Source organism: Moraxella sp. TY6, from assembly GCF_048551375.1.
GTDB lineage: Bacteria > Pseudomonadota > Gammaproteobacteria > Pseudomonadales > Moraxellaceae > Faucicola.
Genome location: NZ_JBLYZJ010000002.1, coordinates 230686 through 287407, shown reverse-complemented (window position 1 = coordinate 287407; position 56722 = coordinate 230686). Strand labels below are relative to the sequence as shown.

Annotated in this window: 47 protein-coding genes (1 of these 47 cut by a window edge); 11 read left to right on the top strand and 36 right to left on the bottom strand. The window is 43.7% G+C overall.

Annotated elements, in window-relative coordinates:
- Nucleotides 1–193 precede the first annotated feature (193 nt).
- From ACK1U4_RS03150 to thiE, 3 genes are all read left to right on the top strand, one after another.
- Nucleotides 194–1135, top strand: a complete 942-nt coding sequence (locus ACK1U4_RS03150) for a lantibiotic ABC transporter permease (RefSeq protein ID WP_419400415.1) — start codon at nt 194–196, stop codon at nt 1133–1135.
- A 72-nt stretch (nt 1136–1207) separates the two neighbouring features.
- The gene (locus ACK1U4_RS03145; RefSeq protein ID WP_419400416.1) at nt 1208–1663 is read left to right on the top strand and encodes a GNAT family N-acetyltransferase; all 456 of its coding nucleotides are present in this window, start codon (nt 1208–1210) and stop codon (nt 1661–1663) included.
- A gap of 71 nt (nt 1664–1734) precedes the next feature.
- On the top strand, nt 1735–2376 hold the full coding sequence (gene thiE / locus ACK1U4_RS03140) for a thiamine phosphate synthase (protein ID WP_419400417.1): 642 nt from the start codon (nt 1735–1737) through the stop codon (nt 2374–2376).
- A 108-nt stretch (nt 2377–2484) separates the two neighbouring features.
- Here thiE and ACK1U4_RS03135 read toward each other — a convergent pair whose 3' ends face one another.
- The 3 genes from ACK1U4_RS03135 to ACK1U4_RS03125 form a co-directional block, all read right to left on the bottom strand.
- A complete protein-coding gene (locus ACK1U4_RS03135) occupies nt 2485–3936 on the bottom strand; it encodes an aminobutyraldehyde dehydrogenase (RefSeq protein ID WP_419400418.1) in 1452 nt (483 codons plus the stop codon).
- 44 nt (nt 3937–3980) lie between these two features.
- Complete coding sequence (locus ACK1U4_RS03130) at nt 3981–5405, bottom strand: putrescine aminotransferase (protein WP_419400419.1); 1425 nt, start codon at nt 5403–5405, stop codon at nt 3981–3983.
- A 154-nt stretch (nt 5406–5559) separates the two neighbouring features.
- Nucleotides 5560–6957 (bottom strand): FAD-binding oxidoreductase, encoded by a 1398-nt coding sequence (locus tag ACK1U4_RS03125; RefSeq protein WP_419400420.1) that lies wholly within the window; start codon nt 6955–6957, stop codon nt 5560–5562.
- Nucleotides 6958–7096: 139 nt separating this feature from the next.
- Here ACK1U4_RS03125 and ACK1U4_RS03120 point away from each other — a divergent pair, with 139 nt between their 5' ends.
- The gene (locus ACK1U4_RS03120) at nt 7097–7882 is read left to right on the top strand and encodes a hypothetical protein (RefSeq protein WP_419400421.1); all 786 of its coding nucleotides are present in this window, start codon (nt 7097–7099) and stop codon (nt 7880–7882) included.
- Here the strand turns inward: ACK1U4_RS03120 and ACK1U4_RS03115 are convergent.
- The 17 genes from ACK1U4_RS03115 to ACK1U4_RS03035 form a co-directional block, all read right to left on the bottom strand.
- Nucleotides 7868–8791 carry a pseudouridine synthase gene (locus ACK1U4_RS03115; RefSeq protein WP_419400422.1) on the bottom strand — a complete coding sequence of 308 codons (924 nt, stop codon included), beginning with the start codon at nt 8789–8791 and terminating at the stop codon, nt 7868–7870. The two genes, ACK1U4_RS03120 and ACK1U4_RS03115, sit on opposite strands and share 15 nt — an antisense overlap.
- Nucleotides 8792–8938: 147 nt before the next feature.
- Nucleotides 8939–9331, bottom strand: coding sequence for a type II toxin-antitoxin system VapC family toxin (locus ACK1U4_RS03110; RefSeq protein ID WP_419400423.1), 393 nt, complete (start codon nt 9329–9331; stop codon nt 8939–8941).
- Nucleotides 9328–9588, bottom strand: a complete 261-nt coding sequence (locus tag ACK1U4_RS03105; RefSeq protein WP_419400424.1) for an antitoxin — start codon at nt 9586–9588, stop codon at nt 9328–9330. Before ACK1U4_RS03105 ends, ACK1U4_RS03110 begins: the two co-directional genes overlap by 4 nt.
- 320 nt (nt 9589–9908) lie before the next feature.
- Nucleotides 9909–11510: a hypothetical protein gene (locus ACK1U4_RS03100; RefSeq protein WP_419400425.1), complete on the bottom strand. Its 1602-nt coding sequence runs from the start codon at nt 11508–11510 to the stop codon at nt 9909–9911.
- A gap of 61 nt (nt 11511–11571) precedes the next feature.
- The gene (locus ACK1U4_RS03095; RefSeq protein ID WP_419400426.1) at nt 11572–11952 is read right to left on the bottom strand and encodes a hypothetical protein; all 381 of its coding nucleotides are present in this window, start codon (nt 11950–11952) and stop codon (nt 11572–11574) included.
- A gap of 82 nt (nt 11953–12034) precedes the next feature.
- Nucleotides 12035–14857: a hypothetical protein gene (locus ACK1U4_RS03090; protein WP_419400427.1), complete on the bottom strand. Its 2823-nt coding sequence runs from the start codon at nt 14855–14857 to the stop codon at nt 12035–12037.
- Between the two features lie 33 nt (nt 14858–14890).
- Entirely contained in the window at nt 14891–15310 is a 420-nt protein-coding gene (locus ACK1U4_RS03085; RefSeq protein WP_419400428.1) for a type II toxin-antitoxin system VapC family toxin, read from the bottom strand.
- Nucleotides 15311–15312: 2 nt separating this feature from the next.
- Nucleotides 15313–15564 (bottom strand): hypothetical protein, encoded by a 252-nt coding sequence (locus ACK1U4_RS03080; protein WP_419400429.1) that lies wholly within the window; start codon nt 15562–15564, stop codon nt 15313–15315.
- A 114-nt stretch (nt 15565–15678) separates the two neighbouring features.
- Complete coding sequence (locus ACK1U4_RS03075) at nt 15679–16101, bottom strand: hypothetical protein (protein WP_419400430.1); 423 nt, start codon at nt 16099–16101, stop codon at nt 15679–15681.
- Entirely contained in the window at nt 16098–18296 is a 2199-nt protein-coding gene (locus ACK1U4_RS03070; protein ID WP_419400431.1) for an FtsW/RodA/SpoVE family cell cycle protein, read from the bottom strand. Before ACK1U4_RS03070 ends, ACK1U4_RS03075 begins: the two co-directional genes overlap by 4 nt.
- On the bottom strand, nt 18283–19185 hold the full coding sequence (locus ACK1U4_RS03065) for an RDD family protein (protein WP_419400432.1): 903 nt from the start codon (nt 19183–19185) through the stop codon (nt 18283–18285). The genes ACK1U4_RS03070 and ACK1U4_RS03065 overlap by 14 nt, the downstream gene beginning before the upstream one ends.
- 26 nt (nt 19186–19211) lie before the next feature.
- Nucleotides 19212–21698, bottom strand: a complete 2487-nt coding sequence (locus tag ACK1U4_RS03060; RefSeq protein WP_419400433.1) for a hypothetical protein — start codon at nt 21696–21698, stop codon at nt 19212–19214.
- Between the two features lie 20 nt (nt 21699–21718).
- Entirely contained in the window at nt 21719–23527 is a 1809-nt protein-coding gene (locus ACK1U4_RS03055; RefSeq protein ID WP_419400434.1) for a PP2C family serine/threonine-protein phosphatase, read from the bottom strand.
- A 1-nt stretch (nt 23528) separates the two neighbouring features.
- Complete coding sequence (locus tag ACK1U4_RS03050; RefSeq protein WP_419400435.1) at nt 23529–24272, bottom strand: vWA domain-containing protein; 744 nt, start codon at nt 24270–24272, stop codon at nt 23529–23531.
- A gap of 227 nt (nt 24273–24499) precedes the next feature.
- The gene (locus tag ACK1U4_RS03045) at nt 24500–26041 is read right to left on the bottom strand and encodes an AAA family ATPase (protein ID WP_419421659.1); all 1542 of its coding nucleotides are present in this window, start codon (nt 26039–26041) and stop codon (nt 24500–24502) included.
- Between the two features lie 85 nt (nt 26042–26126).
- Nucleotides 26127–27323, bottom strand: coding sequence for an aromatic amino acid transaminase (locus ACK1U4_RS03040; RefSeq protein ID WP_419400437.1), 1197 nt, complete (start codon nt 27321–27323; stop codon nt 26127–26129).
- A gap of 397 nt (nt 27324–27720) precedes the next feature.
- Nucleotides 27721–28794 carry an RluA family pseudouridine synthase gene (locus tag ACK1U4_RS03035; protein WP_419400557.1) on the bottom strand — a complete coding sequence of 358 codons (1074 nt, stop codon included), beginning with the start codon at nt 28792–28794 and terminating at the stop codon, nt 27721–27723.
- 225 nt (nt 28795–29019) lie between these two features.
- On the opposite strand from ACK1U4_RS03035, the gene ACK1U4_RS03030 reads away from it, so the two are divergent.
- Complete coding sequence (locus tag ACK1U4_RS03030; protein WP_419400438.1) at nt 29020–30126, top strand: outer membrane protein assembly factor BamD; 1107 nt, start codon at nt 29020–29022, stop codon at nt 30124–30126.
- Between the two features lie 226 nt (nt 30127–30352).
- On the top strand, nt 30353–32590 hold the full coding sequence (locus tag ACK1U4_RS03025) for a DNA primase (RefSeq protein ID WP_419400439.1): 2238 nt from the start codon (nt 30353–30355) through the stop codon (nt 32588–32590).
- Nucleotides 32591–32701: 111 nt separating this feature from the next.
- On the opposite strand, the gene ACK1U4_RS03020 is transcribed toward ACK1U4_RS03025, so the two are convergent.
- From ACK1U4_RS03020 to ACK1U4_RS03005, 4 genes are read right to left on the bottom strand one after another with little or no spacing between them, the layout of a single operon-like run.
- On the bottom strand, nt 32702–34015 hold the full coding sequence (locus ACK1U4_RS03020) for an ABC1 kinase family protein (protein WP_419400440.1): 1314 nt from the start codon (nt 34013–34015) through the stop codon (nt 32702–32704).
- Nucleotides 34016–34017: 2 nt separating this feature from the next.
- Complete coding sequence (locus ACK1U4_RS03015) at nt 34018–34794, bottom strand: HesA/MoeB/ThiF family protein (protein ID WP_419400441.1); 777 nt, start codon at nt 34792–34794, stop codon at nt 34018–34020.
- A gap of 10 nt (nt 34795–34804) precedes the next feature.
- Nucleotides 34805–35716 carry a peptide chain release factor N(5)-glutamine methyltransferase gene (prmC, locus tag ACK1U4_RS03010; RefSeq protein ID WP_419400442.1) on the bottom strand — a complete coding sequence of 304 codons (912 nt, stop codon included), beginning with the start codon at nt 35714–35716 and terminating at the stop codon, nt 34805–34807.
- 2 nt (nt 35717–35718) lie between these two features.
- Nucleotides 35719–37269 carry an AmpG family muropeptide MFS transporter gene (locus ACK1U4_RS03005; protein ID WP_419400558.1) on the bottom strand — a complete coding sequence of 517 codons (1551 nt, stop codon included), beginning with the start codon at nt 37267–37269 and terminating at the stop codon, nt 35719–35721.
- A gap of 346 nt (nt 37270–37615) precedes the next feature.
- On the opposite strand from ACK1U4_RS03005, the gene ACK1U4_RS03000 reads away from it, so the two are divergent.
- Both ACK1U4_RS03000 and ACK1U4_RS02995 read left to right on the top strand, forming a co-directional pair.
- Nucleotides 37616–38056: a type II toxin-antitoxin system HicB family antitoxin gene (locus tag ACK1U4_RS03000; RefSeq protein WP_419400443.1), complete on the top strand. Its 441-nt coding sequence runs from the start codon at nt 37616–37618 to the stop codon at nt 38054–38056.
- A 12-nt stretch (nt 38057–38068) separates the two neighbouring features.
- A complete protein-coding gene (locus tag ACK1U4_RS02995) occupies nt 38069–38998 on the top strand; it encodes a LysR substrate-binding domain-containing protein (protein ID WP_419400444.1) in 930 nt (309 codons plus the stop codon).
- A 124-nt stretch (nt 38999–39122) separates the two neighbouring features.
- Here ACK1U4_RS02995 and ACK1U4_RS02990 read toward each other — a convergent pair whose 3' ends face one another.
- The 8 genes from ACK1U4_RS02990 to ACK1U4_RS02955 all read right to left on the bottom strand — a co-directional run bounded on the left by ACK1U4_RS02990 (nt 39123) and on the right by ACK1U4_RS02955 (nt 48633).
- A complete protein-coding gene (locus tag ACK1U4_RS02990; protein ID WP_419400445.1) occupies nt 39123–40697 on the bottom strand; it encodes a DUF58 domain-containing protein in 1575 nt (524 codons plus the stop codon).
- Nucleotides 40698–40710: 13 nt separating this feature from the next.
- Entirely contained in the window at nt 40711–41763 is a 1053-nt protein-coding gene (locus tag ACK1U4_RS02985; RefSeq protein WP_419400446.1) for an AAA family ATPase, read from the bottom strand.
- A gap of 22 nt (nt 41764–41785) precedes the next feature.
- Nucleotides 41786–43609, bottom strand: coding sequence for a hypothetical protein (locus ACK1U4_RS02980; protein WP_419400447.1), 1824 nt, complete (start codon nt 43607–43609; stop codon nt 41786–41788).
- On the bottom strand, nt 43606–44625 hold the full coding sequence (locus ACK1U4_RS02975) for a hypothetical protein (RefSeq protein ID WP_419400448.1): 1020 nt from the start codon (nt 44623–44625) through the stop codon (nt 43606–43608). Before ACK1U4_RS02975 ends, ACK1U4_RS02980 begins: the two co-directional genes overlap by 4 nt.
- Nucleotides 44622–45413, bottom strand: coding sequence for a hypothetical protein (locus tag ACK1U4_RS02970; RefSeq protein WP_419400449.1), 792 nt, complete (start codon nt 45411–45413; stop codon nt 44622–44624). The genes ACK1U4_RS02975 and ACK1U4_RS02970 overlap by 4 nt, the downstream gene beginning before the upstream one ends.
- Nucleotides 45413–46690 carry a stage II sporulation protein M gene (locus ACK1U4_RS02965; RefSeq protein WP_419400450.1) on the bottom strand — a complete coding sequence of 426 codons (1278 nt, stop codon included), beginning with the start codon at nt 46688–46690 and terminating at the stop codon, nt 45413–45415. Before ACK1U4_RS02965 ends, ACK1U4_RS02970 begins: the two co-directional genes overlap by 1 nt.
- The gene (locus tag ACK1U4_RS02960) at nt 46687–47457 is read right to left on the bottom strand and encodes an RDD family protein (protein ID WP_419400451.1); all 771 of its coding nucleotides are present in this window, start codon (nt 47455–47457) and stop codon (nt 46687–46689) included. Before ACK1U4_RS02960 ends, ACK1U4_RS02965 begins: the two co-directional genes overlap by 4 nt.
- A 159-nt stretch (nt 47458–47616) precedes the next feature.
- The gene (locus ACK1U4_RS02955) at nt 47617–48633 is read right to left on the bottom strand and encodes a DUF805 domain-containing protein (RefSeq protein WP_419400452.1); all 1017 of its coding nucleotides are present in this window, start codon (nt 48631–48633) and stop codon (nt 47617–47619) included.
- Between the two features lie 203 nt (nt 48634–48836).
- Between ACK1U4_RS02955 and ACK1U4_RS02950 the strand changes: the two genes are divergently transcribed.
- The 3 genes from ACK1U4_RS02950 (at nt 48837) to ACK1U4_RS02940 (ending at nt 52468) form a co-directional block, all read left to right on the top strand.
- Nucleotides 48837–49793, top strand: coding sequence for a LysR family transcriptional regulator (locus ACK1U4_RS02950; RefSeq protein WP_419400453.1), 957 nt, complete (start codon nt 48837–48839; stop codon nt 49791–49793).
- 274 nt (nt 49794–50067) lie between these two features.
- Nucleotides 50068–51444: an APC family permease gene (locus tag ACK1U4_RS02945; protein ID WP_419400559.1), complete on the top strand. Its 1377-nt coding sequence runs from the start codon at nt 50068–50070 to the stop codon at nt 51442–51444.
- Entirely contained in the window at nt 51431–52468 is a 1038-nt protein-coding gene (locus tag ACK1U4_RS02940; RefSeq protein WP_419400454.1) for an NAD(P)H-dependent flavin oxidoreductase, read from the top strand. The genes ACK1U4_RS02945 and ACK1U4_RS02940 overlap by 14 nt, the downstream gene beginning before the upstream one ends.
- Nucleotides 52469–52477: 9 nt before the next feature.
- Here the strand turns inward: ACK1U4_RS02940 and cysG are convergent, their stop codons facing one another.
- The 4 genes from cysG to ACK1U4_RS02920 form a co-directional block, all read right to left on the bottom strand.
- Nucleotides 52478–53941: a siroheme synthase CysG gene (gene cysG, locus ACK1U4_RS02935; RefSeq protein WP_419400455.1), complete on the bottom strand. Its 1464-nt coding sequence runs from the start codon at nt 53939–53941 to the stop codon at nt 52478–52480.
- A gap of 89 nt (nt 53942–54030) precedes the next feature.
- The gene (locus tag ACK1U4_RS02930) at nt 54031–54666 is read right to left on the bottom strand and encodes a phosphoadenosine phosphosulfate reductase family protein (RefSeq protein WP_419400456.1); all 636 of its coding nucleotides are present in this window, start codon (nt 54664–54666) and stop codon (nt 54031–54033) included.
- Nucleotides 54667–54841: 175 nt separating this feature from the next.
- Nucleotides 54842–55414 carry a DUF934 domain-containing protein gene (locus ACK1U4_RS02925; RefSeq protein ID WP_419400457.1) on the bottom strand — a complete coding sequence of 191 codons (573 nt, stop codon included), beginning with the start codon at nt 55412–55414 and terminating at the stop codon, nt 54842–54844.
- 3 nt (nt 55415–55417) lie between these two features.
- A protein-coding gene (locus ACK1U4_RS02920) for a nitrite/sulfite reductase (protein ID WP_419400458.1) crosses the window boundary here: on the bottom strand, nt 55418–56722 show its 3' portion. Its footprint extends 405 nt past the window's final position; 1305 of the gene's 1710 nt are visible here — the last part of the coding sequence; its start codon lies off the right edge, out of view — the gene reads right to left on this strand; the stop codon is at nt 55418–55420.

Below are 56722 nucleotides of genomic sequence, written 5' to 3'. Positions count from 1 at the left end.
AAGCCTAAAGTAAAAAACCCTGCGTTAAGTTAATGATAACACAGGGTTTTTTACCATAATCACGCACATTATGCGAAATAAAAGCTATCGGATTTTTGCAAGTACAAATACTGACTTCATAATACGATATTTTAATTGTCAAAATAAAAACTTCAGCGTTACAATACTTGGCTTTGGTTTATAGGGAAAAATTATGATTGGATTTATCGCTCGTCACAGTACCATCATTATGCCGTTATGTGGCGTGGTTGGTTTTATTTTTCCTAATTTATCACATTTTATTTTAGGCTATTTGCCACAGATTTTATTTTTCCTCATGTTTTTTACCTTACTGGGTATCGACCAAGTTCGCCTAATCAAACGCATGGCGACTGGCTATGTTTGGGGTTTTGCCGTATTCCAAAGTGCCATTATGAGTTTGGTGCTGACCCTTATTGCTTATCTACTGGGTGTGCGTGGTGATTTATTGTTGGCGATTGCAGGACTGTCGGCAACTGCACCGTTATTTGGCACAGGTGCGATTGTCAATGCCGTGGGTTTTGATGCGTTACTTGCGATGGCAAAAACCATCACCGCCACGCTGATAATGCCTGCCAGTCTGTTGGTGGTATTATGGGTATTGGGTAGCAAAGATGCTCATTTAGATTTTGTGTTATATATCAAACGCTTACTGATTTATATCGTCACCCCAATGATATTGGCAGTATTGGCAAGACGCTATACACCGAAGCATTTATTAAAGGAATATTATCCAAAAATCGGTCGGTTTAACATTATTTTACTGATGATGTTTCCGCTTGGGTTGATGTCGGGGTTTCGCCAAACCTTTGACAACAACCCTATGCAAGCCTTGGTATTACTGGGTTTAGGTACGTTATTGGCATTGGTGTTTTATTTTTCAGCGTATTTGCTCTATCGTAGATTTGGTTATGAAAATGCGATTATTTCCGCCCTTGCGTGTGGTGGTCGCAATGTGCTACTCGCCTACACCATTACCACGCCATTTATGGGGGCGATGTTTTTGCCGTTGCTGGGAGCGTATCAGCTACCGTCCTTTACCTTGCCGTTGTTGGGTAAAAAAATGGTAAAATGGCATACGCTTGAAAATCAAGCCAGTTTGTCGATTGATAAATGATGAGAAAAGTTTTATAGGTTGGCTGGAAGCATGACACCCAACGATTTATATAATTGATTTAAGTTGATAAAAATGCCAAACACCCTTGATTTTACACTTAAACAATTTTCTGAATTGGCATTGACCGAGTTTTACGCCATTGCTCATCTGCGTGAAGCGGTTTTTGTGGTTGAGCAACATTGCCCTTATCAAGAATTAGATGGTATCGACCCACAATGTTATCATTTACAAGGCTTTGTGAATGGTGAACTTGCGGTGTATGCACGGATTATTCCACCAACGGTGCATCCTACTGGCAAACCTGCGATTGGTCGAGTGTTAACGGCAAAAGATTATCGTGGTCATCAATTTGGGCGTAATCTGATGCAACAAGCGATTGATTTTTGTCATGCCAACTACCCTCGCCAGCCGATTTTTATTTCCGCTCAAGTGTATTTACTTGAGTTTTATCAATCACTTGGGTTTGTCACTCAAGGTGAGCCGTATTTGGAAGATGATATTCTGCATATTGATATGTTATTGATTTAAATGCAGACCGTTTCCAATTTTACATCTTAAATACAACCCACTTTAGCTTTCTTAAACTTGGCAGAAGCACAATGCAAAAACGCACCCTTGATTATTCGCTTTATTTAGTCACTGACCGTAATTGTCTAAAAAATCAAACTTTGGAAATTGCCGTTGAGCAAGCGATTTTGGGCGGTGTCACCCTTGTGCAACTGCGTGAAAAACAGCTTGGTAGCAAAGACTTCTACCATCAAGCCCTTGCCATCAAAGCCATTTGCCAACAATACAACGTGCCGTTACTGATTAACGATAGGCTTGATATCGCCCAAGCGGTGAACGCTGATGGCGTGCATATCGGACAAAGTGATTTACCATGTAGCGTGGTGCGTGAGATTTTAGGCGAGGATAAAATCATTGGCGTAACGGCAAAAACCGTAAAACAAGCGGTCAAAGCCCAGCAAGATGGTGCGGATTATCTAGGTGTGGGTGCGATGTTTGCGACTACCACCAAAACCGATACCACAACCACCACAGTCGAAACCTTAAAAGATATTCGTCAAGCAGTGGATTTACCGATTGTGGCGATTGGGGGGATTAATGCCACTACCCTACCCTTATTACAGGCGGATTTGGCAAAAGCGAAAATTGAGGTCGATGGCGTGGCGGTGGTATCAGCAATTTTAGCAAATGAGGATATTCGCCTCGCCAGTCAACAATTAAAAAGCAAGTTATAGTAACAGAAATTAGGATAGGAAAACATAGGGTTCTTTCGCAATAAATAACACAGGTGCATATATTTATACACACCTGTTTGACCATCAAATCCACGATGAGCCATTCATTTATAATGCTACCATTACGTGTTTAGTCACCAAATAATCACCAACCGCTTCACTCGATAAATCCTTACCAAAGCCTGATTGCTTAAAGCCCCCATGTGGCGTTTCAGAAGTCAATGGTAGATGGTCATTTACCCACACTGTACCAAATCGTAAGTTTGCTGCAAACCGCATACTACGTTTAACATCTTGAGTAAATACCGAAGAAGCTAATCCATAAGGCACATCATTGGCAAGCTGTAGAGCTTCGTCATCGTTGTCAAACGTTTGTAACGTCATCACAGGACCGAATACTTCTTTTTGCACGATTTCATCGGATTGTTTGACATCTGTCAATACCGTAGGGCTGTAGAAATAGCCATTATCAATATCTAAGGTTTGACCGCCAAATAATACTGATGCACCTGATGCCTTGGCTCGCTCAACAAAGCCTGCGACACGCTCTAACTGGGTTTTAGAAATCAACGAACCCATCATCACCCCCTCTGAGAAAGGTGAACCAACTTTAAAGTTTTGGGCTTGTTGGAGCAATGCTTGTTTAAATTTATCTGCCACGGATGCTTGTACCAAAATCCTTGTAGCTGCTGTACAGTCATGCCCTGAGTTAATAAAGCCACCGAAGGCAGCTTTCTCAGCGGCTAGCTCAATATCTGCATCATCAAATACAATCAAGGGTGCTTTACCCCCAAGCTCTAAGTGAATGCGCTTGAGTGTATCAGCAGCCGATTTCATGATAGCTTTGCCAGTTTCACTTGAGCCTGTCAAACTGACCATTTGTACATCAGGGTGAGCTACCAATAACTTGCCAGTTTCACCTGTACCTGTGATGACATTGAGTACACCATCAGGCAAGCCTGCTTGTTTGGCTAATTCAGCAAGCATCAAAGCTGTGCGAGGTGTCATCTCAGATGGTTTGATAATTGAGGTACAACCTGCGGCAAGGGCAGGACCAACTTTCCAAACTGCCATAAGCAAGGGATAATTCCAAGGAGCAATACCAACAGTCACACCCACAGGTTCACGCCGTAGCATTGATGTGTAGGCTGGATTAAACTCGCCTGCCCTTGTACCGCCTGTATCACGTGCAGCCGCTGCAAAGTAGCGTAGGTTATCCACTGCAAACGGTACATCACCGCCTTTACTAATAAATTCAAATGGCTTACCTGTATCCTCACTCTCAATACGGGCAAAGACCTCAAGATTGTCTTCTAATAAGTCAGCAAGTTTGGCAAGCACTTGGCTACGCTCAGATGGAGCAAGTTTTGACCAACGACCATCTTCAAAAGCGACCTTGGCAACTTGAACTGCTTGATTGACTTCATTTTGTCCTGCTATTGCAACTTTGGCAATTATGGTTGCGGTAGCAGGGTTTTCAATATCAATGGTTTGTTCAGTGTGTTGCCACTGACCGTTAATCCATAATCCTAAGTTTGTGTAATCGGTTGTCGTTGTCATACAGCCTCCATGCGGTTGTTATTTTACCAGTTCCAAAATTTAAATTAGCTTGATGGCATCTGTTCAGATACCGCTTGCAAAGTCGCTTCAAGTCTGACCAAAACCTCATCAATAAGTTCGTAGGAAATATTTAATGCTGGCTCAATCCGCACCACGGACGCATTATTTAACGTACCAGAGGTCAGAACGTGGCGTTTAAATAAGCCAGATACCACTTGATAGCCAATATCACTATCATGGAACACCATTGCCAGTAGCAAGCCTTTACCTCTTACTTCTTTTAGGATATGGGGATATTTTTGTACCAAGACATTGATTTTTTCGGTAATGTATTGCCCTTTTTCTGTCGCCTGTTTGGGTAAATCCTCTTCCAATAGCACCTCAATAGCTGCTAACGCCGCGGCACAGGCAACAGGATTCCCCCCTGTGGTGGTTGTGTGCATAAATGGATTTGGCTCAAGCACGGACCAAATTTTAGCACTGGAGAAAAACCCTGACATAGGAATCACGCCACCGCCCAATGCTTTACCAAAGCAAATAATATCAGGTGCAACATTCCAATGGTCAACCCCAAAAATCTTACCTGTACGTCCGAATCCTGTTTGTACCTCATCGGCAATCAATAACACCCCATATTTGGTACAAATTTCTCGTAATCTTGGCCAGTAATCATCAGGCGGAACAACCGCTCCAGCTTCACCTTGCACTGGTTCAGCAACCACGGCTGCCACGTCCATACTTCCCACCGAATCAGCAATACGCAATAGTTGCTCTACCGCATCGGCATCCCCATAAGGCACGTGGCGAATGCCACCAAGCAGTGGTAGTAAAGGCTCACGATAAGATGATTTGCCAAGTAGCGATAATGCCCCCAAGGATTTACCATGAAAACCGCCTGTCGTGGAAATAAAACCACGTCTTCCTGTATACAGTTTGGCAAGTTTCATCGCTCCATCGACTGCCTCAGTACCACTATTGGCAAAAAAACCATACTGCAAATCACCAGGGGTTAGATGAGCAATAACATTGGCAAGCTGTCCTCTCAATGGGTCGAGCATTTCTTGGCTATATTGGGGGCTTCTATCCATCTGAGCTTTGGCAGCGGCGACGATTTTTGGGTTACGAATACCGTAGCTATATAAGCCGAAACCACCCAGCATATCAATATATTCTCGACCTTGAATATCTTTTAAAATCGAACCTTCACCACACCAATCTGTCAAAGCAAAATCGGCGGTTTCGGTCACTGATTTGCGATACTGCAAAAAACCTTTATTCACATGATTGGCAAAGTTGGATGCCACATTGCTTGATACCCAATCACGCTGTTCCTGTTTGATATCACTTTCAGGTGTGGTGATGATTTCAAGCATTTTTTTTGCTTCATCGAATGCTTTATCAATATCTCTGGTACAATGAGATTCTGTGGCGGATACGGCTGGTGTATTGGCTAAAGTATTTTGGGACATGATGGTATGATTATCCTAGTTTAATTCCATTTAAATGATTGATAATAAGCAATAAGGCAAACATTTGCCTAACATCATCATATCCCTTCCCTATCACTTTGGCAACTGACCTTATTCAAAATTTTTTAAAAAATTGTAGTTATTTTGTAATTTTTTATGCGTATTCAGTAAACCAAATTTTATCAGGATTCATAATATTATTGGGGTCAATCGCCTGTTTAATGGCTTTCATCACCGCAATCGCTTCACCATGCTCTTTCACCATATATTTACGTTTACCCTGTCCGATACCATGCTCACCTGTACACGTACCATCCATCGCAATCGCACGCTCGGCAAGTCGCCCTAAAATCCCCTCCGCCTTTTTGACTTCATTCTCATCATTCATATCAATCAACAATAACACATGAAAATTGCCATCACCGACATGCCCCACAATCGGGGCAAGCATACCCACACGCTCGATATCAGCAATGGTTTCGCTCACACATTCGGCAAGGCGAGAAATCGGCACACAGGCATCCGTTGATAGACTACCTAGCTCAGGACGTAACGCACGGCTGGCATGATAGGCATTGTGTCGGGCTGTCCACAGCTGTTTTCGTTTGGCTTCTTCGGTATCCCACGCAAAGTCCGTACCTTCAAAATCCGCAATAATATGGGCAAACATATCCGCTTGCTCATTGACATGATTGTCCGAACCATGAAATTCCACAAACAAGGTTGGGGCTTCTTTTAAGTCCAATTTAGAATAGGCATTACAAGCCTTGATTTGCACCGCATCGAGTAGCTCAATCCGAGCAATCGGCAAGCCATATTGGATGGTGGTCATCACCGCTTGGCAAGCTTGCTCAATGCTAGGGAAATGACAAATCCCACTGCCCACGCATTCTGGAATGCCAAATAATTTCACTGTAATCTCAGTGACAATACCTAGCGTTCCTTCCGAACCAATGATAAGGCGTGTCAAATCATAACCTGCGGATGATTTTTTGGCACGGCTGGCGGTTTGGATAATTTCACCATTTGGCATGACGACTTCGAGCGATAGCACCACGTCTTTCATCGTGCCGTAACGTACCGCATTCGTCCCTGAGGCACGAGTGGCAACCATACCGCCAAGCGTGGCATTCGCCCCAGGGTCGATGGGAAAAAATAGCCCTGTATTGCGTAGATATTGGTTTAACAGCTCTCTGGTCACGCCTGCCTGCACGGTGGCGGTCAAGTCTTCTTCATTGACCTGTAGCACTTCGTCCATCGCTGACATATCAATCGACAATCCGCCGTGTGGGGCGTTGAGTTGCCCCTCTAGTGATGAGCCAATCCCAAAGGCAATGACGGGCATTTTGTGGGCGTTACAGATTTTGACCGCATCGGCAACGTCATGTTTGTTATGGGCGGTAAGCACGGCATCGGCAGGTTCATTGGGTAGCCAACTCATGGTGTGGGCGTGTTGCTGACGCACGGTAAGGTTGGTAGATAACTGACTGCCAAAGCGTGCTTGTAGTTCGTTGATGGCTTCGGCAAATCGGTTTTCGGTCGTGGTTGACATGATAATTTCCTATAGGTTTCTGATATTTAGCAAATATTATGAAGCCATGATAACAAACTTTGATAAAATATTCCAAGTTGCCAACATTCCTTAAACACTCTATGATAGCTAAAGCCAAACTTTCATTGTAGAGCCACCTATGCCAATATCACAAACCCCACCAACCCAAATCATTGTTCCATCCACTCAAGCCACCCCCAGTGTTCCGAAGCTTCAGCCAATGACTGACAAACAAGCGATTGTAAAAAATGAAGCTAGCACCTCATCCGCCCCAATCGCTGTTTCACCCAATAATCCTTGTCCATTTTTGCGTGGATTGGTCGCTCAAGGTTTACTACCAAACGATAACGCCACCCCACAACAAATTTCCGATGCCATTCACCATATTCAAAATGGACAAGACTTAGACGAACATGGAGAAAGAAAAAAATTACCCACCTCAGCGATTAAATTGATTGCCAGTACCGCCAATGGATTAAGCCCAAGCCAAATTTGGCACAATACTAGACAAGGCGTTAAACTTGATGATTTGCGTGGTAGTCCATTTGACAAGCATGGCGTTAACTCACGGATTTTGAGTCAAACAGGTGAATATGATGAGGCGGAGTTGGCACGTTTTGCCAGTTTTGGCTCGCCTAAGCATGATGAGAGTGATAATCAAAATACGGAAATTGGGCTAAACGAAGCTGAAATCAAAGCCATGCTCGATGCCAATGCCGAACGAGCCAAAGACCAAAAACGCCTATTTGACCGTATGATAATGGATGGTGAATTTCCAGTATTGCTTAAAGTCTTAGGCAAACAAGGTCGCAATGCCAAAGGCGAATCCGAGCGGTATTTGGCAGTCAGTGACGTGAAAAATCTATTTGAACACCGACAATTTCCAGAGCGAATTGCCAAGCGTATTGGGTTAAAACAACGATAACCCACTATGAAATAAGCGATTTTTTCCTGTAATTGGGTCAATAAATTCAATGGATTGTGCCAATAATTTTAACGGATTGGCAAAATTAGTAATACCTTGATTTTTTACCACAGGATAAAAATTATCATTCAACAGTGGCATACCAAGGCTTGCCATGTGTACCCTTAACTGGTGTTTTTTACCTGTTAAAGGGGTTAAACGATATAGGCTAAATTCTCCCCCATATTGTGTTAAAGGTTGCAAAAGCTCGATGGTAGTAAAGCTATTCGGCTCACCCTCAAGTGTTTGGGTAAGAAAAAACGGCTCACCTCGCCCCAGTTTTGACGCAATTTTATAGGGATATGCCAAATCCGTACGAGTGGGTGCAATGGCGTGATAGGTCTTTTTCACGACCTTTTTTTCAAACAATGACTGGTAATGCGTGCGTGTCGCAGGATTGACCGACAGTAACATCACGCCAGCCGTGTCCTTGTCTAGGCGATGAATGGGGGAAATATCATTCACCATCAAATGCTGTAAATCAGCATGAATCCGCAATTTAGCAAGTACCGTTTGGCTGACGTATTGCCCTGTCGGTGTTACAGGCAAAAAGTGCGGTTTATCGACTACCAATAAATGCTCATCAAGGTGCAAAATCGTTGGCTCAAAGGGAATGATGGGTTCATTATCAACATGACGATAATATAGCACCGTCTGCCCTACTTGATATGGCGTGTCGAGGGCTAGGCTCTCGCCTGCCTCGTTAGTGATAAGCCCTTCTTCAAACCTAGCTTGCCATGTGTGCGGTGGAATATGGGAGAAATGCTGTACCAAAAAATCCAGTAATGAGCGACCAATAAACTGTTTATCATTTGGTAATACTAGACGACTGGGCTTGATACCTATTGGGGTGACTGGTGATGGTTGCATTGAAACTCTTGTTAAATTTTATACGGCTTAAAAAACGAGTCATTGGTAGGTTGGGTGGAAGAATGACACCCAACACTAAACATTGAAAATGTTGGGTTTCGCAAACTCAACCCAACCTACGTTTTAAATAGGTGCGTTAAGGGAAATTTATCGCAACCAGTTTTCGATGGTTAATTCGGCAATTCTGGAAAATTCGTCCACATTGTCAGTAATTAACGTCAAATTGTGATTTACCGCCTGTCCTGCAATTAACACATCATACGCACCGATTGGCGTACCTTTTAATTTTAATTCTTGACGAAACCGCCCTGCCAGCAATCCATCTTCTGCGGTGAAATTCAAAATCTCAAACGGCAAAAATTGCAGTTTCTTGAGGTTTTGTTGCATTCGCTGACTTTTATACGCCCCAAAGTACAACTCAAACATCACTATGCTTGAAATTTTCAAATCTTTTGGATGATGTCGTTGGACTTTTTGCAAGAAATCTAAATTATCATTTAAAATTGCAATTACTGCATTGGTATCTAGTAAATAGCTCATTCAAATACCCCACGCCAGTCACGTTCTTGCGGTGGCACGCTTCGTAATTCTTTAACAGCCTCTTCAAGACTTGGGTCAGGCTCACCGATTTTGCGTAATTCGTCAAGCCAAGCCCAATCATCGACTATTGGCTCAATGATGACTTTATTGCCTTGTTTTTTGATATTGACGGCATTGCCCTCAAAGCGAAAAGCTTTTGGCAATCGAATGGCTTGTGAATTGCCTGTCCAAAATAATTTTGCAGTAGCGGTAGTCATGGCGAACCTCTTTTTAATAGGTATCTTTCCAAACCACAAAGTAGCGTGGGTTAGTAAAACGTTACCCACGATAGATTTTGTTAAAAATTAGGTATGGAAAGCAATTTAATACATATAAAAAGTATATATTTTTTCAGACAAGTATGCAAATTATAACCAATAAATTTAAGGTAAGGTGCGTATGACGCACCTTACGGCTGGATAAAACTTACTATGATAGGTAACACATTTTATGCTCGAAGCGTGGGTTGGTGACAATTTTACCTACATTCAATTTCAATAATCGTGGGTAACGGCTTTGCCTAACCACACGCTACCCATCATTTTTGGGTCATCAATAACTGCACTGTCAATGCACCGCCATTAATGCTTAACACATTATTAGGCATGAGTACCGTCATTGGCGTTATCACTTGCCCTTGTCGTTGCACGGTAATCCCTTGTGCAAGCTCACCCAACATCACTTGTCCGTCCAATTCGATAATTTGAAAATAGTCAGTGTTACTACTCAACTGATTAGCCGTTAATTGACTAAAAACTCGAATGACATTGGGCTGACTGGCAACTTGTGAGGGGGCAAAAACGATGGGAAATTGGCTAACTTTTTGCTGGCGTTCGCCCAAGCTGTCTTGCACTTTTATCAGTAACGCAATGCCCTGTGCGTTTCGATTGGCACGGGGTGGTAAATTGAATTGCGATTGGGAAGAATATTGGGAGGATTGTTGAGCCGTTGGCGTTTGTACAGCATTACTGTTACTCGAAGTTTGAATGTCCGTTTTGAGTTTGACTGCCAATTTAATTTCATTAGCAAATACTTCACCACGTTGTAGCCGTACGGTGTCGGCAGGTGTGGCTGGATAGTTGGTTTTTAGCCCAAAAGTCGCCTCATCACTTAACGTCACGCCAATGTTTGCCAGAGGTGATTTTAGCACTTCATGTCCGTAAGATACGAGGTCAAGGGCATCGTGGGCGGTTTGGGTTTTGTCTTTGCTATGGTTAAAGCTAAAAAATAGTTGCTCAATCATGGCGGTGGTGAGGCTATCGCTGGATTTTAGTGTAATTTGGTTGATGGGCTGACCTTTTAACATGACGGCTTGTTTTTCCGCCTCTTTGACAATGGCTTGGGTCAATAATTGTTGATACGGTTTGGCGGACTTGGCAATATTTGGTAAGCGTTGTAAGCCCAGTTGGGTTGGGCTTTGTGTCGGTACTGGTGACGGTGTAGCGGTCGGTATGGGTGTTACAGGTACAGGATTTGGCACAGGGCTGATTTGTGGACGAGGTACTGCTTGCCCTTGTGGTTGCTGATACGGCTGTGTTGGTTGTGGATTGGGTATCGGCTGAATAGGTGGCTGAAGGACTGCTTGAGCAATGGGTGGGCGTGGCTGTTGAATAGGTGCTTGTGTAGGTCTTTGAACTGGCGGTTGAGGTGTGATAGGCGTAGGCAATTCGATTTGCTGACGTTGTGGGTATAGCCCTTGTTGGGTTTTTTCACCGCCAAAGCGTGGCATGATTTTACCCAATACGCTTTGGTAAAAACTGGGCTTTTCGTCTTCATTTTCTTCGACCACTGCCCCATCAAGGCGTTGAATTAACAAAATTAGGCTGTTGTCATCATCTTGTGGTGTGTCGTCTTCGTCCGTGTCATTCTCGCTATCGGTGGTTTTTTCACGCACTTTGACAGGCAAGATGTGGATATCTGGCAGGGTGTATTTGAGGGCTTTGGTAAATTGTTTGTAGCCTTCACCCAATTTTTTGCCAGTTAAGTCAAAGCTAGGCGGTACAGATAGTTGTATGCTGACTTGTTGCAAATCGTCAATGGCAACGGTGTATAGGCTAAAGAAGTTTTCCATTTCATCAAACACATCGGTGGGGTGTTTGTCGTCAATCAAAAAGCGGTGGTTGGTGGTGATATATGACACTTTGATTTTCCAATAGTTAAAATTTAAAATGATTTGGGTGATTAATACAAAAAAAATGCAATTAGAAATCGTAAGGTTTATTGGGTGGTAAGCCACAGTATCGTAATGGTAAAGCACCGCCACTTCTCAATAATTCATGCTTTTTATTAATTGTCATTGTATAAGATTGTATATACTCTTCACCTTCTTCCATACACGCCCAATCTGCTGTTAAGTTTGTTTTAGATTGTTTATGAATTTTTTTGGGTGAACATGATTGTTCTAATTGGTGAGTACCTTTGGCATCTATAATAAACTTTTCACCAAAATTTTTACAAGTAGCTCCGTTTTCTTTATAAACCCATAATCCTTGAAATTGTTTTGGAACGGTTGGATTTGCTAAACAAACTAAAGGAAAACAGATGAGTCCTATCATGGATTTTTGAAATATTGGTTTAACCATTTTTAATCTCTCTTTTTAACAAATATCTTCCAAGTTACTTTTGGGCTATCGCTAATCCATGCTATAGACATTCAATGATTTATCATTGATACATTTGTTTTGCCAAAATCATGCCTGCTTGCACAGCACGATTGATACCATCTCGTGGGTCATCGACCAAGCCTGCCTTTGTAAAGTTACGCTCAACCAACACCGCCACCGCTTTATCCCATTGCCCATCTTTGCCCTTAATGCCATACACAAACCACTTATACGGACGGCTGTAGCAAGTCACGGACGGTTTCGCCTTGCCCGCCCGAATGTCTGCATTGTTGCACTGACTGGCAATCATACTCATGGTCACGTTGGGGGTATAGACGATTCTGCCATTTTGACGGGTCGGATAGTTAAATCCGGGTGTACCTGTCTTGCCGACCACCACGCCATTTGTCCATGCACAGTTGCCAATCGCTTGGGTACACGCTGAATAAGCCGTACCATTGCCACCACCCAAGCCTGTACCAGCCAATAGCGTGCCTGATAGTAGATTGAGGGTCGCTCGTGCGTCCGATTGGCTGATATTGAGAGGCATTGAGCCGAGTTGGTCGCCTTGTTGTACCGCTTGTGTTCCGTCAACATCGCCTCGCCATGCTTTTGGGCGTAAGGGGATTTGGTTTACGCCCCATAAGTCTTGCACCAAATGCACACCTCGGCGGTTTTTGTCGCCATTATCGGCAATGAGTAGATTGGCAAATGAATTGGCATTGCCCAACACAGTACTGCGAGCATTTCCTGCCCCAAACACTTGGTTCATCACGGCATTGATATCATCACCACCACTGCGACACGCCCCATTCATACGACCGCCATTGCCTTGCACACAGCTTGCGACTTGATTGGCGGTAAAGTTAAGCTGTTTATTGGTCAAATCCTGTTTACCATCGGTCAATAACACGCCAGAGAAATAACGGCTTTGAATCATCGGTTCGCTATTGTAAGGTTTGCCAAATAATAAATCTTTAAAGCCACAATTTGGATTATTTGTGTTTGCCGTTGCATCACAATTTACGCTCCAACCCATGTCATTACTGGCTTTTTTAAACTCAGGAATACCACGACACACGCCCTGTCCATCTCGCTGTAGGGTCATGGCACTGGTGGTACTTTGACAAAATAAGAAATTGGCGACTTTTTCGGTCGATGAGCTTGCCATGACTTGCTTTAGGTATTGGGCTTCGGCATTACCCATGTTTTTAAAGCGTGGATTGGCTCGCACCAGTCCCAACGCTTGCACGGTTTTGACGGTTGAACCTGGGTAAACCGCTTGATATAAGGCATGGTTCATCAAGTTTTGTTTGCTCCAATCCTTTTGCCACAGGGTCGGACAGCCTTTGGGGTTGAGCATGGTGTCACCATTATCGACACGATAGCAGTTAGAGTCGGAGCTGGCAAGGGCAAGCACGCCTTGGGTTTTGACATCAATCACCGCAATGCCGATACTTCGCACCAAAGCATTCTCGTGCATTTGGTTGGCGACCGTTTGCAAATTGGGCGATATCAAGGTACTACAATCGGTAGTGGCGTTGGGGCTGTTGGTCACGCAATCGGCAACTTGTTGGGCTTGGTTCTGCACCGTTGGGTCAAGGGTCAACGCCATGTTATAGCCGATTTTGACATCCGAGCCGTCAATGTCGATGGTGTTCATCGGCGGTGCGGTGAGTTTTTGCCACCAACTCCGCTTGTCCTCACGTTGCTGATAGCTTTGGTAAGCGTCAAGCAACTGGCGGTCAAACTGGCTCGAATGGATATTGCCAAGACCGCTATACATGGTCGCAAGGTTGGTAGGCAAAGCCGTGTTGCTATTGGCGGTGGAATGAATCTGATGGTTGGGGTCAAGGGTGGGTTTTTGTTGTAAATTTTGCAACGCCTCACGGGCTTGATTCACCACATTGCTATCAGCCATCGCTGTGCCTTGGGTCAAATCGGTGGCGTTGGGTAATTGGGCTTTGACGGTGCTTGGAATCAATTTGGGGTGATTACATAGCAAATTCATCGAATCGTCCACACCGTCTTCATCGGTGGCTTTGCGTGGGTCAACGTACAAAAAACCAGTCGGATTATCCGCTGTCTTGGGCGTGGGAACATACACGCACCCTGCTAAGCCGTACCAAGGATTTGTTTGGGTAAGCCAGTTGGCAGGCAGGCGTGCCACGTTGGTTGTATCCATATTTCTACGGTTGGGCATTTGCTCAAGCCATTGTAATTGCAACAGGCGGTCAGGGCTTGCCAAGGTCTTTAACGCAAATCGCAACGCCTCATCGCTGACATTCTGCTCACAGGCTTGTTGCCAAAGGCTATCGGTTTGCAGTTGGTAGCGGTTCGCAAGGCGTTTTTGTTGGTATAAATCGGCTAGACTTTGGTTAATGCGGTTGATATTGTCGTTAAATGGTTGTTGATTGCCTGCTTTGGCATAGTCACAACTGGGGGCAAGAGCGGTGGTCGTTTGGGCGGTTGGATTTTGGTTAGTATTGGCATTGGCTTGATTGGCAAGGCTATTGACCACGATGGCGACTGCGGTTTCGTGGGCGGTGGCGTTGTAGGTGGTGTTGTTTTGGGTCAAGGGCGATAGATACCACACGAGCCAGCCGATTAGCCCTACGATAAATAGCACGACAATAACATTAAGATTGGTCAAGATGGTTTTGTATAAAGCTTGGCTGACACGAAAATCAGCGGATTTGCCATCGTCTTTGGTTTTTTTATTTTTTGTTTTTGGCATTTCTGAGTTTGACGATTCGGCAGGTGTAGCAGTTTCATGGCTAGTGTCACCATTAAGGTTTTCGGTTAGCGTGTCATTGTTATGCGTGTCTGTTTTAAGGCTGTCATTGTCAACAGTGCTTAAGTCGTTAGGGGTTTTTTCGGTCATGTTTAACCTTTAAATTCGCTGAATCTATGTTGATTAAATTTGAATAACGGCTATTTCATTAATACGATTGAAAATTTGTTCATCATAGGTCAAAAAACAATCACAGCGATTCACAATAGCAGTGGCAACGTGTAAAGCATCTACCATTTTTAGGTTTTTCTCAGCACGAATTTTTGTCGCTAAAGAAAAAGATTTTTGAGTATGTCCAACAATTTCAAAGTAATTATTGTTTAACATAAATTCTTTAATGGTATTTTCTAGCAAGCTATCTTTGGTGCGTACAGGCTTGACCAATAATTCTGCAATCACTAAATGACTGGCTACACCAATGATTTGATTGCTCGCAAGTTGCTCAAAATATGGCTCAACACGATTATAAAAATTTTCATCTCGTTCCAAAAAATAAATGAGCGGATTGGTGTCAAAATATAGACGCTTTCCCTGTATATTCATGGTTAGTCCCAAGAGTCACGTTCATTTTTTAAATAGGCTTGGCGTTCTTCGGTGGTGTTACCATATAATCCTTTGGTCGCCCCTGCAAAATCTAATAATGATTTTTTGGTGGCTTGTGTGGATTGACGAACAAGCATAATCACGCCTTCTTGATAGCGAATTTCGAGGTTATCAGTCGGTAAAATATGAGCCGATTGTAAAATAGCGTTTGGTATAGTGATTTGTTTGGTATTGCTAATATTGACGTTTAACATAAGTCATCCTATTGTTTTATATTAGGTATTTTACTAGGGTAATGAAATTTTTGACAATTTATTATACTCATTTCTCAACTATTCGTTACCTTTGCGTTGGCTTAATTTTTTAAATTAAAACCTATCTTGTCTAGGTTTAGGTACAGCACAGGCTGTAGGTGTATTGGGTAATTGATATTTTGGCTTCCAAATTTCGATAACTTTACCTTCGCCTATCAATCTAGGGGCTTCAAACATTTGCCATTCAAAACCCACTTTTAATTTATCAATATTGCTAGCGATGGAACAAAAGCAAACTTCAGCCAGTCCTGTCTGTGTAGGCTCTAACTCCTCATGTTCTAATAACTCAATATTTCCCATCAAAAAACTTTTACAGGTTTTACTATCAGCTGTATGATAGTCACCAAACCAATGATTCGGTCTATAGCCTGTGATGATAGGTGTTCGCCGACCAATTTTATTTTGCTCATCACAGCCAAATAGGGTAATTTCAACCAGTACATCACAATAATAAAAGGTTCTGTCGTACTTAATCATTTATTGTCACCCAACATCAACTTTGGCTGAAACAACGCCAAACTCAATAGCACCGAATTAAGCCACAAATTACTCGTCCCATAACTCAAAAACGGCAACGTCACCCCAGTCAACGGCAAAATCCCTAAATTCCCAGAAATCGTCACCAATGCCTGAAATACCGAAATCACCACCCACAACAAAATCACCCAAGCGAGCAGAAAATACCCCCCAGACAACAAGCGAGATTTCACCTGCTCACTGGCATACGCCATCTGCTGACGAGCAATCAGCACCAGCCAGCCAAAATACACCGCCATCAAAGCCACCGACAGCGGAATCCCCACCACCGCCATCACCGATGTAATCGTATAGTCGCTCTGCATCTGTAGCGGTACGCCTTGACAGCCTGACAAATGATAGCCACACCAAGGAATATCGCCAAAACCATAGCCCAGCATCGGCACGCTATCACGAAACCAATGCAAAATCGCCATTTGGTCGTTGGTCGCCACAAACGGATTGACCCACGCATTGACACGCTCTGCCGTGCGAGCGTCAAAACCGCTTAGATTCACCAAGCCCATCATCAATAACAGCAAAATAGCGGTACTCGACAACACGCCAATGATATAGCCTCGCCCGCCCATTTGGAAAATTTTGTTGGACAATGCCACGCCCACCAAAAAGGTAAACATAAATAAAAACACCAACATCGTGCCTTTTTCATTGGCAATCGCAAGGGCGATAAAGGGCAACACCACCGCAAATAACAGCAAGGCGGTCATTTTTTTGGAGCGGAAAAACAGATGGTTAATCAAGCCACGTTGGTTAATCGCCAAAAACACGCCCAAAAATACCATTAGCCAAATTTTGGACAATTCGGCAACTTTGGCACTGTCGCTATGAATCGCTACCGCCAAGCCAAGATACGCTACCGCCATCATGCCAAGCCATGCCACGGCTTTTTTAAACTGGGCTTTAATATCATGCCAATATAAATGGAGCATATTGTTGGCAACGATGGTTTTTAGCCCCCAAGCCACCACGCCACTGATGGGGCGAGCAAGGCTGACAAGCACAAACGCCCAAAATATATCTTTGAAATGATTAAGAAAAATATAGCGAAGTGATAAATAACTGCGTCCGCTTAAATCAAACAAAATCAGCAACCCAAAAGTGATAAACCCAACAAATAACGGATAAATCCACGCTGAGGCACTCACTTCACGGTTATCGGCAAATCGGCTGGCAAGTCGTCTTGCAGGGGAAAACAGGGTAAGCACCGTGAGCAACACTCCCACACAAAACACACCCACCCCCACCATCATGGGTGCGATGACCGTGTGGCTCACGCCTGCCACCACCAAGCCCCAAGCCGTTACCGCCATCGGCACATAACTGACAGGGTTTTGTGTGCGTGATAGCACCAATAGCAATAAGGTCACCCACGACCACACAAACACTTGCGTGAGTAAGCCAAAATGTTTGGGATTACCAATCATCGGCAATAGGTTACGAGCTTGTTCGGCTTTGGCGTGGTTAGCGTTAGCCTCGTACACACCTGCGACATCACTGGCAGATTGATTGAATAGCTTGGCAACTTGTGGCTGATTAGCAAACAGTCGGCTATACGGAAACCGCCGATTACCGTCCGCTACCGCAAGCGTAGCAAGAGCGATATCTTGCGGATTGAGATTGTCGGTCTTTAATGCTTGTAGGCGGTTTAGGCTGTCAAGCTGTCCGTTGGCGTTAAGATTGAGCCAATCTTGGCGAGACGTTAGGCTATTTGCCCCCAGTTCAATATTGGTTTCGTTTTCGACCAGTTCGGTTTGGCGTTGCGATTTGCCTTGGGTTTGCCAACTTTGAGCCAAAGCGGATTGAATGGTGGCAAGTTGTTGTTTGGCTTGTGGAAGGGCTTCTTTGGCTTTAGCACAGGCTTGAGCGGTGGTAAAATTGGGGTTATTGCGGTTTTCATAGAGTGTGGTGATAAGGTCTTGACCGCAAGTGTCTTTGAGTAAGGTGGTGCGGTTGACACTATCGGTGTAGCTTAACCATTCGAGTTGATAGCGGTTAAATTTGGGAGAGTTGCCATAGCCTGCCAAGATAAAGGCGACAATCAGAATCAGCCAAACGATTGCCAATAGCGTGATTTCTTTGGCGATTTGGGCGTTGGTTTTTTTCCCTGTGGTTGGGAGGCGTTTAATTAGGGTCATACAATACCACCGTCCGTGCAATCAAATCATGCAATGTCTGCTTACGAGCGGTAAACCACATCATAAACGCAAACGGCAATAATATTAGCTTGAGTGTTTCTCGAATCAAAGCATGGAAAAAATTAACACGTTGCCCCTGCATCCCAAACACCCAAAGCCCCATAATCACTTTGCCAATGGTCGCTTGGCGAGCAAAACAAGTCAAAAACGTCATATAAAACAAATAAATCCCAAAACCAATCAATGCCAAAGTTTGGTCGTTTAACGGCTTAAAATTCCATTGCTGTTCAATCGCTGGCAAACCCAACTGATAACCCAATGCCAACAACAACCCCATCAACACCACATCAAAAACGAACGCAAATCCACGCTTAAAAAACCCTGCATACAACATGGTATGAGCCTGTTTATTACTGCCTTTGCCATACAGGGCAGGTGGTAAAGGCGTGGCTTGGGTTGGATACGTTGGATAAGTTGAGTAGTTGTTGGCTTGTGGAGCAGGGTCATAACTCGGATAAGCGGGGCTAGCGGTATTAGCATTATTGGTCGCATAGCCAGCGTCATCATAGCTTTGGTTAGTGTTGGGGTTGGCGTAAGCTGAATTGTTATAGCTTGGATGAGGGCTAGCTTCGTAAGTAGGCTCGGCTTGATACGCTGTTTGGGGTTGGTTATAATTGGGTTGGGCATAAACAGGCGTTTGTGTTGGTTCAGCCATTGGCGTTGGTGGGGGCGTTACTGGTGGCGGATTGCTAGCCGTGGTATTCATTGAGGCTGGGGAAGGGGCTTGGGAAAATGAATTTTCAGGGACAAACGTGCGTCCGCCACAGTTGGGACACATCACTGCGGTTTTTGGTAATACTTGATAACAACTTTGACAAATAATTTTCATTCATAAACCCTTTTTAAATACCAGTTTTAATTCGCCCAATTTAATGGTGGCAAACACGCTTCAGGTGCGACCGCCACGCCATCATTATTCTGCTCATCAATCACCACAAACGCCTTTTCCGCAATCGGCACAAGCTCTGGGTATGTCTGTGGATATTTGAGCATATTTTGACAGCGTTTGGCTTTATCGTCTGCGGTGTAATACTGTGCCAACAACGCCCCTATCGCTCCTTGCTCATCGCCCTGTTTGACAGCCATCGCTGAGGCTAACTCAATCATATAAGTATTGGGAAATTTATTGCTATCCCTCGGTGTTTGCAAGGCGTACAACACAAAATCTTTGGCAAACGGATAATTATTTTTGACCAAATAAAACGCCAAATTCGCCACATATTCGCCTTGATTGGGGCTGTTTTTGACTGCTTGGGCTTGCAAATACAGGGCAGATTTTGGGTCTTTTTTCTTCCAATAGTAAATTTTTGCAGATTCATTAAGCTGTTTAGCAAGGTCTTTATTGACAGGCATTTTGGCAAAATACCGCATATCCGCATCACGGAATGACCCCAATGCTAGGGATTTGGTTTCGTCAATATTTTGGCTAAAGGCGACTTGTTGCAAGCCGTTTAGATTGGGTTCGCCTTGCTGTGCCACTTCTCGCACCGCTTCAAAAAACTTGGGGTCAAGGTCTAGCGTATCGGCATATAGCTGTTCGCCTTGCTTATCGCTAATGGTTTTGGCAGTCGCCGTGTTATCCATCACGCCTACTTTTGCCAAACCATCATTGATTTGCTGTTTGGCTTGCGGTAGTTCATTGGTAATGCTTTTATAGGCATTGGGGTCGGCAGTTACGGTGACGACATTGCCCTTGTTGTCTGGATTGGGGGTAGGCGGGTCGTTTTTGCCCATTTTTGACAAGCCATAGCCCCCCACAGCAATCACCCCCAAAGCCAATGGAATTGCCAACCATTTATTGGATTTGTTACTGGAAACATTAGCGTCATTTGGGGAATTGACTGGGGTTGGCTCGACAGGTTGGTTACTTGTAGGCGTTTCATTAACGACTTGCGTAGCGGTTTGTTGCAAAGTTTCCGTTTGCGGATGAGGTTCAGTATTAACCACTTCCACAGGGGCGACAGGTATTGATATAGTAGAATTGACACTGGCTTGGCTTATTGTTGAAGATTGCCCTGATAATGATTTTTCATAGTCACGATTTTTTGCCAAAGCGTCTGTATCCGCTATCACGGGCGTAGGCATAGCCTCATCGTTGGTGTTAGGCTGAATGGGCGTAGCCACATGATTGGGGACAGTTAACCAAGGGTTTGCCGTAGTTGGCGGTACTGTTGAATGTTGCACAGGTTGGGCAGGCGTGTTGGGATTGGCAATATTACCCTTATCAAGGATTGCGTTATTGGCAAAATTTTGTTGCTTTTGCAACGTCAAACAACGGTGGCAGGGCTTGCCGACAAAGTGAATATGACTGGCATCATTGGGAAAATTTTCACAAATCACAAATTGCCGACCATTTAACAGCCCTCGCAAATGGTCTTCCCATTGCTCGGCTGTCGGTCTGTCATTTGGGTCAGTTGATAAAAATGCCTTGTCAAACATCACTCTGGTCGCATCGTCCCAACACGCATGGATACTGGCTTTGAGCGGTGCAATTTCGCTATGTGAGTTTAGCCCATAGGCATATAGGCGTTCTTTGATAAATTGGTCGGTATCTCGATGGCTTAAGTTTTTTAGCCTGTCGGATAGCGGAATAAAATAAAACGGATGAATGCCATAATTGAGAATTTTAAACAGCTCAATCGCCAACACAAATCGGTCATGTTTTTCATCTAGCAAACTAATGTCTTTATGCTCGTGATATTCTGGACTGGTCATCTCTGGCGAAATCACAGGGCTTGGGTAAACCGTACCGTCCTGCCCTGTCACTCGAAAACTATCACAATCAACAAAGCCGACAATAAAGCCTTTAAAATCATCATTTATGCCTGTTTTCGGCTCAGGTAACAGTCGTAGATTTTGTTCTTTAAAATCAATAAACGCATGACCGTGAGCGTGCAAATCCGCCATTAATGCACTGATATTGGCACATAATTGCACACGATAGTTGAGGCTTTTTTGGTAATCGGTCAGCCGTTCCGCCTCTCGTGGGTACATAAAGGGGTTGAGCGACAGCGAGCGGTCAAAGTCCAACTCTGGCATGGCATAGCCAACCAGCGAGCCATCATCCTCAAAAATCAAATATTGCACCCACGCAAATTGGGTGTAGCCCACACCATTAATCACCTCATAAACGTGTTCGGGTGGGCGGTTGAGCATGGCTTGCAGTTTGGCTTTGCTTGGGTTTTTAGGGTCTTTTGGGTTTTTAAAAATTTTCGCCACTAAATTGCCATTGCCAAACAAATTGCCAATTCGATACACCACGCCCATGCCTCCTGCCCCAATTTCTTGGCTTGGTTGAATATCAAGCGTGATGGTTTGATGTTGATTGAGCAAATACGGCATAAAAATCTCTTGATTAACAATTAGTTATTGGTTTTCTTAGCAGAAAAACTGGATGGTAAATAATACAACATAATATGAGAATATTTATCGCCTAATTGTTGCTTTTGCTTGTCAATAGACGGTGTGGTTTCATGTCCTAACATTTGACCGACCCCACCACTAATCAAAACATGGCTAAATTTAGAATCGAGAACAAAATTAAAACTGGGATTTTGTGGGGCTTTCAAATCAATTCGGCAATATTGGTAATCTTTATCTGGTAAAAAGTTTATCCCAAAAGGCTGATACATTGACTGATTTTTTGGCAAAATCGGCTCACATTTAAACTGATAATCAAGTGATAAACGTTGCTCTAAAATATCATTTTTTTCATCATTAGACGATTGATTAAATGGTAAACGATTGGGATTTATTAATGTGGTATCGACAGCATTTTTATGACCGTCAAATAACGGCAAATGATTAGCAGGCATATTTTTGGGAATCGCCATCACCATTTGGATAAAAAAATGCGGACTGACATTGCCAATCTGCAAATCCGTATTTAGGCTAAATGCTTGATTGGTTGGGCTAAAAGTCAAAGGCGGTAAATTGGGTGCAGTTTTTTTGGGGGGTGCAGAAACAGCGATTTGTTTAGAGTTAATAAGCTGTTGAATTTTATCAAAATTCAACCCGACCAACGTCCCCGCCCCTGCTAACACAGCAATACTCGCTAATAGGGCAGTGTTTCGGCGTTGCTTGCCAGTTTCACTGATTGGCACAGCTTGGGGTAATGGCTTGGGTAGCGAATCGGTCGGCAGTTGGGCGGATTGGTTTTGGTTGGGATTGGCAATTTGATTAAAACCAGTGGCACTCGGCTGATGATTTGATACCGCAGAATTATTTGTCCAAACGCTATTACTTTGAGCGTTTTGAGCAACTTGCGTAGATGGTGCGATATTGGTTTTAACCGTTTCCACTGAGATTGATGGTTCAATTAACGGCTCAAGCCCTTGATACTGATTGGGATTTTTTAACAAAATAATCAATGACTTATCATCCCCTGTCAAACGATAAGTCGCAGGATTGGCAAGGGCCTGTTCAATCAAGGCATTGCCTTGTTCAAGCGTTGGGCTTTGGCAAACATTAAATAATAAATTGCCAAAAAATGGGCGGTAAACCTGTGGCGTTTGGCTCGCCCCCTCAAGTACCAAATCCGCACAACCGTCCGACATCAAGGCGATACAATCGACCTTGCTAACATCCAGCCATTGAATACGCAAAAAATCTTGCCAATTATCTTGGGTGATAAAATGCGTTTCATTGACATATTCGTTTTTACTATCATCGCCAAATAGTTGAATTTGCTTAAAATAATCCACCGTTTGGGCCGTCACTGCAAATTCACTGGTCAATAGCGGACTATCCCCCACTTGCACCAAGACTGCTTTTGAGCCAGTATGCCATATCACCACGCCTGTCAAAGTCGTATGATAATCACGCAAATGGCGGTCGGACGGCAATTCATGCACCAATTTTTGGCGAATCTCATTAAAACCCAACAATAAGTTGTTTTTATAAATCGTTTGGGCGACTTCACTGCCATATTCACGAGCCAGTTTGGCAAGCAATCGGCTGACATGATGGCTAAAAAATTCCGACCCTTGTTGGCTAAATTTTGCCGAGCCAGCCCCATCACACACCACAGCTACGCTAAACTCAGGGTATTGCTGAAAAAACACATGGTCTTGATTGGGCAAGCCTGTATCAAGGTGTGATTTACCAATGCTTGACGCACCAAAGACTTGCCAAATTGGTGTGGTCGTGGGTGAAAGATTGTCGTTTGTCATATTAACTCCGCACGGTTGCCCACGGTGAGATACTGCCCAATTGCACGGTGTCCCCCGGTGCAGATTGCGACACGGTTTTTAGACTAGCAGATAACCACACGAAAAATTCAACAAATTTCACCGAGTTTAACTGCACAGGTGGGGTTAATACCGACAGTTGCGACAGCATATTGACCTCCTGCACCCCTGCGTCAATGGCGATGGGGTAAATTACGCATTGCCCATTCTGCTCGGCTTGTTGGCATTGTTGGGTAGCGACTTGCCAAATATCTTGGCTATCGGTAGGCAGACCATCAGTGAGTGCCATTATCCAAGGGCGTGTGTAGTTGATACCGTTATCACGCAGATTAAGGCGTTCTTGCTCAATCAAATTCAACGCCAACAACATCCCTTGCCCCAGTGGGGTCATGCCATTTTCTCGGAATTTGATGGGAAAAAAGTCAATCGCATCCGTCCAGTCCATCATCAATTCAGCCGTATCATTGACCCCGCCCACGATAACGATGGCAAGCCGTACACGGTTGCGAGCGGTTTCGTCTTTCATCAGGTCGTTATAAAACGCCTCAATGCCTTCATTTAACATATCAATTCGGCGTTTGCCATTGGCTTGGTGTGTGCCACCGCCTGCTTGGATTGCCATTGAGCCTGATAGGTCAAGCACCAGTACACAAAGGGTGCGTTGGGCGACATTGTTGCCGTAGTCGATTTCACGAAAGGCAGGCGTGGGTTGGGTATTTGGGTACATAAAAGATATCCTAATCAGTCTTGGGTATTCTACGACTTATGACAACAAAAGATAATGGCTTTTGCAAGGTTTTTTATGAAAATTTGGTGAAAAATAGGGGTGATTATTGCTTGTTTATGGCTACAATTTATAGTGAATTAAATCAAGAATAACACTTTGAGATTTTGGGCGTATGCAATACGCCCCTACAAAACGGGTCTTATTGTTAATTTAAATGACTATAAAGGCTAAAATTCAAATGTTATATCACGGCTATGTTCATCAAATTCCACCCCAATTTCATACACTTGCCCAAATCCTTGATATTTTTGGGCATAGTTTTTGGCTTTAATTTGTGCCAATGCCGAGCCTGCCTGCACCTTATTATTAATCACTTTAAATTCAAAGATATACACACGATTGGCAAAAATCACTGTCATATCCATGCGTCCATTTTTGGTGGGTTCTTCCACATGAATGTGTAAGCCAATACTGGCAAAATACGCATAAAACACACTTGCCCAATACCCCTCAAAATGGGCAATATTGTTATTGCTATGCCAATGATAGGGAATCCCTGCAAAAAAACTGGTGACTGTTTCGACCATCAACGGCAAATCATCATTGAGAAAACTCATATAAAGTGGATTTTTATGATGATTAATAAAACTATCATCAAGATGAGCATATTTCTCTAAAACAAGATGATTCAAGGTTTGTTGAACTTCGATATTGGGAAATTTTAACGTATAATTCACCCCAAATGGCAATTGTAACACCTTATCAATGGTCAAATAGCCTGTTTGAAACATCAAAGCAATCGGCGAAATATCTCCCACATCAAAGCGAGATAAAGCAATGTCTGTGGTAAGGCTGTTTTTGATGACCGTCATATCAAGCTGATGATTCGCCAGCATATCCATCAAAAAAGTCGCTGACCCTGTTTCAAACCAATACGGCTTAAACATTTTTTGAGAGCTGGACAAGAACAACAAAATATCATACGGATTATAAACGCTCTCGCCTGTCCAGTTGTAGCCGTTGTACCAACGTTTGACCTCATTCAAATCCACCCCATCAAGCTCTGGAGCAAATACCGATTCCAATTCAGCTTGGGTATAGCCACACAATGCCGAATATTCTGGCTCTAAGGTAATATCGGTCAAATTATTTAGCCCAGAAAAAAGATTGACTTTGCTAAATTTTGACACCCCAGTCAACATCGCAAAGCGAATGTATTTATCCGCCCCTTTAATCACCCCATAAAAATCTCGCAACTTATCTCGAACTTTGATGGCTTCATCCTTGTTCGTTAAATTATCCAAAATTGGCTTATCATATTCATCCACCAAAATCACGACTTGGCTTTGATGTTGGGTTGCCACCGTTTCGATAAGGTCATTAAAACGTCCACTTAACGTTTGATGAATGGCAGTCATCCCAAACTGACGTTCAAGATTGCTTAGTTGTTCGCTTAATGACTGTTGTAAATATTCACTGTCAAAGGTCAAATTCAAAGCAAAATTAAGGCGAATAATCGGATAATTTTTATCCCACTGCCAATGCTGTTCAGCATACAACCCAGTAAATAGGGCTTTATTGCCCCTAAATAATTCATCAATCGTAGATAACGTCAGGCTTTTGCCAAATCGTCTAGGACGTGATAAAAAAATATACTTTTCTTTGAGCATGGCGAGGATATAAGGCGTTTTATCCACATAATAGTAGTCACCATTACGGATGTCAGAGAAAGTTTGTATGCCTTTGGGAAATTGTTTTTTGTTCATCATGTTGGCTATTATTTGTGAAAAAACCCTTAAAGCGTACTTTAAGGGTTTTTATTGCTTTGTACAATCACTAATGCGTAATCAATCTTTAGGCTTTTAACACTTCCGCCATCGCATTAGCAACATAATCGACATTGCTAGAGTTCAAGCCAGCGACCGAGATACGTCCATTCGACACCATATACACGCCATAATCTGCAATGATACGAGCCACTTGGTCAGCATTTAGGCCAGTGTAGCTAAACATACCGTTTTGATTGGTGATATATTCAAAGCTACGGTCTGGGATTTTGCTTTCTAGCACGTCACGCAGTTTTTGACGCATGAGTTTGATACGGTCACGCATTTCATATACTTCTAGCACCCATTCATCAAACAAGGCTTGGTCATTCATCACGATATCCACGATATGACCGCCATGCGAAGGTGGGCTTGAGTAGATACGGCGGATGGTGGCTTGTAATTGACCTTGCACAAGGCTTGCATGGGCTTGGTCTTGACAAACCACGGATAAACCGCCAACACGCTCACCATACAATGATAGATTTTTTGAGAATGAGTTACTAACAAAGAAGTTTAGCCCCATATCCACCGCTTTGCGGATGGCATACGCATCGCTGTCCATGTCTTTGCCAAAGCCTTGATAAGCAATATCCATAAAGGCGATTAGGTTTTTAGACTTAACGACTTCAAGGACTTTGTCCCACTGCTCATTGCTTAGGTCAACGCCTGTTGGGTTGTGGCAACATGGATGAAGCAACACAACGTCATTGGCTTGTAAAGTGTTTAAAAACGCCAACATTTCGTCAAATTTGATACCGTTGGTGCTTGCATCATAATATGGGTATTCGCCCACTTCAAAGCCAGCCCCTTCAAAGATACTGATATGGTTGCCCCATGTTGGTTTTGACACATAGCATTTAGCTTGTGGAAACCATTTGTGAATAAAGTCTGCACCGACTTTTAATGCACCAGAACCACCCAAGGTTTGAGCAGTTGCCACACGGTTGTCTTTTAGCACTTGGCTGTCTTTGCCAAATAGCAAGTGTTGGCAAGCGGTACGGTAGCCAACCAATCCATCCATTGGTAGATAAGGGCGTGGTTTTGGTGGATTGGCGATTTGGGCTTCGGCTTTTTGTACGCAGTTGAGTACAGGCAATGTACCTGCGTCATCATAGTACACGCCCACACCAAGATTGACTTTGGTGTCACGAGGGTCTTGTTTATATTTGTCCATCAGACCCAAAATCGGGTCGCCTGCATACGGTTCAACGTGTGAAAACATAAATTGCTCCTTTTGATTACGACTTGCTTGTTAAATCGCTTATTCAACTAATAAGCATAAACCACACCGCCCAAGAAAACAATAAGATATCAAAAAATATGTGAATTAACACCAAAAGATAATGAGTCGTAGGGGCGTATTGCATACGCCAAGTTACTAGATAACCTGAGTTCAGGTTAATAAAAATTATAAGCCATTGATATGACTATCATTTAAATCTCCCCCAACCCCCTCTTTACGAAAGAGGGGGCTATACCCCCATAACTTAGACTAAAACGGTGGGCAAGTCCCCCTTTTTAAAAGGGGGATTTAGGGGGATTGTATGGAAAATGCTAATAATTCTTATCCCGAGTTCAGGTTAGATAAGGTGTTGAGCAAGGCGTAAGTATTCCGCCCCTTATTGCAAAACCTCAATTAATTGTTGCATATCATGTGGCAAAGGGGCTTTGACGGCAATGTTTTCGCCTGTTTTTGGGTGAATAAAGCCAAGCTCAAAGGCGTGTAAGGCTTGACGCTGAAACTGTTGTACGATCGCTTTTGGCTCATCGTCCAGTTGTTTTAACAAAATCGCCATTTTGCGAGCATTGCCGTACACAGGGTCGCCCAATAGCGAAAAGCCAAGATGGGATAAATGCACTCGAATTTGATGAGTACGACCAGTTTCCAGTCGCACACTGACCAAACACACGCCTTCACAAATGGCTTCAATGTTATCAATATGCGTCACCGCAGGTTTGCCATTACCTACCACTGCCATTTTGGTGCGTTGGGTGGGATGGCGACCGATGGGGGCTTCGATTGTGCGATGTTTGATAAGTTCACTCGGCGTTGCCAATACAAGGGCTTGATAATGGCGATACACCGATTTATCTTTGAGTTGGTTAATCAAATGGAGTTGGCTTTGGCTGTCTTTGGCGATAATCAATAACCCTGATGTTTCTTTATCAATCCGATGCACCAAGCCCGCCCTCGGCAAAGTGCGACTATTGGGATAATGGTACAGCAAGGCATTGACCAGCGTACCTGACCAATTACCTGCCCCTGCATGGACGACCATACCAACAGGCTTGTTAATCACCAAGACGGCATCATCTTCATAAACGATATCAAGCGGAATATTTTCGGGCAAATCCTGTTGGGCTTCGGCTGGCGTGGCGTTCAGCTCCAGTACATCACCTTGTTTGAGGCGGTATTTGGGCTTTTCGGCTTTACCATTGACGGTAAGCTCGCCTGTATCAAGCCACGTTTTGATTTGTTCACGAGAAAAATCGGCAAACGCTTGGGTTGCAATTTTATCAATGCGTTCGCCAAAATCACCTTCATTAACCACATATTGACGCTGATAAGTTGGGCAAGTATTGTCATTATTACTCTCATCAAGTGATAAATTATCTTCCTCATCCGTTTCATCTATTATTTCATCTATCATGTCGCTAGTGTCAGTTGCAGTATCCGTAGGGGCGTATTGCATACATCCTTCGGCTTGGATATCATTTTCAAAATTATTAGATGATAAATCAATGGGTTGCGTGGTATTTGGCATGGTGCAGAGTTCCAATTGGCAAGACTTGTAAAAATAATTAACATTTAGCAGGTCACAAAGTATAACGTTTCATGCTAGACTTAGCGAAATTTTTATTGCCTATAATTGATTTTTTATTATCAATACTGATAAAGAAGTACCAAAGAGGTATCTATGTATTCTGTAAATTCTGTGTCAAAACCCTTGTCAAAAGTTGCCACATTGACCATTCTAGCCGTTGCCTTGAGTGGGATGACAGGTTGTCAAACCCTAAAAAATGGCAAATTATTTGGTGGCAAAGACGAAATCAAAGCCGAAAAAGCCCAAAAAAGCGAAAAAGGCTACTACGATTCTGCCAAACAAAACTTGGATAAAGGCAACTACGCCAGAGCCACCGCCGAATTGACCGATTTACGCACGTTTTACCCTGTGGGTGATTACAGCGAACAAGCCTTGCTTGACTTGATGTATGCCCAGTTCCAACATAACGATTATATTGATGCCGTGGCAAGTGCCGAAACCTTTATCAAATCTTACCCAACCAATCCGCAAGTCAGCTATGCCTACTATGTGCGAGGCGTTGCCAATATGCAAACAGGGAGTAGTGGTATTATGAAATATACCAAACTAAACCCTGCTCACCGTGACATGGGCTATTCAAAACTTGCCTTTGAAAACTTCCAACAATTAATTGCCAAATTCCCAAACAGCCCTTACGCCCCTGATTCAGCCTTGCGTATGCGATATATTTACAACCAACTTGCCGAAAGCGAAATGGACACCGCACGCTGGTACATCAAACGCAAAGCCTACCTCGCTTCTGCCAACCGTGCCAAATGGGTGTTCCAATACTTCCCACAAAGCGAAGCTGTGCCAGAATCCATCGCTACCATGGCATACAGCTACGACAAACTTGGCATGACTGACACCGCCAATCAATATAAAAACTTGTTAAAAATCAATTATCCGCAACTATTAGATAGTCAAGGTAATGTAAAAATCGACAACGCTCGCACAGGGTCAGATTGGCTAAATAAAGTTACTTTAGGTGTGTTGGGTAAAAACTCAACCAATGGCGATATCCAACAAAACACCAACTATACAGGGGCGACCGAACCACAAGTCATTCAAAGCTTGCAACAAGTCAACAGCCTGCGATTGCCAACTACCACCCAAAATGATGATAGCGATAGCACCACTAACCTAACGCAACCCAAAAAGGTCAATCTAGGTTTGGCATTGCCAGCAGATACCACCAACGAAGTCAAAGAGAAAAAATAACCGAAGGTTAAAACGAAAGGTTTTATCAATCGGTGTTAATTGGGTATAATAACAAACCCAAACCATACCAAATAGGGGCGTAATCATTACGCCCTTAATTATTCCAACTATTATCGTTGTTTAAATTAAAATTAAGACATGTTTTGTAGGGGTGTATTGTATACGCCCAAAATTCCAAAAAATTATTTCTGATTTAAACATATAAAATACAAACATTGATAGGGCTATGAGCAATCACATCATTGAACAAATCATCGCCCATGCAGATATCCTCAAAATTATCGGCAGGCACGTTGAACTCAAACGCTCTGGCAATGAGTTTAAAGGGTGTTGTCCGTTTCATGGCGAAAAAACCGCTTCTTTTTATGTCAGCCCAGCCAAAGGGTTATACAACTGCTTTGGCTGTGGGGCAAAAGGCAATGCCCTCACCTTTCTAAAAGAATACGAAAACCTCACGGCTGGCGAGGCGTTGCAAGAGCTGTCACGTCAAACAGGCATTGATTTACCCAAAGAACCATTACAAAAAAGACACACCTATCAACGCCGTACTTTGCCCAAAACCACCAAAGCGAATACAGCAAATAATGGCTTTGAGCATCATTTTGACCATGCAAACCCCAGCCCTAATGATAATTTAAACCATAACCTCAATGTTTATGATTATTTTAACATTCAAGATTTAGCCAATACGCCGACCAGTTTTGATACTGGATTTAATGAGGGTTTTGCAGATTTTACTGATTATAACTTGGGTGGGTTGCAAAACTTTGAAGTGTTAGAGCAAGTCGATGGCTCAAGCAGTTTATATGATTTATTACAAAAAATCAGCCTATTTTACCAACAACAACTGACCACTAATGCACAGGCGTTGGGTTATTTTAAACAACGTGGTTTGACAGATGCCACCATTGCAGAATTTGGGTTGGGCTATGCTCCCCAAGGTTGGCAACACCTTGAGCAAGCCTTTCCACGAGATATTGATGGGCTGAAGATGCTCGGACTGGTACGCACCTCCCAATCAGGCAAGGATTTTGACCTGTTGCGTCATCGGGTGATTTTTCCCATTCGTGATAACCAAGGGCGTGTGATTGGCTTTGCAGGGCGGTCACTCAATGATGAGGATATGCCCAAATATATCAACTCCAGCGACTCGCCAGTATTTCACAAACAGCACGTTTTATATGGGCTATACGAGGGACGTAAGGCAAAGGCCAAAGATTGGCTCGTGGTCGAAGGCTATATGGATGTGATTAGTCTACATCAGGCGGGCGTGTATGGGGCGGTCGCCTCGATGGGGACAGCGATTGCCACCAGTCAAATCGAAAAGTTACTACAACTCAATCCTGTACTAACGTTGAGCTTTGATGGCGATAATGCAGGGCAAAAAGCCTCATGGCGAGCGATGGAAGTCGGTTTGCCTGCCCTTACCGATGGCAAAGAATTGCGATTTTTGAGCCTACCTGATAACCATGACCCAGATAGCTTTGTGCGGACATTTGGGGCGATAGCGATGCAACAACAAATCGCCAACGCCACGCCATTATCACAATATGTATTTTTGATTTTAAGTCGCCGTCACGACATCAATTTGGCGGAAGGGCGTGCTAAAATCAATGCCGAAGTTTTTGAATTAACCAAAAAACTGCCCAAAGGTAGCTATAGTTGGTTATTGCGTGAAGATATTCGCAACCGCATGGGACTGGGCAAACGCAAACAAGCCACCGTTGCCCAAGATGCGTTGCTAAATTTCGTTTCAAACCTAACGCCAACGTTGGTGCTTCAATTGTGTTTTTTATACCAACCAGAAATTTTGGGTGAAAAAATTAATGACCAACGCAATCAAGCTTTAATCCAACAGATTTTTAGTTTATCTCAAGCTGACCAAGTGGCATTTTTTGCCCCCAAAAAACTCACCGCCAAACAATTACACGACCTGGATGACTCACAACAAGCCGAAAAATTGGCACAGCACGAAGCCGAACGTCAACAAAAAACCGCCCAACACCTTGCCAACCATCCCATCACCCCACCAACGTGGGTCAGCTTATTTGATGATAACACCTGTTTATTAGTCGATTATATTCAACAAATCCAATCCGCCTTGGTGCAATTACAAACCACCTTACAACACACACAACCGCCCCCTCAAAGCCTATCTGACGCTGTGGCGTTAAGTGAATATCAAGTAATTAATGCCAAAGCCCATTTTATTTTGGCAGGCTTGCCGTATGAACTACAGCAAACCTTGATGACGCACTGGGCGAATTTTTTTGTGGAACTTAGTAGCCGTGCAGTGGTGGATATCTCGGTATTGTCGATGGAAATTTTGACACGCCAAATCATTGACACGCTCCAACGCCAAGTAAAACTTGAAAAAAATTTGGTCAATAAACAATACTACAATAAACAAATGCAAGTCATTAATCAGTGGTATCAAAACTGGCTACAGCAAAAAGAAGAGTAATAACAAACCCAAAATTCACAGTCGTAGGGGTGTAATGCTTACGCCCTGTTTGAAGTTTTAGCAATTGGGCTTATGCCTTGCGAATACGATATTTATTGGATTTGGTATAAGTTAGGATATCATCGAAATTCTAGCATCATGGAACATATCCATCTCTGGAGCAAGCACTTTCATAAAGCGGTCGAAATATAATAACTGTTTGGTTAATAACGCAAAATCCCGTGGAAAATGAATACCATGACGCTTGCCCACTTCCACAATTTCTAGCAACATTTGGTTAATCTCGTCCGAATGGTCTTTTAGCCGTGTAGGGTCAAGTCTATCCACGGTTTTGCCGATAAACAAACTATCTTCCGCCAAAATCTTACCCATCACTGACCGCAAATCTTCCGCCAAATCATCAAGGTTCACCACCTCTCGGCTGTGGGTCATATCCATCTCGACCATATAATGAGCCATGCCTTGATAATCCTCTTTAGCAAAGCTATCCATCATACCGATGCTGGCTTGCCACGCCTTTGGCTCAAGCGTCCCAACAATACCAAAATCAATAAACCCAATCCGCCCATCGGTGAGCAACATCAGATTACCTGCGTGCAAATCGGCATGAAAACTATTACACATCATTAGGCTCGCAAACCACGTATTCAGCGTATCCGCCATCACTTGAGCAGGATACTGGCAATACTGACGCATTGCCTCATCATCAATCATCGATACGCCATATAGACGCTCCATCACCAACACTTTTTTGGTGCTAATCGCATGATACACATTGGGGGCAACGACTTTTTGATTGGCTGATTTTTTGAGAAAATCTTGAAAATCGTCAATATTTTTCGCCTCTTGTAAAAAGTCGGTTTCTGCCGACATTCGCAGACGAATTTCATCAATAATTGGTGCAATACTGGCAAATTTCATTGACGGTGCGATATTTTCCATCAGCTTGGTAAAGCCGTATAATACGCCCAAATCGGTTTCGATAATGGTATCGACATTGGGTTTTTGTACCTTTAGTACCACATTTTCGCCATTTTTTAATATGGCGGAATGCACTTGGGCAATCGAAGCCGAAGCCAGTGGATTTTGGTCAATATGGCTAAAAATATCATCAAGGGTTTTACCATCAACAGCTAGCTCCTCACACAACACGCCCTCAATATAGCTATACGACAATGGCGTAGTTTGGTCAAGGCAACCTTGAAACGCCTCGACATAGTCACGAGGAAAAAGCGATGGCGTACTGGCAATAAATTGTCCAATTTTGATATAGGTCGTGCCGAGTTGCTCAAAGGATTCTTTGAGCATGACAGGCGACATTTTTTCGCCACGAGCCACTCGCAAGCCTGTCAATCCTGCGACTGAGGCGGTCTTGCCGAGGCGTTGGGCTATGTTAAGGGATTTTTTTAACAATGATTTTTGCATAATTAGCCACCACAAATTTCACATTTAGTATCTTTTTTATATTTTAATTTTCGCAACGACATCGTTTCACCCTGCCAAAGTAACAAAGTTTGAGCTATCGAATTTTTGCCAAGCCCTAAGTAAGTCAACGCCACTTGAGCTTGCAAATCCCCCATAATCTGCGTAGTACTGGCAAGCACGCCACTGGTGGCACAAGTACGAGTATCATCCCCCTCACCGTGGAAAAGACAATGATAACAACCTGTTTCAAGATATGCTTCAAACAATGCCAACTGCCCTGTTTGAGCAATGGCAGATGCGGATAAAAGTGGTAAACGATACTTGACAGCCATTTGGTTAATGTAGTCACGTGTTTTGAAATTATCGGTACAATCGCAAATTAATTTGCTTAGGCTATTTTTATTTTCAAAATTAATAAGTTCTTGGTAATTATTCGCTGTCAGCCTATCTTGAAAAGCTTCAACTTGGCAAAATTGATTGATTTCATTAAGACGTTGTTTGGCAATGAGGGCTTTGGATTGACCGATATCATTGGGAGTAAACAGCGATTGGCGTTGTAGATTGCTTTCATCAATCACATCATCATCAATCAAGGTCAACTGCCCTACCCCTGCACGGCACAGTGTTTCGGTAAGTGGACAACCTAGCCCACCCATACCAATGATAAGGACATGGCTGTTTTTGAGGGCGGTTTGGGCTTCAATATCCCATCCATCTAGCAAGATTTGGCGTGCATAACGAAGCATTTCGCCATCAGTCAGTTGTGTTGGATTTTGCATATTTAATCGCTTAGGCTATTTTATCAAAAATTCCATAGGTCACCCTATCATTACCGCCATAGTCTTTGACGGTTTGCACGTTTGCAAAGCCCTTCTCTACAAAAATCGCTTGTACTGATTCGGCTTGGTCATAGCCATGCTCAATCGCCAATAAGCCATGATGTGTCAAAAAATCTCGACTGGTAGCCACAATTTTCTCAATATCTGCCAAACCATGATTATCCGCCACCAAAGCGGTAATCGGCTCGGCTGTCAAGCCTTGTAAATGTGTATCGGCAGAGTCAATATAGGGTGGATTGGATACGATAATATCAAAAGTTGGGGTTAATGGGTATAAAGCTTCAAACCAATTACTTTGGATAAACTCAATATTAGACACTTGATTAAGCTCAGCATTTTTTTTGGCGACAGCGAGAGCTTCGGCAGAAAAATCCACCGCAGTGACAGAAGCATTTGGATTCTCACTAGCAAGGCTAATCGCAATACAGCCTGTGCCCGTCCCTAAATCCAAGATTTTTAGCGTTGAAGTATCAATACAAGGTTCTGCAGGGGTGTATTGCATATGCCCTGTTTGAGAAACTAAATTGCTTAGGCTATTTTTATTAGATTGAGTCTTTTGAATATGCTTAATCACCGTTTCAACCAATACTTCCGTATCGGGTCGTGGTATCAAGGTATGCTGATTGACGATAAATTCATGTTTCCAAAAGGCTTGTTTACCCACTACATACGCCAACGGCTCACCTTGTTCAAGCCGTGTCAATCCAGTACGATAACGTTGTAACACCGCAGGGTTAATGGGGTCATCAGCATGACTGATAAAATACCCAAACCCCACGCCTAGACATTCGCCCAGCCATGCTTGACGGATGGACTTATCAATGACATTAGATTCATTCAATAATATTTTGGTAGTGACCATCATCATTCCGTAGTCGAGCCATTAGAATTAGCATCCTGCTCACTGGTATTGCTAATCATCACCTGTTTATCCACCAAATAAATCAACCATAAAATCGGCAACCCAATCAAAGTGGTAAAGGTGAAGAACCACGCATAGCCCATATTATCGACAATCGTGCCAGAATAACCGCCCAATACTTTGGGAATTAAGGTCATCAATGAACTAAAAATCGCATACTGGACAGCGGTAAAACGAATATTGGTCAAAGCGGATAAAAACGCAATAAACACCGCCCCTGCTAAGCCTGAAGCCAAATTATCAAACGCTACTGCAAGGTACATAAACACAATATCATGTCCACGCATCGCAAGCATCACAAACATCAAATTGGTCAAACACGCCAATACACCACCAATCATCATGGCTTGCATGATACGAAAGCGTTGTGACACGATACCACCAACAAAACCACCCACAATCACCATCAACACCCCAAAGGTCTTCACGGCAGTGGCAATTTCAGTTTTGCTAAACCCCATATCCTCATAAAACACATTGGAAATCACGCCTGCCACGATGTCCGAGATACGGTATAGACCAATTAATAGCAACAATAACACGGCTTTTTTGCCATAACGGCGGAAAAAATCCAAAATAGGCTCAACCCACGTGGTAACGGCGACTTGTTTTTGCACCACGCCAATTTTTACCAAGGCTGTCCCCACCCCTACTGCCACCGCAATAGCAACGAGTAAATTCACCGCCTCAATCAAGAAACTTGCCAATACTGACTTGCTTTCTGGCAACAGCTGACCTACGCCAATAAACGCCATCACAAACGCCACGACTGACAATAAAAACACCACCACCAATCGCACATAATCACTGGTTTTGCGAGCTTGGCTGACTTGCGTGGTTGGCTCATGGATAAACAAGGTTGTCGCCACGCCCACGCCCATCACGCCTGCCATAATCCAATAAGTGTTTCGCCATGCCTCGTACAGATATGCCCCTTTGACCGAACCAAAGCCTTCTGCCAAAAACAACGCCCCTGCCCCTGCGACAATCATACCAATGCGATAACCTGCATTATAAGTCGCAGACAAAACTGACTGCATTTGGCTATTTGCCAATTCAATGCGATACGCATCAATCACGATATCTTGGGTTGCTGATGAAAACCCCAACAACACCGCGCCAAATGCCATCATGGTCAGCACTTGTGGCTCGGCAGGGTTGATACTTGCCATAATCAAAATAGCCGTGATAATCAGCCCTTGAGCCACCAACAACCACGCACGCCTACGCCCAAACAGTCCGCTTAATATCGGCACAGGCACGGCATCAATCAATGGGGCCCAAATAAACTTAAACGAATAACCCAACGCCGCCCAGCTAAACATGGTCACGGTACTACGGTCAACGCCTGCTTCACGAAGCCATAATGATAGGCTTGAGAAAATCAATAAAATCGGAATCCCTGCCGAAAACCCCAAAAACAGCATGATTAAGGCACGTTTATCCAAATACGCCTTAAATGCTTGCGACCAAGATTTTTTGGGCGTTGACAAGCCTTGGTTAGTCGATGTTGATAGTTGCATGTACAATCTCAGTCACAGCAGAAGTCAAATGTCAATTTATAGTCGTTTAACATAGATAACCTTGTAGGGGCGTATTGAATACGCCCAAATTCCAAAGAATCCTACCTAATCTAATTCACTATAATTGAATGGCAAATCATAAAATCCATTATTGTACCCAAATTACCCTTGAGAAAAAACAAGTATTTTCAAGCATCAACCGATATTCACCCTACCTAATCCTGCATTTTTACAAAAAATAACGCCTTATTCATTTTTTAGCAATTTAAGCTGTTTTTATGCCAAATTGTGCTATACTAGCCCCCAATGTGTTTAATTGACTGTATTTACTCATAATAACTTACAAAACTCAGGTAAAATCATGCAGTATCCCATTGCGATTTTTCAAAAAGACAGCTGTTTTTTCGTTAACTTTCCTGATATTCCCATGTTAGAAGCCCAAGGCAATAATATGGCTGAAGCCGTGTCAAATGCTCGCATGGCGTTAATCCATCACTTACATCAGCTAATGGAAGAAGAAGCCAATCTTCCCCAACCCACCCCTGTATCCAATCATCTGATTAAACCCGAATACGCAGGTTATACATGGGCAATTGTTGGTATAGAATTGGCACGTATTAAAGGTGAACAAGTCGAATTAAATGTGCAAATAGCCCAATCTTTGTACCAACAACTGCTCCGACATGACCCCAATGAATCATTGGATAAAATTGTTAGCCTTGCCCTTAAACGCTATTTACAAACCCCATCCAATTAAGGTAATCAGCTTATGGCAATTAATATTGTCATCAATCAACGACATTTACAAATCCAATTAAAACAACTAGAAACGGTATGGCAAACCGTGCTAAATGACTACAATCTCAGTCAGGCCGCCAAGGTATTGCACACCAGTCAATCGAGCCTAAGTAAGCACATTGCAGGATTAGAAAATCAGCTTAAAGCCGAAGTATTTATCCGCCAAGGTAAACGCTTGGTGGGTCTATCACCCATTGGTGAACAGCTTCTACCACATATCGAGAAAATCTTTGTCGAAATTCGCACCATCGAAAATTTGACCCTTGATTATCAAAATCCACATGTTGGTGAGTTGTCAATTGCCACGACCCACACCCAAGCTCGCTATGTATTGCCATGGGTGGTTGAACGGTTTAAACAACAATTTCCCAATGTGCATCTGATTTTGCATCAAGCTGACCCAGAGTCAATTGCCAATATGGTCGAACAAGGGCAGGCGGATATTGGCATCGCCACCGAATCGCTATTGACCAAAGATACGTTGCATTGTGTGCGATATTATGACTGGTATCATCATATCATTGTGCCTGTGGGACATGAGTTGAGTAGTTTGCCAAACATTGACAGCATCGAGGTAATTCAAGATTATCCGATTGTCACTTATCACGGTGGTTTTACAGGTCGTGGGGCGATTGACAAGACGTTTCGTGAAGTAGGTATTACGCCAAATATTGTTTTGACTGCGTTAGATGCGGATGTGATTAGCACCTATGTCGGCGTGGGCATGGGTGTAGGGACGATTGCTGAAATGGCATTTGAGGGTGAACATTATCGCAATTTGGTAAAAATTCCGACCAAAGTTTTTGGCAAACACGTGACTTGGATTGCCACACGTGCGGATGGTGATGTGCGTAATTTTGGCAAGGCATTTATCGAACTTTGTCAGCAACAGTTCCAATAAGTGATTATAGGGTGTGTCCCTATTTGGATAAGTACGCTTTTAAAACATGACAAATCATAGCGTGGGTTACCAAAACATTACCCACGAAAATGCCGATTATCATTGAATACTATTCACTTAGTTATCATAACCGATGTCGATGTTTTATCAGTAAATATTGATGAATCAAAAGGCTTGGCAACTGACTGGGCGTGCAATTAATCGGATAAATATGCGTTTGTTCTGCCAAATTTTTATGCAGGTGTTCTCGCATATTTTGGTATTCCTGCACCGTATGATATGTCAACGCCTCATCACTAGCACTTGGGCGACTTTCTAAATAATCTGCCAAATCTTGTTCGTAAAGATTGGCTAAAATCACCACGTGTTTGGCAGATAATAGCTTTAAGGCTTCGGTCAATTCGCTGTATTCTTCTTGGCGTGTGTTGGTAATCAAAATCAGCAATGAGCGTTTCCGCTGTACCGTGCGAACCGTGCGAGCCACCGCAATATAATCAGGTAATTGTAAACTCGGCTGTAATTCAAAACTTTGATTGAGTAAATAACTAATCACTTGCTGACCTTTTTTGGGTGGAATTACCTTGTCCGCCTCACTGGCAAAGGTGATAAAGCCTGTGGCATCGCCTTGACGACTGGCGACTTCTGCCAGTAGTAGCATGGCGTTTAACGCTTGGTCAAGATGGCTACTGGTCATGTTTAGATTAGACTGATTTAGACGTTGGGCAGGGTCAAAAAAGCGTAAATGTCGCATGTGTTGCCCACAATCGAGCAGGAATAAAATCTGTTGGTCTTGTTCGTCTTGAAACTCACGAGTCATCAACCGTTGGTAGCGTGACGTGGCTTTCCAATCCAAATGCCGAATACTATCGCCCTCGGTATAATTGCGAATTTGGTGAAAATCTTGCCCTTGCCCACGGCGTTTTTGCTTGAGTAACCCTGCAAGGCTTGAATGTTGACTGACCCCCAATAATTGCCCTTGCACAATATCGGCAAAGTTTGCCAATATTCGTACTTGGTGGATGCCTGCTATTTGGGCTTCGCTGACTGCCACGAATTTTTTTAGCAAGCCCAATGAACTACGCAATAATATATCCACCCCATCAAACACCCCAAACCCTCGTTGATTGGGAAATAATTGATAGTTTACCATCATACCTTGGCTGATGATATCAGCTTGGTGGGCTTGAGAAGTGTCACTGGGTTGGGTCGCCAGTTGTTTGGCGGTCAATATAATCGGCAGTTGCTCGCACTGGGCTTGGGGGGGGTAATTATCCATCACCATCAAGTGAATGCCTATGGGCGTGGGATTGGGGTGAAACAGGTTTAAACTTACCTTTGACCATGCTTGTACCGATAAATTGTTATTGGCTTGGCGAGTGATATGCAAACCATTGATAAAGCTATCTTGATGGGAGCGTGTCGCCCACCACAATAACGCATAATCCCACAATAATGCCACCGCCAACAGCCCTGTCAATGCCAATAACACGACTTTTAACACAGGCAACGCATTGGCTAATATGGTACTGCCAATGCCAACATTGGGTAATAAGGATAGTAAACTATAACCAATAATTAACAATGCCCAACCACTGACCACGCATAGCCCTCGAAGGCTGACACGAAATGCCAAACGTGAGGCAAGCGGTTGCAGGGAGCGTTGCCAAAAAGTGTGAAGGAGAGCGAAAATATCGGGCATTGTTGGGTCACTGTTATTGTCTAGGAGCATTCACCGAATTTAGCAAGTTTTCAATCACTTGCTCAATACGGTAGCCATCAATTTGATAATCTGCGGTCATGGTAATACGATGGCGTAGTACATCTGGTGTGACTTGGCGAATGTCATCTGGCACGACATAATCACGCCCTGCCATCAAGGCTTTGGCACGTCCACACCGAAGCAACGCCATGCCCGCCCGTGACCCTGCCCCAAAATCAATCCCCATAAAACCACGGCTTAACCGCACGATATCAAGGGCGTATTGGATAATGCGTTCGTCCATTCGTACATGAGCGGTGAGCAGTTGCAACTGGGCAAGGCGTTGTGGCGTCATCACCGCTTGGACATTGGATAGATTGAGCTTATCACCGATTTGCCCAGACACCATCTCTATCAGCATGGTTTTTTCTTCGAGTTCACTGGGATAATCCATATACACGTTCATCAAAAAACGGTCAAGTTGGGCTTCTGGCAAAGGGTACGTTCCCTCTTGTTCAATCGGATTTTGGGTAGCGATACAAGTAAACGGCTGTGGCATGGGGTAGCTTGTCCCCTCGATGGTCACTTGTTGTTCTTGCATCACCTCAAGCAAGGCAGATTGGGTCTTAGCAGGTGCACGGTTAATTTCATCTGCCAATAATAGATTGCAAAATACCGCCCCTTTGCGGACTTTCCATTGTCCTGTTTGCATATCGTATAGCGTATGCCCTGTGATATCAGACGGCATCAAATCTGGGGTAAACTGAATACGGCTATATTGCCCAGTCATGGCGGTGGCGATGGCTTTGACCAATAGCGTCTTACCCAATCCCGGTACGCCTTCCAGCAATACATGCCCCCCTGCCAACATACATACCACGATTTTTTCGATAACCGAAGTTTGCCCAATCACCGCATTTTTGACTTGAGCGATTAGGGCTTGGATATCGGCTTGGGCTTGGGGCAAATGGGCTTGAATGTTTTTGGTACGAGATTGCCCAACACCGCCCACTGGAGCGGTGGGCGATGGCTGATTGGGGTCAAGTTGGGAAAGTTGATTGTCCATATTTTTCTCATCATTAAAATTATCAATAAAACTGATTCAATACCGCAAATTGTCGGCTCATGGCTAAAAATTCTCGTTCATTTTGCCAAGGGTCATACAAGGCAACTGCCACTTGACTACGTCCTATTCCCACGGTATCCGCCACCACACGACAAACTTCGAGTTTATCTACCGCTTGCATGACATTGACATTCACCGTCTTGACCAAATTGGGGTGATACGCCACGATTTTTTCGAGTAGTCGCTCTCGGTTGGCAGTCACCAATTGTTCGGCTTTATCCGTCTGCCACAAATACTGCCCAACATGGTCAAAATAACCAAAAATATTGGTTTGGCTGTCCGTTTGATACACTTGGGTACGTCCAAACCGCTTGGGTAATGCCAAATAACCCATCACCAACAACAATATAAATGCCAAACACGCCCAATGCAATTGTTGCCATAATAACGTTGGCAAATTCGCCACCTCAATATCTGGTACAAGCCACACATTGCCACGCTTGGCAAGCAAATACTGCAACAGATAGGCATTATCCATCTGTGCCAAATTGGCGGTATAGTTAGGCAATTGAACTAATAACTGCCCAACGTGGCTTTTACTAGGGCTTGAGCTAACATTTGGGCTAAGATTTAGGTGAATGCTTGCTTGTGCCTCATTTTCATCTGTTTCACTTTTATTACCCTTATCACTTTTATCATCTTTATCATTAGGCTCATCGCTCAAGTCATTGATATCAAAGCCTTTGGGATTGATAAACACGTTATTGTCATTGATAATGGTCAATCGCCCTTGCCCCATTTGCACATCTAATATCGCCTCAGACGCTGGCAGGCTAATTTTGGGGTTGTTTTGTACTTCGGTGGTAAATTGGCGTTGTTCGGTGGTGGTCAATGGGTTTACCACGCTTTGCCATTGAATGTCTTTTTGGGTCTGGGGGCTTTTTTTCCACCAGTCATAGTCCGCTATGGGCTTGGCTTTGGGAAATTTTTGCCAAAACTGCTCCGTCACCAATCCTCCCAAATCTTTGGTATTTAGCACCATACCGATAAAATTGCCATTTGGGGTATCGATATCACGCTCAGATGACATAGGCAACCGCATTAGCACCTTGGAGGCAAGTTGTAGCTCATTACATTTATCACAGCCTTTGGGCGTGGCAGATGTAACTGACGCACTACTGGGTTGTGTGCCAGTTTGTGTCGCAGAGTTTGTTTCAGCAATTTCGCTCAATAGGTCTTGATGAGCATCATAACGTTGTTGATGAACAATGCCCAAATGTATCAATAGCGGATTTTCGTTGAGTTGATAACGGTGTTGCTTTTCGGTAAGGTCGTCCGCCTCGGCTTGTTTATCAGCGTCTTTATTATCCGTGGTTGATTGGTTAGGAACTTTGAGCATACTTTGCGAAAACGTAATCAAATGCCCGCCTCGCTCTACCCATGCCAACATTTTATCCATATCGGCTTGTTGGTTTTTACTGACGGTCAGTAGTAACACGGCACTGTTTTTGGCTTGGGAGGCAGGCTGTTGCCAAAGCTGTTTTAGCTGTTGATGAGCGATTTCGCCTTTGCTGACATGAACTTTTTTATGCTGTTGCTGTAGCCATAGTTGACTGGCATACAAGCGGTTACGGTTGGCTTCAGCGGTCAATTGATAAATGGGTTTATCGGCAACTTTTTTATGGGTAATAAAAAACATCGCCATATAGCCTGCAATCAGCAATGCCACCGCCACCAATACCAAAATAAACCAATATTCTTTTAGCCAACTACTACCTTTATGAGTATTAGCCCCATCCAATGCCTCAGCGTTGGCAAGATTAGAGGTTTTAGACACATTTATCATGCCACGCCCTCCGCTTGCTTAGGACTATTAACAATATGAGCATTGGCAGGGCGAGCGGATTCATATAAGGCTTGCCATTGGCGTAATAATTGGTTTAACCGCTCAGATAACTGCTGAACTGCTGTGCTATCTTGTGGGTGAGGCATTTTCTGCCCATACGCCACCTGCGACCACACGCCCACAAGGGCGTTAAAATACTCGGCTTCTTGGGGCGTACGAGTGCGAGCTTTGGTAAGTAACCAACTGCTTTGCTGTTCGGTGGTGGCTTTGGTGATGGGAAGTTCATGGCGTTGTAAAATCTCACGCAACGTCCCTCGATACAGCAATGACAACGCAGGCAACCACGCCTGCCGAGCCAATAAATCACGCACCGCTTGGGCAAGTTGGGAGCGTGGGGGCATGTCGTGCCATAGCGGTTGTTGGCGTTCGGTCAGATAGTGGCTGATATTGGCAGATGATACCTTTGCCCCTCGTTGGCTCAAACGACTAAACCACGCCAGCCAACGTTCTCGATAACGAAATAGCCACACAAAGAATCCCAACAATGCCAATAACACCAGCCCTTTAAACAATCCGCCCAACAATGCCCCCATATCAAAACCTTCGGCATTATTTTTTGAGCCACCTTTAAACCAATCACCCACTTTTTGCCAAAAATTATCCCACCAACTGGGGGTGGTATGCTGAGTTTTATGTTTCGGTTTGGGGGTTTTTTCTACCCATTTACTGGTCGGTTTGGCATGGCTAAAATCTTCACTACGTAGTATTTTTTGCAGTTGTTGTTGGCTGGTGGTTAAGGTTTTGTCACCAGCTTGCTGTTCACTTGACATAGCCGAAGCATGGGGTGCGGAAACATGGGGCGTGGCGTTAGTGGTTGAAGCCAATGGTAACGCCGATGTTGAAACAGACGAAGCCATGCTAATTTGTGGGCTGACATAGTTTATCACCGTGATTGCTACGGTAATGGCAAATTTTGCATTGGCTGGTGTTATACCCACTGTTAACTTCGACTTCATAGGGACGCTCGCTGTTGGGCATGGCGTTGGGCAAGTTTGCGAAATTTTAATTCAATATCCCAACCCTCTAGCAGACTACGTTTGCAAATATACACCGCAAAACCACTGGCGACATAAAACACGCTTAACACACTAATGACCAACACATACAGCCCCAATAATAGCACCTCAATCAATAACGGCGTATGCCCAAACCAATCAAACCACGGCAAATCTTCAAGCAACGACTGGGGAACTAATTGCATCGCCAATGCCAACAGCCCCATATACAGCAAGGTTTCTATCAAATTAAATCCCATGCTGTGCCACGTGATGGCGTTATTTTGTGACTGGCTTAACACTTGTAGGCGTTGTCGCATTTGTTGTTGAGTTTGGCGTTCCAAAATCAAAATTGGCATCAATAACTGACGGCGAAAACTGAACCGATAGCGAGTCAATAACAGCAGACTGTCTTTGGCAGATAGTTGTTTGACCTGCTGCCAAGTGTCGTCAATGCCAAACTCACTATCAAACAATTTCTGGCTTAAATACAGCACCAACGGCACTTCGGCATAAGGCTTTAGCCACCATAATAACAGCCAAAGCCATGCCCATGATAGTGAAATGCTGTCTGGCAATAGCCATTTTACCAAATAAAACCCCACCACCAACAACAACGCAGGCAACATCCGCCGACACCATAGCCCCCATAATGGCTTAAACCACTGGCGAGCCATCATCAAGCCCAAATCCATCGCTTGAAAGCTGTGAAGCGGACGGACATTGACGGTCAAATTGTCCAAATTCATCAGCCTTGCTCCTTAGGCTCTGCGTTTAAATGGTTTGGTTGTGCGGTTTGCTGGGTCTTATTCTTAGTCGTAGTCTTAGTGTTAGGTTGCGTATTAGCAAGGCTATCCACTTCTGCCAGTGTCATCGCCTCGGCTATCGGATGACCTCGCCCTGCCATTGTCAGATAATAACCGACCAATGTCCATAATACCAACGCCACCGCATATTTGACCTCACTGGGAATCATCTGAGAAGACGACCAAAACGCCTCAATAAAGGCTGCCAAAAATGTCATCAAGCCTGCACCTAGCAAAATTTGAATACTCTGCTTACCTGCGACCCGAAAGGCATCTTTACGGCTATAAGGGGCTGGGGCAATCAACGCTTGAGCCAGTCGCAATCCTGCGGTACTGGCAATCACACAAGCGGTCAACTCAAACGAACTATGCCCACACACAAATGACCAAAACGTATCACTATAGCCCAACTGGGTCAAATGCCCTGCCACCGCTCCAATCACCACACCATTATAAAGCGTGCTGATAATCGTCCCAATCCCAGCAAACAACCCAGACGCATACATCTGAAAATCGATGCTGATATTATTATAAATATACACCCCAAACATCATCATATCGGTGTCGGCTTGGCGGTCAGAACCTCGCCCAATATTCATATTGGCAGGGTTATACATAAACTCCATTTCCGCCACTTGGTCAGGCGACATCACACTATAAATCAATTCTTGATTGAGATAACAGCCAATTAACATCAAAATCAACGGCACATAAAACAACGCAAATGCCAACCAAAACAAACGTTGATGTTGACGCAGACGTGCAGGGAAAATATAAAACACAAAATCCAAAAACTTATCAATATAGCTCGATTGGGTTTGATAAATTAGCTGATGACCCACCATTACTCGTTGGTGCAACTGGGCGACCAACTGGGGGCTATAATGGCGTTGTTTGGCAAGGGCATAATGCTGACAAATTTGGCGGTATAGCCGTATCATCGGATAGGCTTGTTGAGTGGATTTGGCAGATTTTTTGGCTTGGGTTTTGAGCTGAATATGTTGATGTGGCTGATTGGCGTGATTGACTTGGGTCACTTGGGTGCTGATTTCCACGCCCAATGCTTCACATAATTGGTCAAACTGTTGCCATACCGACTGATAACGATTGACAAAACTTGCCTGTTTGACTGCCACCACCGCATGAGACTGATGTTGCCATTGGGGCTTGGTATCCGATTTAGCATGAGTATTGGTATTTTTTAGCACAGTGGTATTCAAGACGAAAACCTCGCTGGAGCGGTACTTTGTCCCTGTTGATTTTGTCCCTGTTGATTTTGCCCTTGTTGAATGACCGCATCAGCCACTTGACCTGCTTGCCCAATAATTTGATTGGCATAGCCGATAATATGACTTGGCATATCACGCTGATAGCCTGCCACACCGTCCAAAATCTCTGCCAACTCATTGGCACGTTGGCGAGGTAACTGACTGGCACGCTCAGCAAATGCCAAAATCGCCTGTTGCTCATCAAGCTGTAATGGCATCGGCAATGCCACGGCAGTCGCCACAGGAATGGCATAGCCCAGTTCAGCGTCCTCAACATACACCACCAACGTCCCTGCCACCATATCACCTAAACGTTTGGAAGATGGATTAAACAGCATACTGACAATCGCTGAAAAATAGCCAAACGGCAAAAAATCCGCCACCCTTAACAAATTGCGAATCATTGAGGCTTGCCAGCGAATTGGTGTGCCATCATCTTGACAAACTTGAATACCAAACTGTTTTTTACCGATGGTTTGACCTTGTCTAAACACCTCAAAAAACACAGGATAAAACCAATCGAGCAGAAAATAGCTAATCAATAACAACCCCATTCCCACATCACCCAACATGCCAAACACAAGGCTAAGGGCGTACAACACCCCCATACGGATACAAAAATCCAGTATCCATGCCCCTGCCCTTGGCAGAATCCCTGCGGGCATCAAGGATAGCTCCACGCCTTCTGGGGTCTGTTGGTAAATAAGATTATCAATCATAATGGGTCTATTATAAAAGTTTATTTATTAGGACTTACGTATTTAACCAAATCGTAGGTTGGGTAGAGCTTGCGATACCCAACAATTTCAATAGTTTATGTTGGGTGTCATTCTTCCACCCAACCTACAAATGGCATTTTTGCGTAAGTCCTATTTATCCTACCTATCAGCAAAAATAGGCTGTTCGGACGCTTTGACAAATTCCTCATACGACATACTAGAACTATTGCCATTTCCACTGGCTTTATTGGCAGGCTTATTGGGTTCGGCAAATGCCACTTCTGTGCCTTTGGATTTTTCTGGTTTGTCACTGGTTGGTTTTGCGTCAGCAGGGGCATCACTAGGTTTGGTTTCGGCTGTTTTACCATTTTCCTTATTGGCTTCTTTATCCACCATCACAGGTTTTGTCAAGTCATCATTGGCAGACTGGGCTGGTTCGGTGGCAGGGACGGTGGTCACAGAGGGCAATACCACGGATGCAGGTATTACGCCACTGGCAGGGGCGGTATCGGTTGGGGCGACTGGTGCGGTCGTGGCACTATTATCATCCACTTGTGAGGATTGCTCTTTGGCACGTTCGACATAATCTTGATAGGCAGGAATCGCAATGGCCGCCAAAATCCCAATCAATGCCACACCCACTAGCGGCAATACGATACCAATGATAATGGTCGCTCGACTGGGTGGTGCAGGTGGTAACCCATAGTCATTGATACCCTCGTCACCTTTCATCGCCAACAAATAAATATATAACAATAAACTAGCAATCGGGACAAATAATAATAACGATAACCAACCTGTACGATTTAAATCATTCAATCGGCGTTTACTGGTGGCAAATTGAATATACGTCATGCCAAGCATCAGTAACATAAACAACCCAACCAATCCACCTGATAGGCTATCCGATACACTACCACTGGCAATGCTTGCCATACCACCCATTGCCATAAACACGACCATCATAATCAGCATGGCAACCAAACCAAACATGGTAGGATAAGCAATATATTGTATGCGTCCAATGCGTCCATTCCATGAGTAGAATTTACTGTCATTATACTGACCATCATAGCCTGTATTGATGGCGGTGATTTCTGTGCGAGGGGCGGTATAAGGAGAGTTATCCAATGAAATATCTTGTTTTGGTTTTTTGCTTGGAAATTTTATTGCCATTTGTTATCGCTCCTTATAATTTGGTATCAAATGTCATAAATATGAGATAAAATGCAATTTTTGTTAGTATTGTTGGCAAAAATTGTCAGTTATTTATGTCAATTGTTATTACTTGTTAAAATTTATATCTTGCAAAAACCTTGCCAAAAAATTATTTTTTGTAATGACCATTTTTCTCTATTTTTGTAGAATAGCATAATTTTATGATCGCTGACTATCCCACGCTGATACAGTTACAAATTTTTTTACAGGTGGCAAAATTTGGCAGTTTTAGCCAAACCGCCCAACAGCTAGGCATTTCACAGCCGTCACTCAGTCGTCATGTCCAACAATTAGAACAATGTTTAGGTGTTGAGCTGATAGACCGTTATCACCGTCCGTTACGTTTAACGCCTGTCGGTGAGTTTTATCTCAAACAAATTGAGCCGTTATTGGCACAATTAGACCAAATCAATCAAATGACCCAACGCTTTGCCTCACCGATTGCAAACAATCATCTAACGATTGGCTTTGTGGCTTCAGTGCTGTATGGGCTGTTACCAGAAATTATTTCGACCCTCAAAGCCGATTTACCCAACCTTGATATTAAATTGGTAGAAATCAGCTCCGACCAGCAATTAACTGCCCTCAAGTCTGGGGAAATTGATGTGGGGTTTAGTCGTTTTCGGCATACCGATTCGTTTATTCGACAAATTTTTTTACGCCATGAACGCTTTGTGGTGGCTTTGCCAATCGCTCATCCGTTGGCGAGTCGACAGGCAGACCAAGGGGTGGCATTGGCAGAGCTGATGGAAGAAACGATTATTTTGTATCATCGCACCCCTTTGCCCCAACAAGCTGACCGCTTAGAAACTGATCCTTTATTGAGCTTATTTGAGCAACATCGCCTAAAACCCAAAAATACCCATAAAGTTCGAGATATTCAAATCGCTTTGGGTTTGGTGGCCGCCAGTGAGGGTATCACGATTGTACCTGATAGCCTCAAAACAGTACGTACTTCACAAATTCATTATCACCGCCTACGCCATGAAAATGCCACTGCTCCGATATTTATGAATCTGTTGGCTCATCAAACCAATCCACTGATTCAGCCGTTACTGCAAGCGATTTATGATGTATATGAAAGGAAAGGCATTACGTATTCTGCTTCAATGCTATAAACGTGGTTACGCAAACGCTAATTTTTTGTTTTATACCTGTAATTTTTTGGCTATAATGGCAAACTTTTTAGCTGTTAGTGCGATTAATCATTCAATAAAACGCTTTGTAACCCATGCTACTTAGTGGTTTGGAAAGCGGTCTAATACCATGATTGATCGCAATGTATTTCACCCACTTGTCAATTTGTCATACTGTCCATAATTTGACACGAGGTATAGGAGAAAGGTAACGTTGACACAATACACCCCCACCCCATCTGAGGTAGTTCCAGAAATTCCTGAGGCGACAGGTTCGCTTCATCGCAATCTTGGGCTATGGCATATTATCATTATTGGTTTGGCGTATATTCAGCCAATGACACTTTTTGATACGTTCGGTATGGTTTCAGAAGCTAGTATCGGACATGTTCCCATGTCGTATATCTTTGCGTTAGCTGCTATTTTGCTGACTTCGTTTAGCTATGGGCATATGATTCGCAAATACCCATCGTCAGGTTCAGCATATACTTATACGCAACAAGCCATTCATCCCAATGCAGGATTTTTGGTCGGTTGGTCATCTTTGTTAGATTATTTGATGTCACCAATGGTAAACATTATTTTGGCAGTGATTTATCTTGAAGCCTTGTTTCCTGCTGTCAATCATTGGGTATGGGTCATTGGTCTGACTGCTTTGATGACTGGGGTGAATTTACGTGGTGCAAAATTCGTTGCTCAGTTTAATAGTTGGATTGTATTTATTCAAATTGCGGTGATTTTATACTTCATTTATTTGATGTATCAAAGCCTAAGTATAGGTATTAATGCAGATGGTCAAATGAGCCTACAAGCCAATGCGTATGCACTGGGTAGTATGCGTCCATTTTGGAGCGAGATGTCAGATGTTGGTAAGTTAATTACTGGGGCAACGATTTTGTGTTTCTCATTTACTGGGTTTGATGCGTTAAGTTCATTGGCAGAAGAAACCAAAGATGTGAAAAAAACGTTACCAAAAGCGATTGTATTAACGTCACTGATTGCAGGTGTGCTATTTATTGTGGCAACGTATTTTATGCAATTATATTTCCCTTCTGCACCAGAAAAATACTTTGCGGATGTTGAAGCCACTCAACCAGACATTTTATTGGCAATCGGTGGGGCATTTGTCCAAAGTATCGTGTTATATTTTGCCATCGTCACTGTCATGGCATCAGGTATTTCAGCCCATGCAGGGGTATCTCGCTTGATGTATGTGATGGGTCGTGACAATGTAATTAATAAAAAATTCTTTGGTCATATTAGCCAAAATTTGCGTGTACCCACTTATAATATTCTACTTGTGGGATTAATCGCATTGACTGCAGGTTTTATGGATTTAGATTTGGTTATTTCATTGATTAGCTTTGGTGCATTGACGGCATTTAGCTTTGTGAATTTATCAGTGATTGCCAAATATGCGATGCGAGATGGTCGCCGTCATAGTATTGGTGAGATTTTCTCTTTCATTATCATGCCATTGTTAGGGTTTATTGCAGTCGCATTATTATGGTTAGAAGTTGATGACCATGCGTTGACTGCAGGCTTGATTTGGGGTGCGTTGGGTATTGTTTATCTTGCGTACAAAACAGGTGGTTTTAAACGTCCTGCACCAGTCCACCATGAATTTGATTAATCGCTTATCCTTGACCCATCCCTTGATTCAAGCCCCAATGGCAGGCGTGCAAGATAGCAAGCTTGCCATTGCGGTGTGTCAAGCAGGTGGGCTTGGCTCATTGCCGTGTGCGATGTTAAGCCTTGATAAAATCGAAACTGAAATTCACACCATTAAAGGGGCAACTGATAGCCCTTTTAATGTCAATTTTTTTGCCCATAAACAATCCGAATACACCGAATCCATGCAACAAACATGGTTTGAGGCGTTACAGCCCTATTATGATAAATTTGGCTTAACCAAAGACAACATCGCCACCACTGGCGGACGGCAACCATTTGGGCGTGAACAAGCCGAATTGGTGGCGGATTTGAAAGTACCTGTGGTGAGCTTTCATTTTGGTTTGCCAGAACCAAGTTTGCTAAACATTGTCAAACAAGCAGGGGCAATCGTGCTATCCACCGCTACCACAGTGGCTGAAGCTCGCTGGCTTGAGGCGAATGGGGCGGATATGATTATCGCTCAAGGGCTAGAGGCAGGCGGACATCGTGGGCATTTTTTGAGCCAAGATGTCACATTACAGATGGGAACATTTAGCCTATTGCCGAATATCGTCAAAGCGGTGAACGTGCCTGTGATTGGGGCTGGTGGCATTAGCGATGCTATCACGGCAAAATCCGCCTTTGCTCTTGGGGCGAGTGCGGTGCAAGTGGGAACAGCGTTCCTACTGGCGGATGAATGTGATACCAAGGACTTTCACCGTCAAGCGTTGCAAAGTGAGCAAGCGGAACATACTGCCTTGACCAATGTGTTTAGTGGTGGGTTGGCTCGTGGGATTGTCAATCGCTTTATGCGTGAGATGGGCTATGTGAGTGCGTCTGCCCCACCCTTTCCGCATGCGTCATTCGTGACTAATCCGATTAAGGCAAAAGCGGAAAGTATGGCGAGTGATGAATTTTCGTCACTGTGGGCAGGGCAAAATGCACGATTGGCAAAAAGTGGAACGGCAAAAGACATCATTGATAGGATTTTGGACGATAAATAAAATTATTTGCTATTTTGCCAATTTTTCATGCAACGTAACCACATTCCCCATAATCAGCAACGCAGGGGCAGGCAGATTCGCCACCGCTTGCTTCTCCACGATATCGGTAAGCGTTCCTGTCAACACTTGCTGATTCGGCAGACTGGCATTCGATACAATGGCGATTGGCGTGGTCGGCTTTTTACCAGCCTTAATCAGCCCTTGGGTCAGCCTATCAAGCTGTTTTAACCCCATATAAAACACCACCGTCTGCGTATCATCCAATAAATCAGCAAAGTTATCATTCATGCTATCGGTCTTGAGGCAAGCGGTGACGAACTTGACCGACTGGGCGTAATCACGGTGGGTCAGCGGAATCCCTGCCCCACTCGCCCCTGCGATAGCTGAGGTAATCCCTGCCACCACCTCAAAATCCACGCCTGCCTCAACCAATGCCTCAGCCTCTTCCCCACCTCGACCAAATACATACGGGTCGCCCCCTTTTAGGCGTAATACTCGCTTGCCTTGCTTGGCGTGTTTGACCAATAACGCATTGATATCGGCTTGTGCGACCGCATGATTACTGGCTTTTTTACCCACATAAATCTTGGTGGCATCACGGCGACACAAGTCCAAAATCTGTGGCGATACCAAATTATCATAAAACACGATATCCGCCCGTTGCATATACCGCAACGCCTTAAAGGTGAGCAAATCTGGGTCACCTGCCCCTGCCCCCACGATATAGACTTTGCCGAGTTTTTCTTGATTGCTTGCTTGGCTAACTGGTTGGCTAAGTTGTTGATTGGCTTGGGTATGTCTTTGTAATAGGGCTTCGAGTGATTGTTCTGTTTTGCTTAGGCTATTTACATTTTCAACCAATTCATTCTCGATTAGTTTTTCTGCTAAAACTGCCTCGCCAATATTGCCCTCAAACACTTCTTCCCAAAACTTACGCCGTGCGGTGACATTGGGTAGGGCTTGTTTGACTTTATCACGGTATCGCCCTGCCAGCCCTGCCAATTTGCCATATTGGGGCGGTATCATGGTTTCGATTTTGGCACGCAATAGCCTTGCCAATACTGGGGCTTTGCCACTACTCGACACCGCAATGGTGATGGGGTCACGGTCAATGATAGCAGGAAAAATAAAGGTGCAAAGTGGCGGATTATCGACCACATTGACAGGGAGAAAGCGAGCCTCACAATCGGTAAAAATCTGCTCATTCACCGCTTTATCATTGGTACAGGCGATAACGATGGTTTGTTTATCAAGGTATTTTTCGTGATAAACATCGGTAATCAAAGTATGGCGACTATTGCTACTTTCAGTGCCAAATTGAGCAACTAGACGGTCTTCATAGTGGGGAGCGACAAAGGTAATCACCGCCCCTGCTTTATCGAGCAAATCGGCTTTTCGCAATGCCACGTCACCACCGCCAATGATAAGCACAGGGCGGTTTTCGAGTTTAAAAAATAGGGGTAAGGTATTCATTTTTTCTCAAGCCAATTTAGCCATATTTTAAAGTAAATAAGGTGGGTAACGTTTCGCTACCCCCCCCTGCAACATCATTTAGACGTTAATTAAAGTTGCGTATGCAAGCCACACTCACGATTTTCTTCGACTTTGGTAGGGTCAAAGTAATCATGCTCATTCGGCAAGTTATTATCCGCTAGATACTTTTCCAAGTCGCTTTCTGTCCAATGGAATAACGGAGCGACTTTTAACACACCGTCTTTACTTTCTGATAGCACGTCTAGCGACTGGCGGAACTCGGTTTGGTCTTTACGAATGGCATTAATCCATACATCTGGGGCGATTTCTTTTAACGCACGTCCAAACGGCTCAAGCTTGACTTGCTCGGTAAATTTGGCATGAGCAGGGTTATTCACGCTTGGCACGCCATTAAACTCGACATCACGCCATTTGGCAGTTTGCTTTGGTAAATAAGTGATAACATTCAAGTTTAGGCGTTTGATAACCTCTTGGGCGTGGCGGTAGGTGGCATCGGTGTTGTAGCCAGAATCCACGAACAATACGGTGATATCAGGTTTTTGCTTGGCGACCATGTCCAGTAGCACGACTTCGTAAGGGCGGAAGTTGGTGGTGATAATGGGGTTTTTGCCTTGAGCTAATGCCCATGCTACGATTTGTTCGGCGGTTTTGCCGTTTAAGTCGGCATTGGCTTGGTCAAGGTCGATATTTAGTTGGTTGCTCATAACGCTATCCTATTCGTTTGTGATAGCTTATGCTAACCAATTAGGTTATGATTAAAAAATGATTTTAGATGATATCGTTATGAAGAAATGGAATGTAAGCGATTAGACTTCTAAATTTCGGCTGTTATTATAAAAAAAGCGAACCTTTCGATTCGCTTTTTTTACAACTCAAAAATCACTTCGCAAACATCGGCAACTGCCCCACATCTCGCCCTGTATAGCCATGTTTGATACCGTCAAAGTAGCCAAACCACGAGTCATCAAATTCCTTATTGTCAATTTGAAACTCGCTAAAGCCCACTTCCGCCAATAACTGCAAGGTATCTGGCAAAATATCGCCACTCGCTCGCAGGGTTAAATTGTCGTGAAATGCCGAATGTTGCACGATTTCTTGAGCTAGGCTATAGCCACGTCCGTCACGAAAGCCATGAAAATCAATGACAATCACATCTAACACAGGCAAAACTTTATTTAAGTCATCGCTAATGATTTGATAATCACTTGCCCCAGATAGCAGGATACCCAACTTTTTATCCGCTTTACGCTGACCGAGTGCCAGTAATCTATCGCCCTCAAGTTGCGGTTTTGGTGGATGTTTTTCGCTAAACTCAATCGGACGATAATCAATCAATAATTCGGTGGCATCGGCATAGTCACCAATTACTACATCATCAATGTGTTTATCATGAATACTGACAATGGCGGTTTTAACCTTATCAATGATTTGGGTTTTATTAATCAATGGCATGACTTATCCCTCAACCTTGTCAGCATTTTTATCACGATATACATGGGCTTTAAATGGCTCAATGCCAATCCGCTCGACCACTTCGGCAAAGGTTTCGTTACCAAAATCCGTGTCGGTGGTTTGGCGGTTTTTTAGGTAAACTTGCAAAATATCATCGACCGTTTCGGCAACCGCATCGACAGGCACAGATTTACCCAAAATTTCGCCCAATTTGGCATTTTCGCTTGACGTACCGCCCAACGAAATTTGATACCAATGTTCGCCTTTTTTATCCACGCCCAAAATCCCAATATCCGCCACATGGTGATGGGCACAGGCATTCATACAGCCCGACATATTAAGACGAATCTCGCCAATATCATGGACAAAATCCGCATCTTGGAAGTATTGATTGACTTGATTGACGATGTTGAGCGTACTGGCATTGGCAAGTGAGCAATAGTCAAACCCTGGGCAAGAAATGATGTCGGTGAGCAAGCCGATATTCGGACGAGCCAAATCATACTGCTTTAACACCTGCCAAACGGCATACACATCGGACAGTTTGACATCCGCCAATACCAAGTTTTGGTGGTGTGTGCCTCTCACTTCACCAAAACTGTATTTATCCGCCAACTCCGCCACCACACGCATTTGGGTCGATGTGATGTCGCCTGTGTCTTGCATAAAATGCTTGAGCGAAATCACCACAACATGATAGCCTTTGACCTTATGTTCACGGGTATTTTGGTTAAACCAACGCACAAACTCGGCATCATTAAAGTGATGATACAACTCAAGTTGGGTTTGGGCGAGTTCAACTTCACTAAAACTTTGATAATCAGGCGGTGGGAAAAAAGTGGTCGCATGGGCGATTTGCTCAAGGGTCAAGGTCAAAGCACCGTCTTTGTTGTGCTTTTCCCAGTCCGCCTCAACGACTTTGGTAAACTCTTCCGCTCCCATACTTTCGACCAAAATTTTGATACGAGCCTTGTATTTATTATCTCGTCTCCCGTATTGATTATAAATACGCAAGATAGAATCAAGATAAGATAACAAATGCACTTGCGGTAAAAACGCTCGAATGGTTTTACCAATCACAGGGGTACGCCCTAGCCCACCGCCCACGATGACTTCAAAACCAATTTCGCCTTGTTCATTTTTGACCAAATGCAAGCCGATATCGTGCAGTTGGCTCGCTGAACGGTCGGACTTTGTACCGATAACCGCAATTTTGAACTTGCGAGGCAAATAGGTAAATTCTGGGTGAAAGGTACTCCATTGACGGATGATTTCACAATACGGACGTGGGTCTGCCACTTCATCAGC

Bases quoted from the DNA above. Each gene is read 5' to 3' on its own strand.
- ACK1U4_RS02960 (WP_419400451.1), bottom strand. From the start codon at position 47,457: ATGATTGATAATCTTATTTACCAACAGACCCCAGAAGGCGTGGAGCTA.
- ACK1U4_RS03115 (WP_419400422.1), bottom strand. From the start codon at position 8,791: ATGCAACCATCACCAGTCACCCCAATAGGTATCAAGCCCAGTCGTCTA.
- ACK1U4_RS02995 (WP_419400444.1), top strand. From the start codon at position 38,069: ATGGCAATTAATATTGTCATCAATCAACGACATTTACAAATCCAATTA.
- thiE (WP_419400417.1), top strand. From the start codon at position 1,735: ATGCAAAAACGCACCCTTGATTATTCGCTTTATTTAGTCACTGACCGT.
- ACK1U4_RS03055 (WP_419400434.1), bottom strand. From the start codon at position 23,527: ATGACAAACGACAATCTTTCACCCACGACCACACCAATTTGGCAAGTC.
- ACK1U4_RS03090 (WP_419400427.1), bottom strand. From the start codon at position 14,857: ATGACCGAAAAAACCCCTAACGACTTAAGCACTGTTGACAATGACAGC.
- ACK1U4_RS03025 (WP_419400439.1), top strand. From the start codon at position 30,353: ATGAGCAATCACATCATTGAACAAATCATCGCCCATGCAGATATCCTC.
- ACK1U4_RS03080 (WP_419400429.1), bottom strand. From the start codon at position 15,564: ATGTTAAACGTCAATATTAGCAATACCAAACAAATCACTATACCAAAC.
- ACK1U4_RS02990 (WP_419400445.1), bottom strand. From the start codon at position 40,697: ATGCCCGATATTTTCGCTCTCCTTCACACTTTTTGGCAACGCTCCCTG.
- ACK1U4_RS02955 (WP_419400452.1), bottom strand. From the start codon at position 48,633: ATGGCAATAAAATTTCCAAGCAAAAAACCAAAACAAGATATTTCATTG.
- ACK1U4_RS03125 (WP_419400420.1), bottom strand. From the start codon at position 6,957: ATGTCAACCACGACCGAAAACCGATTTGCCGAAGCCATCAACGAACTA.
- ACK1U4_RS03070 (WP_419400431.1), bottom strand. From the start codon at position 18,296: ATGACCCTAATTAAACGCCTCCCAACCACAGGGAAAAAAACCAACGCC.
- ACK1U4_RS03085 (WP_419400428.1), bottom strand. From the start codon at position 15,310: ATGAATATACAGGGAAAGCGTCTATATTTTGACACCAATCCGCTCATT.
- ACK1U4_RS02950 (WP_419400453.1), top strand. From the start codon at position 48,837: ATGATCGCTGACTATCCCACGCTGATACAGTTACAAATTTTTTTACAG.
- ACK1U4_RS02985 (WP_419400446.1), bottom strand. From the start codon at position 41,763: ATGGACAATCAACTTTCCCAACTTGACCCCAATCAGCCATCGCCCACC.
- ACK1U4_RS03065 (WP_419400432.1), bottom strand. From the start codon at position 19,185: ATGAAAATTATTTGTCAAAGTTGTTATCAAGTATTACCAAAAACCGCA.
- ACK1U4_RS03150 (WP_419400415.1), top strand. From the start codon at position 194: ATGATTGGATTTATCGCTCGTCACAGTACCATCATTATGCCGTTATGT.
- ACK1U4_RS03030 (WP_419400438.1), top strand. From the start codon at position 29,020: ATGTATTCTGTAAATTCTGTGTCAAAACCCTTGTCAAAAGTTGCCACA.
- ACK1U4_RS03120 (WP_419400421.1), top strand. From the start codon at position 7,097: ATGCCAATATCACAAACCCCACCAACCCAAATCATTGTTCCATCCACT.
- ACK1U4_RS03130 (WP_419400419.1), bottom strand. From the start codon at position 5,405: ATGTCCCAAAATACTTTAGCCAATACACCAGCCGTATCCGCCACAGAA.
- ACK1U4_RS03145 (WP_419400416.1), top strand. From the start codon at position 1,208: ATGCCAAACACCCTTGATTTTACACTTAAACAATTTTCTGAATTGGCA.
- ACK1U4_RS03110 (WP_419400423.1), bottom strand. From the start codon at position 9,331: ATGAGCTATTTACTAGATACCAATGCAGTAATTGCAATTTTAAATGAT.
- ACK1U4_RS03015 (WP_419400441.1), bottom strand. From the start codon at position 34,794: ATGCAAAATCCAACACAACTGACTGATGGCGAAATGCTTCGTTATGCA.
- ACK1U4_RS02930 (WP_419400456.1), bottom strand. From the start codon at position 54,666: ATGAGCAACCAACTAAATATCGACCTTGACCAAGCCAATGCCGACTTA.
- ACK1U4_RS03105 (WP_419400424.1), bottom strand. From the start codon at position 9,588: ATGACTACCGCTACTGCAAAATTATTTTGGACAGGCAATTCACAAGCC.
- prmC (WP_419400442.1), bottom strand. From the start codon at position 35,716: ATGGTCACTACCAAAATATTATTGAATGAATCTAATGTCATTGATAAG.
- ACK1U4_RS03060 (WP_419400433.1), bottom strand. From the start codon at position 21,698: ATGCCGTATTTGCTCAATCAACATCAAACCATCACGCTTGATATTCAA.
- ACK1U4_RS02975 (WP_419400448.1), bottom strand. From the start codon at position 44,625: ATGAAGTCGAAGTTAACAGTGGGTATAACACCAGCCAATGCAAAATTT.
- ACK1U4_RS03045 (WP_419421659.1), bottom strand. From the start codon at position 26,041: ATGATGAACAAAAAACAATTTCCCAAAGGCATACAAACTTTCTCTGAC.
- ACK1U4_RS03050 (WP_419400435.1), bottom strand. From the start codon at position 24,272: ATGTACCCAAATACCCAACCCACGCCTGCCTTTCGTGAAATCGACTAC.
- ACK1U4_RS02925 (WP_419400457.1), bottom strand. From the start codon at position 55,414: ATGCCATTGATTAATAAAACCCAAATCATTGATAAGGTTAAAACCGCC.
- ACK1U4_RS02970 (WP_419400449.1), bottom strand. From the start codon at position 45,413: ATGAATTTGGACAATTTGACCGTCAATGTCCGTCCGCTTCACAGCTTT.
- ACK1U4_RS02980 (WP_419400447.1), bottom strand. From the start codon at position 43,609: ATGATAAATGTGTCTAAAACCTCTAATCTTGCCAACGCTGAGGCATTG.
- cysG (WP_419400455.1), bottom strand. From the start codon at position 53,941: ATGAATACCTTACCCCTATTTTTTAAACTCGAAAACCGCCCTGTGCTT.
- ACK1U4_RS03095 (WP_419400426.1), bottom strand. From the start codon at position 11,952: ATGGTTAAACCAATATTTCAAAAATCCATGATAGGACTCATCTGTTTT.
- ACK1U4_RS03135 (WP_419400418.1), bottom strand. From the start codon at position 3,936: ATGACAACGACAACCGATTACACAAACTTAGGATTATGGATTAACGGT.
- ACK1U4_RS03035 (WP_419400557.1), bottom strand. From the start codon at position 28,794: ATGCAATACGCCCCTACGGATACTGCAACTGACACTAGCGACATGATA.
- ACK1U4_RS03040 (WP_419400437.1), bottom strand. From the start codon at position 27,323: ATGTTTTCACACGTTGAACCGTATGCAGGCGACCCGATTTTGGGTCTG.
- ACK1U4_RS02940 (WP_419400454.1), top strand. From the start codon at position 51,431: ATGAATTTGATTAATCGCTTATCCTTGACCCATCCCTTGATTCAAGCC.
- ACK1U4_RS03020 (WP_419400440.1), bottom strand. From the start codon at position 34,015: ATGCAAAAATCATTGTTAAAAAAATCCCTTAACATAGCCCAACGCCTC.
- ACK1U4_RS03075 (WP_419400430.1), bottom strand. From the start codon at position 16,101: ATGATTAAGTACGACAGAACCTTTTATTATTGTGATGTACTGGTTGAA.